A 57671-nucleotide genomic window follows, 5' to 3' on the forward strand; every position below is an offset into this window, starting at 1 on the left:
ATCAAACCAGATGTTGCTGAACTTAAAGAGTCCGTTGCAGAGTTGCAAGATAACTTAGAAAAAATGCAAAATATCAACAAGTAAAATATGAATTTTTTGTGCTTTTTTTCTTAATAATCAATCAATCACACCAGTTTTATGGTATTCTCTTCAATTGTAGACATATTTTAAATAAGGATGTGTAAAGATGAACAAACGATTTACTAAATGGATCCTAGCTATTGCTGGTCTATTACTAGTTACTGTTGTTGCTGGTTGTTCAGGTAACAAAACAGTTGCAACAATGAAGGGTGGACGTATTACCCAAAACGATTACTACAAAGAAATGAAGGAATCGTCAACAGGTAAACAACAACTTCAAACAATGATTATCACAAAGGCTCTTGAGAACCAATATGGTAAAGATGTTTCAGATAAGAAAGTTACTAAAGAATACAACAAATACAAGAATCAATATGGTTCTTCATTTAGCTCAGTTCTTCAACAAAATGGTATGACAACAGCTCAATTCAAGAAGAATATTCGTACTAACCTACTTACTAAAGTAGCTCTTGAAAAGAACAAGACAGTTACAAACAAAGACTTGAAGAAACAATGGAAATCATATTCACCTAAGATTACAGTTTCACAAATTTTAGTTGCAAAGAAATCTACAGCACAAACAGTTATTGATAAACTTAACAGTGGCTCAAGCTTCTCAAGTTTAGCAAAACAATATTCAACAGATTCAGCTACTAAGAACAAAGGTGGTAAGATGGCCGCTTTTGATAACGATAGTACAAGTGTTGACACTGACTTAAAGACAGCCGCATTCAAGCTTGATAAAGTCGGAGATGTTTCATCAGAGCCTGTTAAGACTCAATATGGTTACAGTGTTCTTAAACTAGATAACAAACCTTCTAAGGGTAAGATGAGCGACCATAAAGCAGAACTTAAGACAAAGATTTACGCCGGTTGGATGCAAGATTCATCAGTAATGCAATCAGTTATCTCTAAAGTCTTGAAACGTGCTGATGTTTCAATCAAGGATAATGATTTGAAAGACGTTCTAGCTGGTTATGTTACAAAATCAGGTAACGCTGCTAATTCACAATCATCATCAACTCAATCAACACCAAGTAAATAATTAAATCAACAGCCTGATAAGGGCTGTTTTTTTTGTACTCAAAAAGGCGGGCATCTTAACTGATGCTCGCCTTTTGTTTTATTAACTGTGCTTATAAAATGATCTGTTATCCATTCCAAATATTCTTTCGGAGAATTCCCCTGGATCTGTTTTATCCAAGGCTTTCGATATCATATTGATCGATGCATCAAGCATATCAATGTCATGTAGTATCTCTGCTTCCAATAACTTAGGACGTTCAGGAGAACCATATTCAAGTAAACCATGATGTGCAAGTACCATATGTCTCAAGAGAATCATGTCTTCTGATTCTAAGCTAATATCAAGCTCTTTGGCAGCAAGTACAATTTCCTCGTCAACTATCGTAATGTGCCCTATCATATTACCTTCAAAAGTATATTCAATTCCAAGTGAACCACTCAATTCGATGACCTTACCTAGATCATGTAAACAAGTACCAGCAAGTAATAAAGGCTTGTTAATATTGGAATATTGAGCTGAGATACTTTCTGCCAACCTTACCATGCTCAAAGTGTGATAAGCTAATCCACCCTGAAAATCATGGTGATTAGACTTAGCTGCTGGACTTGTAAAGAACTGGTCGCGATATTTTTTGAACAAATATCTAACGATTCTATTCCATGCACCATTCGTTATCTGCAAAAATACGTCCTCAAATTCATTTTCCATATCTGAGCGTTTCTCTGGAGCAGTTTGAATAAATTTTGACATATCTACCGTTTTTGGATCCAGGACACCTAATCTAGTGATGTTTACTTGCGGTTTACCTTGATACAAATCACGTTTTCCTTCAAGTTGAACAACCGCACCGACTTTAAATTCCTTGGCATTCTCAGGACTTGCATCCCAATACTTTCCAGGAATTTGACCTGATTTATCTTCAAAAACTAGTGATAGGAAGTTCTTACCATTCTTTGCCAAACGATAATTTGACATCTTGATAATTGCCTCAAGATTCATCGCTTCCCCATTCTTATAATCAGTGATCCTCTTTGTCATAAATCCATCCTCCTATATACGTAAAACGTGATCTTCAGGCAACTCTTCAGTTAGATTGGCAGTAACAAATATTACTTGATTGTCACTTGAAATTTCTTTGATCAACTTAAAAACATTTTGTGATCGACTTGAGTCAAAGTCCACGAACGCATCGTCGATCAAAATAGGTAAATCAACAATATCTGAAATTTCAGTTACGAAGGCTAATCTTAATGATACATAAAGTTGAACTGTAGTCCCTTTTGATAATTCATGAACGTCAAAAATGGTTTTATCTTTTCTAGTTAGAGACAAATGATTTTGTTTGTTCATATTAATATCAACATAATTTCCATTTGTAAGAATAGAAAAATAGCTCTTAGCTTTTTCAATCATTCGCGGATATCTATTTTCACTAGCCAAATTTAACATTTCATGTATCCATTTGCTTGCTAGATTTCCAGATAACCATTCATCGTATTCATCAATCATTTCTGATTCACATTGGGTGATATCCTCTACTAACTTTGTATAAGCAGAATCATCAAATACTTGTTTTAATTGGTTCTCTAATGAACCTTGTTCATTAAGTTTAACATTTCTTTCACTTTGAATAGTATTGACCTGGTTATTTATACTTTGAAGATCTAATTCAATACTGTCCAAATTTGTAATCTTTTCAAAATTTGAAATATCATTTCCTAAATATTCTACATCATTGTTTAATTTATTAATATTATCTGCTTGTTGCTTTTGATGCTCATGCAAATCAACAAACTCATTCTCATTTTCCACTGAGTATTTACTAAATAGATTTGCTAAGTTCTGATTTATTTTACTTATACTAGATGTATGATTCTTCAAAAATTCAGAAGTCTCTATCTTACTTCTTTCCATCAAATCAATTTTTTCTTTCAGTCTAGTCAACTTATTAAAATACGACTCGACTTCGGGAATAACATCTTCGACATTTTCCACTGAATCAACGATATGAACTTTTACCATCAAATTTTTCCACTTATCCAGTTCCCCGGTACTCTGATTAACTTTTGAATCCAATTCTGCTTGTTCAAGCTTTAGCGATTTAATTTGAGATATCACTGGTTGAATCGATTTGGCTTGTTCAACCGTCAATTTGTCTAAGTTTTTATTTGATAAGATTTTATGTTTGGATTCATCTAATTCGGCCAAGCTATCATTTACGATTTTCTTTTGGTAGAACGACCAAATCAATGTAACCACAAAAACAATCCCAGTAACAATTCGAATAGGATTAGGTACGAAAAATGTTATTACTAACACAATTATGCTGACAAGAATTCCTAAATTAAAATTGCTTTTAGGAGTGGTAACGTTCAGCTGCTGTATGTCATCCCTAGTTAAGAGTTCCATTCTGTCATCATATAAAGGATTCTCTGCACGAACTTGATCAGACTTAAAGTCTGACTTCCTTAGTGAATCAGTAAATTGGCGTGTATCAAAAATTTTCTCTTGAATCTTATTTTTGTTATTGGCTATCAAATCTATATCGGCCTGATTTGAACGATAGTTTTCAAGCATTGCTTCTTCTTGATCAGTTAATGTTGCATCAGCTTGCCGTCTCTTGGATGTATTCAAGGCATTGAGCTGACCCTTATTCTCTAAATAATCATCCCAATCGCTCTGAGATATTAACGAAGCAGTATCTAATGATATCTGCTTCAGCGCCAAATATTCACGATACCGAGGCAACTTTTCATGTAAATTATTTAATGCCTTCTGATTTTCTAATAAATTGTTATACTTCGTTTCTGAAGTAGCAAGCTCTTTTTTCAACTCCATCAATTTATTATTGATCTTTGAATATTGGACTTGTTGATCATCAAATTGGGCTTTTTCGCGTTGTAGTTCTTGATATCGCTTAATGGAGGTAGTCAATGGCTGCTTCGTCCCACGTGGCTTATAAATTTCTGCACTATCCGATTCCAAATCATCTGCAGTCTGTAACCATTCCTTACTGCCAGCAGCACCTAAAGCCAGAATCTCAGTCTCTAATTTTTGTTCATCTAAATCATAAATTGAGCGAATGCTTTCATCGTTCATTACGTGAGTAGCTTCAAAATCTGCCTTACTAAATCCACTGGTTATCTTGGTTAAAAGACTGTTTGGTACTTTCTGATCTTCTCTGAATAAAGATAGATCACCATCGCCCTTACCTTCCACACGTTTAACTGTCCAACTATTATTATCAGAATCTTGAAAAATCAGTTCACCACCATAACTACCACCATTACGAGGCTTATACTGTTCAAACTTATTAGTCCCTCTACCGGAAGCGAAACCAAATAATATACTCTTAATAAAATTTAAAAATGTCGTCTTGCCTGCTTCGTTATTGCCAAATATTATTTGATAATCTGATTTAATATCAAAGTCCTGATTGACCCATTTACCAAAGCCATAGATTTTAACTTTAATTAATTTCACTTTTCTTCTCCGATAAATTTCTTATTGATAGTACTCTTGGTTAATTCCTGAATATTTTTCAAAAAGTCAGGACTATCCATATGCTCGCGTAGCACGTCAATGTTATAAAGTTTTTTATCTAAATCTTTGATACTGTTCAAGTCGAAAACCTTTTCGACACTATCATCCCAGAATCTCTGATCTATCTGCTTTAGCTGCTGAGAATTGCCAAATTTTAGATATACACGATAAAGAATCGTATTTGAGATATTATCTTCAAAATGATGCAACAGATCACCACGCTCAATCGATTTGACGAGATCTTCGTTTAAAAGTTGGGCATTATTTATGTCTAATGTAAGCAAGCCAAAATCATCGGTATCTAATTTAGAGTCAATTTTTTTGATCATTTCCGATAAATTATCCGATGCTTCAGCAGCAATTGCATCTTTTTTCCACACATAAGATGAACTGGGAACAAAATCAATATTTGTTATTTTACTCAAAACAGTGACCAGGTAAAATCCTTTAGTACCTGTCTCATTCTGATTTCGTCCCTGAGTATCACCAGGATAGACCACAAACGGATTTTCATGGAGAACCTCACGTTTATGAATATGTCCCAATGCCCAATAATCATAACCTTTCGTTAATAGTTCGTTAACTGTAAATGGAGAATAATTATTGTCACCAACGCCAGCGTGAAGAATACCGATTTGATAATCATATTTTCCACGTGAAGGATATTCGGTAACCATATCTTGGTTAACATGTTGTTGATAATAACTGAACCCTGTTATTCCAACCTTTAAACCATCATGACTTTCGACTTCCAAAGTACTTACTTGATTGGTAAATATATGTACATTTTCTGGAAATTTAATGGATGCAAAATCATTTCGATAATAATCATGATTACCATAGACCAGATAAACTTCGATGTTATTTTCTTTTAATCGTGTAAATTGATTGTTGAGAAATTGTTGAGCAGTCAACGAATGCTCAGTATTGTCATACGTATCTCCAGCTAAAATCACAAAATCAACATGTTCTCTTATTGCAGTGTCGAAAACTTTCGTTGCAGCGGTGTAAGTAGAATTTCTTAGATTATTTTGTAACTGTTTTGAAAAGTTCTTAATATTAGCAAATGGAGTGTCTAAATGTATATCGGCAGCGTGAATAAATTTCATGGAAGTTCCTCCTTTAAAAAAAGGGACTTGAGCAATTTCTTGCCCAGTCCCTACTTGGAAAATAAATTAGCCTTGATAAATCTCTGCGATAGGCTTTGAAATAATTTTGTTTAATTCTTGCATCATTGAATCAACTTTCTTTTCTTTTTCCATCAAGTTAGTAATTTCAGTGAAGTTTTGAAGTTGATCTGATAATTTATGCATTTCTTCAACATCATCGTCTGTAATTTCTTGACCTTGCATTTGTTTTTGTTGAAGTTCGAATTGTTTGTTTTGAACCTTGTCAAACAACTTATATGCTAAGTCGTTAGCTTTAACGGCTTCAAAAGCTAGTTTCAAGTCGGCTACTTCCGGTGTCTCTCTTAGATCTTGTTCCAATTTGTTGGCACTGTCATAAATATTCATATAGTCCTCCTATTGACCAAAAAAGTTCTTGATATCATTATACCATTCACTTGCCTTATCTTTAACGCCGTTCACTCCATCTTCGAAGGATTTTGCAAATCCTTCAGATCCACTACTATTGTTGTCCGAATTCTCATTAGCAATTTGAGCAGCATCTTTAGTGTTAAAGTCGGTACCGGCCGTTGAAGGCAAGATTCCTGACATTTCATTTTTAAACAATGGTGCAACTCCAGTTTCACTAACACCTGGCAAGTAATGTGTCGTATTAGTCTCATCGAAACCAATCCAACTGGCAACAACGATATCCGGCGTGTAACCGATCATCCATTGATCTTTCGTACCGTAGCCATAACTTCTAGGAACTTCGGTACTACCAGTTTTACCAGCAATATCGTAGCCTGAAGGTTTGGCGGTTCTACCCGTACCTTCGTTGTATACGCCAAGCATCATACTTGTCATCTCTTTGGCTGTATCCTTACTGATTATCTGTTTAGTCGTATTATCGGTGTTATCAACAACCACCGTTCCCGTTGCATCAACAATTTTGGTGATGAAATGCGTACTTGATAGTTTACCTTCATTAGCAAAAGCTGTATAAGCACGAGCCATTTGAATTGGTGACACTCCAGTTGATAATCCACCCAAGGCCAGTGCCAAGTTTTGATCATCTTTGTTTACTTTGATTCCAAAGTTTTCAACTGAAGAAACACCTTTTTTAACGCCAATTTTATCTAGCAAAGCAACAGCGGGAACATTCTCACTTTGTGCCAAAGCCTTATACATTGGAATTTTATCCTGATAAAGTCCATCAGCATTTGCCGGTGTATATTTATTCTTACCAAAACTAGTAACTTCGTCTTTCAGCTCAGAATCATAACTATATCCACTTTGAATGGCTGGAGTATAAACAGCAAGCGGCTTAATTGTTGATCCCGGTTGACGCTTCATCTGAGTTGCCCTATTTAGGCCTCTAAACGTATGCTCACCACGTCCACCGACGACGGCAAGAACTCCACCTGTTTGTGGGTCAACTGCTATAGAAGCTCCCTGAGCTTCTTTACCATCTGCAGCGTTTGCCGGGAACAATCCACTGTTATCAAATGAATCTTCCATTGATGACTGCATATTTTGATTTAAAGTCGTGTAGATCTTATAACCTTTATTCAAAATATCGTCTTCTTTGAGGCCGTATTTGTTGACCGCTTCATCAATAACCGCATCAAAGAAATAAGGATACTTGTATGAACTAGATACCTGATATCCATCATTCAAATCGATAGGTGTTCCTTTATAGTATGATGCCTGTTGTGAAGTTAGTTTTTGATTGTCTGCCATTAAATCTAAAACCAAATTCCGTCTAGCTTTAGAGTTTGCCATACTATCAATTGGATTATAGTCATTTGGAGCTTTCAAAATCCCTGCTAAAACTGCACCTTCAGCTGGGTTCAAATCACTAGCATTTTTGTCAAAGTATTTCTTGGAAGCATCTTGCACTCCCCATACTCCGTTACCAAAATATGCATTGTTCAAGTACATTGCCAAGATTGATTTCTTTGAATATACTTTATTTATTTCAATTGAAAGGAAGAGTTCCTCTCCCTTTCTAGAGAAAGTCTGTCTTTGTGTAAGTAAAGCATTCTTCGCTAACTGTTGGGTCAAAGTACTACCACCACCAGTAACTCCGTGATGGATGATCAAACCAACTGCAGCTCTTGCATAACCTTTAATACTAAAACCAGGATTGGTCCAAAATGTTCTATCCTCGGTTGAAATCACTGCATTTTGGATATTTGGAGAAATTCTATCCAATCCAACGTATGTTCCTTTTCGGGAGTATAAAGCTCCTGCATTGGCACCATCTTTATCATAAACGGTTGTTTTAGTTTGTAATGAAGCCTTTAGATCTTCAATATTTGAGGTTTTTGCTTTGTAAGTCCAAAATGTACTCAATACTAAAATTAAAGTTAAAACAATTAAAATCAACCAGCGTGTAATTTGGAATCTTTTCCAATATCGTTTAAAGAATGACCAAGCAACTTTAAGCTTTGGCTTTACCCAATCCCAAAATCCTCGATTATTATTCATGTATGTCTACCTCTGTAAAAATAAATTCTACCATATAATCGAGTTAAATCACTAAATGATAGAAATCTTTAAGGAGTATGTAATGTCTAACTACCAGCGAACAATAACGTATGAACCGGATTCAAATGAGAAGTTGACCTTGCGTGAACTCCTAAAAAAATGGTTGATACCAAAAAAATGGCAACATTTCTTACGAGTTGAAAAACAAGTTACGATCAATGGTCAATATCATCCATTCAACACGGTTGTTAATGCCAAAGATGTTATCCACTTAAATTTCGACTTTCCACCAAGAAATGACAATCAAACTTATCTTCCTGGTAAAAATGAACTAAACATTGCCTACGAGGACAATGATGTTTTGATCGTCAACAAGCCGGCAAACATTAAATCACATCCCAATTTACCAACAGAATCAGACTCCTTGATGAACGATGCAGAATCCTATTTAGCCCCAGCCGGGCATCCCTACATGGTCCATCGGATCGACATGTTGACCTCAGGCCTAGTTTTGATTTCTAAAACTCCATATCTAGTACCCATATTCAATCGGCAATTGACTACCAAAACTTTGAAACGAGAGTATCTCGCAGTAGTTAAACTCTTGAAACCAATCAATCAATCCGGATCAATAAATCTACCGATCGGCGACGACCCCAGTGACGTCCGCAAACAACGGATCAGCTCAGATGGGCTCGCTGCTTTGACTGACTATAAGATATTACGCAAGAATAATGATTTTGCACTAATAAAATTAAATCTGCATACTGGCCGAACACATCAAATTCGCGTCCATCTTGCCAGCCAAGGTTGGCCAATAGTTAATGACGTTTTATATAATCGTGAGAAACCAAACGGAAATATGATGTTATGTGCCTACAAATTGACTTATCAAATACCATTTTCCAACAAATTCAGGACCACAGAAATCGAACCACCTACATTTATGACTGATTTCATACAAAAAAAGGATTAGCTCCGTAATCATACGGAAGCTGATCCTTATTTAATTAGTATAATAATTTCATCGATAATGGCTCCTACTGCCATCAATCCAATGTAAGAAATCGTCAATCTTAAAGTAGCTTTTAATACATTTGGAAAATTCTTAGGTTCACTTGTCGACAAGAATGGACGATAAATATCCCAGATTCCGGGATAAAAAATAATCATAATCAATGATACATAAGGTATCACCTTCATTAATGCCAAAATTGGAATCAATGCATAAGTCAAAGCCCAACTGGCCTTGAACAGATTCATCGAATTATGCTTACCAATTCTGTCAACTAGAGTATGACGATCGTTTTTCAAATCATCCTCAAGGTCCATAACATTATTGGCGATAATCGTCCCAAAAATAGCAAATGTAATTGGCAAGCAAATAACTATCGTATCAATAATGGTACTTGAGTCAATCTTACCTGCAGTCGCTAACCCAAGATACACGAATGCAACTGGAATGACGACGGAAATTGCTATCGCAATAACTGCCTCACCCATTATTGTGGAATTCAAAGGACGAGGACCCGAAGTATACAAGAATCCTAGAATCAATCCAATGATTGCGACTAATAAGATAAACCAACCCGTGCGATAAGTTAAATATGCTGTGATAAGAATTGGGATAATTCCAATCGCATAAACTAATCTTCTGACCTTTGCCAATGACTCACGGTTAATGTTCATTTTATTGATCTTGTCATGATATGATCCGGTACGATAAGTTTTGAATTCATTGTAATTATTATGGAAATTAATAATTAAATGAAAGAATACAATCGCAACTAAACCTAATAATCCGCTGATAATATCAAATGTTTGATATTTTCCGAATGCGTAACTAATAGCTAAAACTAACCAACATAAATCAAGGATAGTTGCTTTAGCATCTGATAACTCTCTGAAAAGTTTCCAATTCACATTCCTATACCTGCTACATTTCCTCTGGTGCGTTAACACCTAATAGATTCAATGACATTTGAAGAACGATAGAAACAGATTTAACCAATGCCAAACGAGCATTTAATCCATCATCTTCTGTCAAAATCTTACTATGAGCATAGTATTGGTTGAAACTCTTGGCAAGCTTTAATGAGTATTTTGCAATAACAGATGGTTCATATTTCTCACCAGCACGGCTAACAATTTCAGGGAATTCTTGAATCAATTTGATAGTATCCCAAGCTTCTGGATCTGAAAGTGACATTGAATCTGCACTTGCATAATCCACATCACCAACTTTACGTAAAATACTTAATGCACGTGCATTTGTGTATTGAACATAAGGTCCAGTTTCACCTTCAAAACGAACAACTTCTTCCAAATTAAAGTCGAAATTATCACGTCTTTCATTCTTCAAATCGTGGAAAATAACAGCGCCGACACCAACATCTTCAGCAACTTGATCTTTATTTTCTAGTCCAGGATTCTTTTCTTCAATTTGTTTCTTAGCAAGATCAACAGCATCGTTCAAAACATTTTCAAGTAAAATAACACGACCCTTACGTGTTGAAAGCTTTTTACCATTTGTTGTGATCAATCCGAATTCAATATGATGAATATCATCTGACCAATCGTATCCCATCATCTTAAGAACAGCCTTAAGTTTCTTGAAATGTTCACTCTGTTCACTACCAACGACATAAAGTGATTTAACAAAGTTGTAAGTGTTCTTACGATAAATAGCAGCAGCAAGATCACGAGTGATATACAAAGTTGCACCATCAGTTTTTCTGATCAGAGCTGGTGAAAGATCTTGAGCAGAAAGGTCAACGATTTCGGCACCGCGACTTTCTTCTAACAAACCTTTTTCTTGGATAGTTTTAATAACATCATCCATTTTGTCATTGTAGAAAGCTTCACCATTATATGAGTCAAACTCAACTCCAAGACGGTCATAAACCTTTTGGAATTCACTCAATGAAAGTTTTCTGAACCATGTCCAAAGAGCTAGTGCGTCTTTGTCTCCATCTTCCATCTTTTTGAACCAGGCACGTGCTTCATCGTCCAATTCAGGCTTCTCTTCGGCTTCCTTATGGAATCGTACATAATATTTCAACAAGTTGTTAATAGGGTCTTCTTCAACTTCTGCTTCAGAACCCCACTTCTTATAACCGACGATCAACTTACCAAATTGTGTTCCCCAATCACCCAAGTGATTGATTTTGATTGGTGAGTAACCCAATTTAGAAATAATCTTAGCGATTGAATTACCAATCACAGTTGAACGTAAATGACCCATTGACATAGGTTTAGCAATATTAGGAGATGACATATCGATTGGAACGTTGCCACCCTTACCTTGGTTTTGATCACCATAATCTGCTTGTTCTTTTAAAACTGTATGCAAAATATCATTTGAAAATTCACCCTTATCAAGGAAGAAATTAACATAGGCACCAGTGTTGACGATTTTTTCAAAACCATCTTGATTTATTTCAGCAACTAAATCTTTAGCAATCATATTAGGTGCTTTATGTAATGATTTAGCCAAAATAAAAGTTGGAAATGCGTAATCACCTAAATCTGAAGACTTAGGTTTTTCAATTAATTTTTCAATTTGTTCTTTGGCAATGTCATCAGGTACAACATTGCTTAATGTGTTAACAATAAGTTCTTTTGAGTTCATATTTTCCTCCTAAAATAAAAAAGTCCCTTTCAATACATTTATATATTGAAAGAGACGAGAATTTCCCGCGGTACCACTCTAATTGATTAATATCCACTCATTAATTAAATATTTAGTTTTAAGTAAGGGTGCGACTTAATCTTAAAATTGATCAGCTTTCACCAAAACCTGATCTCGCTTAAAATTTACAGACTAATTAATCCTTCTTTTGCACTAAAAATATTAGCACATAAAGCCTGATATCACAACTCTTTTAGAATTAAGCCTTAGGAATAAATAAATTACCCAATGTTGCTGCCATAATTGCTTTGATGGAATGTTGTCTATTTTCAGCTTCTTCGAACTGACGTGCATATTTACTTCTGAAGACTTCGTCAGTAACTTCCATCTCGGTCAAGCCATATTTTGCTTTGATGTCTTCCGCATATTCAGTAGAAACATCATGGAATGCTGGCAAACAATGCATAAAGATAAGCTGATCATCTGGCATTTTTGCTTTTTTCATCAAATCCATATTTACTTGGTATGGTTTCAAAAGCTTGATACGTTCCGCCCATTGATCTTCTTCACCCATTGAGACCCAAACATCAGTATAAATAACATTTGTACCCCTAACACCTTTGTCTAGATCATCAGTTATAACGATTTTGCTGCCTGACTTGTCAGCATATCCTTGAGCCAATTTAACAACATCATCAGCTGGGAAAAGTTCTTTAGGGGCAACGATGTGAATATTCACACCCAACATTGAACCAGCAACTAAGAAACTATTTGCCATGTTATTTCGACCATCACCGACGAAAGATAAAGTAATACCTTTTAATTTTCCAAAAGTTTCTTTGACTGTCATAAAGTCAGCAATCATTTGTGTTGGATGCCATTCATCAGTTAAACCATTCCAAACAGGAACTCCTGAATATTTAGCCAAGTCTTCAACAGTTTGTTGTTTGAAACCTCTAAATTCAATTCCGTCAAACATACTTCCAAGGACCTTGGCAGTATCTTCAACACTCTCTTTTTTATTAAGTTGTATATCATTTGAACCTAAGAACTCTGGATGTGCACCCAAATCAACAGCAGATGTTGTGAATGCAGAACGTGTACGTGTTGAAGTTTTTTCAAACAACAATGCAATATTTTTTCCTTCAAGATAATGATGTGGAATACCTTGCTTCTTCAAGGCCTTAAGGTGAAGACCAAAATCAACCAAATATTCAAATTCTGAAGGTGTATAGTCTATTTCCTTTAGAAAACTACGTCCTTGAAAAACCGATGTTTCTTTCCCTTGATAAGCCAAATTAAATTCCTCCCATTTTCTTAAAAAATTATTCATAATTCCATTATAAGTTATTTTCACTTAATATACATATCTAATTTTTATTCAAAACGAATTTACAAAAAAAGCCTAGGATATAAATCCTAAGCGAATTGATGTCTTATTATTTCTTAGCAGTCATTCTATCGTAGAGAATAAATGCGCCACCTAGCACATCTCCACCTAATGAACCGATCAAAGAACCTAATTTTGTTTGTAGTTTGAACATGTATGTCTCACTCCTTCAACCTAATATTTCTAACAAATATATTGTAAACATTTTTGTTAATGAAAGCAATTACATTGTGTTCATATCAATGATAAATCTAATTATGATTCAGGAAATACAAAAGATTTTACATTTTTATGAAAACTATATTTAATTTTCAACAATACCCTGGCTGACTGATTGAATCGCACGCTTGAATTCATTGTTGAACTCATCCTCTTCAACTGCTGCACTCGAATAATTATATTTCCCGACCAAGTCAGTATCTATCTTGATGACAGAATTACCAATATTTTTCTTGCCAGTAACAACGTGTGAAGATTGCAATTCTTTATCTGATGTAATAGTCGATATTGATGCATTTTCAACATCTGAAACAAAACTGATCTGTTCGATTTCACCAGTATTTTGATCATATCGATGCTCAATTTCATTATTTATCTTAATCTTGGATTCATCATTTTGTTTCGAAATCGAGTTTATATGTGATTCAGCATTTTTTCCAGCCAGCATTGATCCAGTGTCGACATAATTATCGCCGCCATTGTCTGATATATTGTTCCAATCTACTTTTGCATCCCTTGATATATGCGCATGTTGCTTCATATATAGAGTCGTATTTTGAGAAAAATGATTAGTCGATGTAAAACTTGATTTACTGTTAGCCTTTGCAATTATTTCCACCATACAACTGGCAATATTGCTCATTTTTCCAATAGTTTCGGCATTCAAAATAACTTGAGCCTGACTACCCTCTTCAGCGACAATAAATACATTATGCACCAAAGGTTGATCATGAATGCTGTCCTGAAACACGTTTAACTGTATTGGTTTGGTAAGTTGACAATCCTTAGGAATATATAGGAAAATACCGTTATTAAAAAAAGCAGTATGCAAACTAGTCAGTTGATCAGTATCTTCTGGAATAACTTTACTCATAAAATTATTTTGAATCAGACGCGGATGTTGGCGAAAAGCTGTAAACACATCCGTCAATAATAACCCCTCATCATCAAGTTCATCCGGAATAGATGTATCAAAGTTTGATTGGCCAAATTGCGTGATACCAAGCTCATAATCCTGATATTCGATTTGATCGACAATTTCATGGGTAAGTTTAGGCTTAGCAGGTGCCTTCATAGGAAAATATTCCCACTGGTCCACATTAAAATTATTAAAATCTTTGGCTGCTGCAAGTGCGGCTAATCGACGTTTAACTAACCAATGAGGTTCACCGTGTTCATTTGCAAAATCTTCGAGTTCCTCGTTCAAATCTACTGTCATAATTGAAGTACTCCCTTAATACTAATTCGTTAAAAATTATTAGCTGTATTATAATGATATATATTAATCGAAAAGGTGGCAATTTTATGGATAACCTAACACACTTTAATGAACAAAATCGTTCAAAGATGGTCGATGTAACTAATAAAGAAATCACATCTCGATCAGCAACAGCAACTGGTCAAATTACGATGAAACCAGAAACATTGCAAAGGATCCATGAAGGAAAAATCAAAAAAGGTGACGTACTAGCTGTCGCCCAAGTAGCCGGTATCATGGCTGCAAAACAAACCAGTTCACTAATTCCAATGTGCCACTTGATCAACTTGACCGGAGTCGACATTCATTTCGAGGATGACGACTCATCAACAGTTACTGCTAACGCCACAGTAAAAACTAAAAGCGTAACAGGTGTTGAAATAGAAGCACTTCTTGCCGTACAAACTGCCCTGTTGACTATCTACGATATGTGTAAAGCAATCGATCGTGGAATGGTCATCAGCGACGTCCATGTTGTCGAAAAGATGGGCGGTAAAAGCGGCCATTTTGTTTTCAACGACCAAGAAAATTAACCATGGATACCTAAACTCATTCTGGCAAATTTTGTCATCATCGAGACGTTCCAAACAGGACTCCATACTAAATTAATGTTGCATAGATCGATTCCTTCAACTGAAGTGGCGGCTTGAGTAATTTGTTCTTCTAAATAATTACCCAGCGGACATCCCATAGTTGTTAAAGTCATCGTGATTATGCAACTATTTTTTTTGACCACAACATAATATATCAGACCTAAATTGACCAAATCAATATTCAGTTCTGGGTCAATAACATCTTGCAATGCCATCATCACATCGTTTTCTAAAGGTGAAAATTCTGCTCCTTGTCCTAATGCATCCAAAATTTATCCCCCAATCTGACTCATATGTCTCCACGTTGGAGCTTTATCGATAATACGATCAGTTTCAGACATTGCCATTTCGTGATTCAAAGGTTTGTTGTCCAAAGCTTTTTGAATCTTGCGACGGAATTCAACTTTGTCAGGAATTGCGGATCTAATATCAATTTCTTCATTCCAATAAAGACAAGCTTTGATGTATCCATCAGCAGTGATTCTAAGACGATTACAATTTTCACAGAACTTTGCGCTGATTGGATGAATTAGTCCAAAACTTCCGACATGCCCTTTGATTTGATAATTATCTGAGGGACCATTTCCACGCAGTTCGATTGGCTCATATTCAAGATTATTCTGTTCACAGATATCGAAAACGGATTTCAATCCAACATATTCTTTTTGCCAAGTTTTCAAAGAATTACCGATAGGCATAAATTCAATAAATCTGACATTAACGTTATTTTCTTTGGTATAGTTCAAGAAATCTAAAATTTCATCGTCGTTTTGACCTTTGATCAGAACAATATTTAATTTAATTTTTTTGAAATTCAATTTGCTGGCAACACTGATTCCTTCAAGTACTTGGTCAATGTTTCCACCTCGAGTGATTTCTTTATAACGATCAGCTTTAAAGGTATCCAAACTGATGTTGAGGCGGTCTAACCCCGCTTCCTTAAGTGCGGCTGCTTTTTTAGCAAGATACAAGCCATTCGTAGTGATCGACACATCCTCAATACCATCGACAGCTTTGATTCGACGAACAATTTCAACAACATCTGTTCGCAACAAAGGCTCTCCTCCAGTAATACGGACCTTACTAATACCCATTTCTGCAAAGTTTTCGATCAGTTGAACGATTTCATCTTGTGATAGTACTTCATCAGTTGGAAAGAATGGCAAACCTTCCTTTGGCATGCAGTATACACAACGCAAATTACAACGATCCGTGATAGATAAACGAACATAATCATGTAAACGGTCATATTGATCATACAATTTATCCATAATGTGCCTCCTCTGTTTGACGTTATAATAATTATGACAAAGAAAGCGTTTAATTATAATTCGGAAAAGCCCTAATAAAACATAATTTTAGATAGATATTAAAATAGTTGCATTTGAGAATATATAAATGCATAATTTGTTATCGAATTTGATATAATTCAAGCGAAAGGGTGATGCATAATGGGTTTTAAGAAGAACAACACCAAATTAGAAAGCAAGCTTTCGATCATCTGTAATAATGCTGCGAAATTATCCGATAAGACAGCGATATCTTTTGAAGATTTATTTCCAGAAACATTTATGAAAATTCACACAAATTGTGACAGCATTGAAGATTTTCTAGCACCAATGAATATTAAGAGTGATGAAGATTTTGAAGCAGTTCCAGACGATGTCCTGGAAAAGAATGTGCGCGAGAATACAAACTTTTCAAACTGGAAAGATATGCAACATAGTGCTTGGTCAGATTTTTTGAGTGAACAACTCGGATATTAGACAAAAATAAAGCAGTCATGAAATTAATTCATGGCTGCTTTTTTAGAACACAACTTTAAAACGTTTTTTCTCAGGAAGGTTTAAGTACTTATCCGTATCTATATCAATCAATGTAATAATATCCGATTGATAAGTTGTCGGAATAATCGGATTAGATTTGGGGATAACCTTACCTTCCCTATTTAACTTCATAATTCTTTTGCAGATATTCTGCCTAGCGGTCTCCATAGCATCGACAATATTCTCAGCATGAAATGAAAAGTCGAAATCTGGAATATTAATATAATATGGAGAATATTCTCGGTCACACTTGATCATGGTTACTGGATATACAGCTTTCATAACCCTTCGCCTCCAATTTCTCTATACCATAAATATATACTGATTTTATATGTGAAAAGTTTATCTTTTATAATTAATTCTTTGGAAAAATGAATAATAAGAGTAATGATGAAGTTTCATCTGTATAAATATATTTTTATGTTGCTATACGTATTACTTATTGTGAGAATGGAATAAGCATATATATATGTTTAGGGGGAAGTTTATATGGAAAATCGAAGTTCTAGAAACAATCGAAGTGACAAGGGAAGTAAGAAGAAATTTTATAAAGATGTTTGGTTTTGGTTATTTATTGCAAGTACTGTTTTGTTAATAATCACATTAAGTACACCAGTATATGAGTACAGTGAAGAGCCTAAGACAGAAAAAAAGACAAATAGAAATCATTCAGATAAAAATAATTACTCATATTCTGATGACACCTCTTCATCAAATACAGATAATGAAAATGACACTGATTCAAAGGAAACAAAATTTGGAGAATCAGTTGAATTCAAATCGGGAGAGAAGATTACAGTAGAGTCTGCTCAAGATGATAATTCAATTGAGTTACAAAGTGCAGAAAATGGTGAACATCCTGTCACTGTAAAAGTAACCGTACAAAACACTAAGTCCTCACCTTTAGATTTTAACTCACAAGATTTCGATTTATATGATAGCAATAACGAGGTCGCAACTTTTGATGCTTCAACTTATTTGGCAGATATCCCTAATTCTATTGCGGCTGGAAAACAAGCAAGCATGACATTGAATTTTGGTTCAAAGGGAGCCGGTCCATATAATGTTACGTTTGGCAATTCTATTTGGAAGTAAATTTATAAAAAAAATATGTGATTTCAACACATTTTTTGAGGAGAAAATAATTATGGGAACATTTGATTTATCAGAACAAAACATTGAAGATATTTACAACAATAAAATAAGATCTCTATTGATAAGAGACGATAGTGATCATGTGGTAATGATTAATAGTTTTAGTCAATTTCCAAATGAGACATTTGGACCTGATCAAACATATACACAACAAATTGATGGAATAATTTCATATATGTATCAAGACTTGATTACTGTTAAAGATATCAAATTCGAATCATTACAAGGAAAAGAAGCTGAAAATTTAGAAAGATTTCATACTTTGATAACATATAACTGGCCTGCAGAAAATCCACTTATGAAAGAATCATATGATGCGAAAACTCATGAATCTAAATTAGAAAATACCTTTATGGATAAAATGATTTCAGAGATCCACGGCCACTCTGAATCGTGATATGTCTATATTTTAAAAATATTCTTTGGAAACAAGTAATAATTTGTATATGGATTAATATTTCAATCTGATATACTTAATCGTACAAAAAAAGCCGAGGAGAAATTCATGATAACCATACTATCTTTAATATTTTTAATCAGTGGATTCCTAATCTGGTTTTACATAAAAAAACAACCAAATAAAAATCGTAGAAATATTTCGATAGTGATCGTCATCTTTACTGGAATTCTTATTGGAATTCTGAGTCCAAACGAACAAACGTCAACTAATGAAGCGAATATTACATCGTCGAAAAACATTTCTAGTGAGAATAACAAAAAACAACCTACTAAAGATGATAGGAAACAAAAATCAAAAAAATCTTCCAAAAAAATAAAATCTAAGCAGTCAGAAGCAAAAGAACCTCGAAAAAAAGATAAATCAAGCAATAATGTAGAAATGCTTAAGGGATATGCCCAATCGTTTGGATTAAAAGATAGCGAAACTATCCAAAGACTAGTTGGTTCTGCGTATTCATCCACAGTAATTGACAATAATATGGCTTTTGGTTGGTGGACACCATATGGATCATTGATAAGGATTGACGATAGCCAGAGTCAAATTACATATGTTTATAAATCTGATAAACAATCATCAACAGGACTTGGAGAATTATTGTATCAAGGTCATACAATAATTCAAAAGGCTCCAAGTAAATATAGATCTTATGGACCAACTGGTTAGTTTTAATTTTTACATTTTTTGTGTGGCTTTTGTGTGGCGGAACCACACAAGTGCAGTTTTATATAGAATTACAAAAAATAAAAACCGCTATATACCAATGTATACAGCGGTTTTCAATTTACATAACAACTCTAAAATGTACTAAAAAAGCGAACTAGCCTATTAAATATAAGAAAGATTTGAGGAATCTTATGATGAATGATCAACTAACATTAAAGGGAACGAATGGTCAATTAATTGCAGATGACGATAAAATAACTATTCAAAGGAAAGGATTATTTGGTGTTATGTCACAAGGTATAAAGGGCGGACGTACTATTTTCTACTCCGACATCAAATCAATTGAATTCAGAAAACCTTCATTCTTTTCAAACGGTTATATTCAACTACTAACCAATTTAGAATTATCAAACAAAGAAAATACTACATTTGCGGGAACTACCACTAATGATGCAATTAAGGATCCAAATACAGTCATTTTGAGAGCGTTCAAAAAAGGAAAAAAAGATGAATCAGAGAATTTTTATAATTTTGTATCTAGCAAATGGAATGCAGCTAAAAGTGGAAAGAATGTTGCTACAAGTCCAGTATCTATTGCTGATGAAATTGAAAAATTCAAAAAACTATTGGATGAGAATATTATTACCCCAGAAGAGTTTGATAAAAAAAAACAAGAATTACTTAGTAACTAATTAATTGTCCGGACAACGATGACAATCAAAAAAATAAGTCTAATGTAGGCTTATTTATTTTTACCCAAATTACATTTTGGAGGTGTAATTATGCAAGTATATAAGCGGGGTAAAACATGGACATACCGAGTTTGGATAACTAATAAATATGGAAAGAGAGTCTCTTCTTCCCAAGGCGGGTTCAAAACTAAGCAGGAAGCAACAACCACTGGGTTAGAGATTGCATTAAAAGCAAAACAATCTGGAATATCCAAACGTGAAAATACTACCTTTCACGATTATTATGTATACTGGATTAACACTTACAAAATCGGTCGACTAGATATTACCAGCGAAAGAAAATATAAGCTGATTGATAAATTAATTGAAAAGCAATTCGGTAATACCCTACTCAAAGATATAAGTCGTACTGAGTATCAGAAAATGATTGATACATATGCCGAAAATCATGCAAGAAAAACCGTGAATGAAGTCAATGGCAGGATTCGAAAAGTCGTACAAGGTGCCATTGATGAAAGAATCATATACAGTGACTTCACACGAAACATTTTTATTTCCGGGCTTGCAAGTAAATCTTCTAATCTAAAATACATTGAAGAAAACCAAGCGCAGAAATTAAAAGAAATGTGTTTAGACAGTGCTAGTATGATCGCCATTACAAATTATGAGATTGTATTTGGATTGTTAACTGGTTGCCGCATTGGTGAAGTTATGGGTTTAACCTGGGATTGTGTTGACTTCAAGAATAAAAATGTGAACATTAACAAATCTTATGATTATGTTAATTACACTGGATTCAAACCAACAAAAACAGTATCGTCAATCCGAGTTATATCAATACCTAATGATTTAGTTGCAATGTTAAAAAAGCTCAAAGCAGAACAATCTGAGTTGTTTATAAAACAAGGTGACCGTGACCCGGAAAATCTTGTGTTTAGAAATGCTGATCATAAAATATCCTCCGACAATGGTGTTAATCATAACTTGAAAAACAAACTGAAAAAAATTAAAGGTGCCACTCCAATTACATTTCATGGACTACGGCATACCCATGACTCAATATTAATTTCAAACGGAGTAGACATCAGCTATATATCCGAACGGCTTGGACATAAAGACATAACAATTACCCTTCGTGTTTACTCACACTTACTAAAAAAAGCAAAGATTGAACAAAACAATAAAGCAATGAAAGTACTGTCATCTCAACTGTAATTTGTGTGATTTTTGTGTGATTCAATCACACAAATGCAGTTTTGCATAGAATTGCAAAAAACAAGAACCGCTATATACCAGTGTATACAGCGGTTTTAAGTTTACATAACAACTCTAAAATGTGCTAAAAAAGCGAACTACGAGAATCGAACTCGCGACACTAGCTTGGGAAGCTGGTATTTTACCATTAAACTAAGTTCGCATATATAAATCATACAACACAAATATTATACCCTATCTTGTAATAAATTGATAAAATTTTATTTCCAACTCTAGAATTACAATTTGATAAAATTTATTTTAAATTATCGAATCAATTCGCGATATAAATTGATTTATCAGCATTGGTATCCTAAAATCGAAGATAACGATAGATTTCTATCAATATCGTCACGAGGAGAAGAAAGAAATGAAAAAAACTATAGTTACGTTGATGGCTGCTATCACTTTGATGGGAACTGCAACATTTGCTACTGCTTGTTCAACTAACGGTGCAAAGACAGAACAAGCAGAAACACATTCTGCTAAGAAAATTACCAAAGATGAAATCAAAGGTCAAAAATATGTCGGTGTAAGTAAAGACAACAAAGACCAATACTTAACATTCTTTAGCGGCAAGGATAACAAGACTACTGCTCATTACCAAGTTGACAAGAAGGGTAACAAGAAGTCAATTTCATACTTTGCAACTAAGCCTCAACCAAAACTAGTTATCAACAAAAAGAACCCTAAACAATTCAAGCTTACTGGTGGAATGAACGTTATGTCAGCTCCAGAATTCCACTATGATCAATATTCTAAAAAAGTTGGTAAAACAACAATTCAAACTCCAGATGGCAAAAAGTGGAAATTAAACACTCAAAAGCAATCTAAGATGATTGATGCACTTCAAAAAGAAGCTAAATAATTTCAAAAAGACCCCAAATCATATGATTTGGAGTTTTTTTTATAACGTATCGGCCATTGTCCAAGTTACCTTGGCCTTATATTTCCCTTTTGCCATTGGGACTTCGTTGGCACACATCTTTAGACCACGGTCTTTCTCCCAAAAAACGCCGTCACAATCTGTGGTTGTATCTTTCTTAATGTCGTTTTGCGGAACTACGACACTCTCCCTACTTAAATCTGAATAATTACCTTCAGCATTGTAATATCTTAAACTGACTGGTAATACTTCTTTTGAACTCTCATCTTGAAATGGAGTTTCTTGCGTTACATAGAGCGTGTAATGGGATTTCTCCCGGCGTTGATCATCGACTGACATTACAGAATCTCGAATGTCATTAAAATTTTCCCTATTATAGACTTTATCTTTTTGAAACAAGTGATGGCGTCCAAACATGATATTGTTGGCGGATAGCTTAATGGAATTTGTCCTGAAATGTATGATTACATTATTTCCAACTTTCATATATCCGTCTTCTTCACTTTGACTACCACCATTTGGATTTCCTGATTGCCCAGTTACAAATGGAGTTGTTATAAAATTGCCCTTTTCATTAGTTCCAGTCACTACTAATTTTACTGAAACAACATGCTTAGCTTGCGATTCTGTGAATTCGAATCCACCCACTTCTAACTGGTAATCGGAATTAATTTTGAAATCCTTGTTGTCTAAAACTTTTCCATCCAGCTTAACTTCTTTGATATCACTTAATTTTGTACTTGAATGTAATGGCAATTTATATTTACCAAATTTTAGTTCCCGCTTCGGATCGTCATTTGTTAGTTCACTCTCAAATAACAATTCGTCTCCTTTAATTACTTCGTGAACTGCCTTGTCGTAATTATTTTTATCTTGATAAGTTAAATCTTGTATAGAAGTTTTAACTTCAATTTTTGGAGTTCCTCCCATGTTTACGTAAAGCCGTGCTTTGTTAGTCTTGAAATGAAAATTAGTTACCATATTACCAGTCGTAAATTCACAATAATACTGATAATTATTCCATTCTTTTTTCACGTGCTTCAATGTTAATGATAAATCCCTTTCACCTTTGTCAGAAATTTTTTCTGATCTACCTTTTGTATCGACTTGAAACCATTTAGTCGTGTAATCTTTCGGCAAAGTTTTTGGATCCATTCCTTTAACTTCAAAGTATGCAGTTTTACCTTGATCGACCGTTACATCATTTAAACCACCCCCTACAGTGACTTTTGTTTTATCTTTCATAATGGTTCCTTCGGCTCCGGTAAATGTACCTGTGATGTTTACAACACCTTCTGCACCGATTTCGTTACCCTGAATCTCCCCAGTATCACGATTAACTTTAGCAACTGACTCATTATCACCCTCCCAAGTGATATTCCCAGTCGCATTTCCTGGAACAGTGGTTCCATGAGCATAAGTTACATTATCAGTATTTTTTGAATTGAAAATATAATCATGCTCGACTCTAGCTGAAAAACCTTTTGCCTTGATGGGTTTATCAACAACTTCGACTTCGGCAATTTTTGAATCATAATGAGTGTTACCTATGATGCCTAATAGACCTGCAGAATATGCTCTGACAAAGTAATAGTACTTACCTTCTTTTGTTGAGCTAAAAGTATAATCATGATGCTTATGAGATGGTTCTCCCGAACTAACTCGTTTCCAAGATTTCTTATCTTTAGGTTTGGTACTTGTGTACCAACGATAATTTGGAACAACATCTTTTAAAATCAAGACACCTTTTAATCTCCCCCAAACTGATTCAATGAAACGAGATCTAATAGAAATTTCTTCGCCTTTTCCCACTGAATACAGTGGTTTTGGTTGAACAAGAAATCCACTATCATAAACTATTCCCATTCCCATTCCAATCGGGCTTGCTTCATGGTAATCTGACCAATTTCTTGTATCTATATAATCATCATGCGTGCCTTCCTCTGAAGATGAATTGTCCGAATTGGTTTGGGTTTCAACTTCTGGTGAATCCTGATTTTTATCATCTGCAACTTCTTCAGTATTATTTGGATCTATCTCACTTGTATCGATTTGATTTGTATCGATTGATCCAGTAGAAGAATTCGAATTTTGATTTTCATTCACATTTGAAATTGTTGTTTCTGGATCTTCCACAGCTTGAGCAACTGCCAAATAGCAACCTGCCACATGCAGAAGAACTAATATACTTCCCACTAATAGAATAATTGTTCTATATATTTTTTTGTTCATCTTCTTTCCCCAACCTTCTATAGCTTGCTCAATAAAATCTAACCGTTTGTATTAGCTATCCGATTTCACATCAAACAATAAAGGATTATGACAGCGATTTCAAATTTAAGTTTTTATTTTTTGAACCCCGCAAATACGTATATGTTAACGTTTTCACTTTAATATAAATTGATATTATAAAATTTTACCGAAAGAACAACTTCAAATTAAAAATAAATAATAAGTAATTTAGTGATTATATTAATTAGTTTCACAAACTATGATTTGACAAAAATTTAACATAACAAAAAAAGCTCCCCAGAATATTGTTCTGGAGAGCTTTTGTGAAATTTGAAGATTTATTAAAATTAGTATAGTGGCATATAAGTGTCACGTTCCCATTGAGAAACTGTTTGACAATACTTATCCCACTCTGCATTCTTAGCAGCAAATAAACTATTTGTGAGGCCTTTACCTAATGATGATTGTACGAACTCATCTTTTCTCAAAGCCTTCAATGAATTATGTAATGTTGATGGTAATTCATGAATTCCAAGTTCCTCACGGCGTTCATCTGTCATAGCATAAATGTTTTCTTTTACTTCTGGCATCAAATCATAGTTACTTTGGAGACCATCAAGACCGGCGTCCAAAATACATGCGATTGCCAAATATGGATTTGTTGTTGGATCAACACTTCTCATTTCAATACGTTTTGACTTACCTTTAGCAGCAGGTACACGTACTAATGGTGATCTATTTTTACTTGACCAGGCGATGTATGTTGGTGCTTCATATCCTGGTACTAAACGTTTGTAAGAATTAATAGTTGGATTATTAACGGCAGTTAGTGCACGAGCATGAGTTAAGATACCACTCAAGAATTGTTTAGCTAAGTCAGACAGCATATCATTTTCGTCATCAAAGATATTATCGTCACCTTTGAACAATGACATATTGATATGCATACCTGATCCGTTTATACCTTGTAATGGTTTTGGCATGAATGTTGCATATAGACCATGTCTTCTAGCAACTGTCTTTACAACTAACTTAAATGTTTGAATACTGTCAGCTGCAGAAATTGCATCTTCATACTTGAAATCAATTTCTTGTTGACCTGGTGCTACTTCGTGGTGACTTGCTTCAACTTCAAAGCCCATCTTTTCAAGAATCAAGACAATGTCACGACGACAATTTTCACCTAAATCAACTGGTGAAAAGTCAAAGTAGCTACCATCATCATTAAGCTTCAATGTTGGTTGGCCATTTTCATCTGTGTTAAATAGGAAGAATTCAGGCTCTGGTCCAATATTGAAATCTGTATAGCCCATCGATCTCATTTTTTCAATAATACGAGCTAGGTTTGTACGAGGATCTCCAGCAAATGGCTTACCATCTGTTGTGTAAATATCACAAATCAAACGTGCAACTTTACCATGTTCTGATCCCCATGGGAATACTAACCATGTTCTTAGATCTGGGTGAAGTAGCATATCGCTTTCTTCTATTCTAGTGAAACCATCGATTGAAGATCCATCGAATGTAATCTTGTTTGCAAGCACCTTATCTATCTGTGAAACAGGCACCTCAACGTTCTTAATCATACCGTTGATGTCTGTAAACATTAAACAGATAAATTCAACATTTTCTTCACTTGCCATTTCTTTAATGTCTTCAGCAGAATACTTATGCAATTTGATCGCTCCTTTTCTTGTATATACCAATTTTGTTCTGTCACTAAAAATCGTTAATCCAATAACAAATTTTAACAATAAAACGATAATACCAATTTCAATTAATACTGTCAAATTATTCTTTGTAATATATTTAACAATTAATAACATACCATGAAAATTACTTTAAAATAGCATGATTTTAGAAAAAATTATTTAACTTTTTCGATTGACTTCTATATCGTTAACAGTTAAATTATATATGCGAACAAAATACGGAATTTATTTGAATATAGTTCGCATTTTGGAGAGTATAAAATAATGGAAGTTTTTGATTACGAAGATATTCAGTTAGTTCCGAATAAATGTATAGTAAATAGCCGTTCAGAATGTGATACTAGCATTCAATTTGGACCTAAAAAGTTCAAAATTCCCGTGGTTCCTGCAAATATGCAAACTGTTGTTGATGAAAATCTCGCAGAATATTTAGCAAAAAACGGATATTTCTATATTATGCATCGTTTTGAACCAAATAAGAGAATTGACTTCATCAAAAATATGAATGAAAAAGGACTTTATAGTTCAATTAGTTTAGGAATCAAGGATGAAGAATTTGCGTTTATCAATGAAATTGATAAACAAAATTTGAAACCTGACTACATTACTATTGATGTCGCTCATGGTCACAGTGACCGAGTTATCGAAATGATCAAATATGTTAAGAATTATCTACCAGATACTTTTCTAATAGCTGGTAACGTTGGTACACCTGAAGGCGTCCGTGAATTGGAAAATGCAGGAGCAGATGCCACAAAAGTTGGTATCGGACCTGGTCGTGCCTGCATCACAAAAATCAAAACGGGCTTCGGTACAGGTGGATGGCAATTAGCTGCTATCAGATTATGCGCTAAAGCCACAAACAAACCTATTATTGCTGATGGTGGAATTAGAAATGATGGAGATATTGCAAAATCCATCCGATTTGGAGCTAGCATGGTCATGATTGGATCACTTCTCGCCGGACATGAAGAATCTCCTGGTGAAACCGTTATGAAGGACGGGGTGAAGTATAAAGAATATTTTGGATCTGCTTCTCAATACCAAAAAGGTGTTTACAAAAATGTCGAGGGTAAAAAGATGTTGATCAAGTGTCGTGGAAATATCAAAGATACCCTTCGTGAAATGCAAGAAGATCTTCAATCTGCCATCTCATATGCGGGTGGAAACGACTTAATGTCCTTACGTCGAGTTGATTATGTGATCGTTAAAAACTCGATCTACAACGGTGATATTTAAAAAAATAGACAAACAAAAAGCTGACGACTGGGTAATCGTCAGCTTTTTTAATGAATGGGATAGTTCATTGTTCAATTTGATAAATAAGTATTTTGTTTTCTAACCGTAGCTTAGCGAACAGGATACCTCTCCTATCAAATTTAACATTACCATAACATAAGAACACAAATTTAAATAGTATATTTGCTCAAAATCTTAAATTTCTCATTCAATATTATTTGTTATTCGGTCATATCCTACCACAACCAAATCTAAATGTAGACAACAAATCTTTGATTCGGAAGAATCAAATTTCACCTCCTTAAGTGTATTTTCTTTTCTATTATATGAACTCTTGCTTGTTTATTTCGCTTAGAAACGTTCCTGTCATTCGGTAAAAATAAAATGCCAATTAAGATAAAGAAACTTAAAAGTACTAATATGGGACTCAATTATTAATTTGAAACCTGTTGTCTTGTATCAAGATGATGAATCGTTTTTGCTCTCTGGTCGAATCCAACCGTTTCACTGACCACAAATCGTGGACGATCATTAACTTGATCCAAAACCCTTCCTAGATAACTTCCAAAGATTCCCATTGACAGGAATACAAGTCCAACACTAAATAGCATTAACGTGATTCCAACAGTCGTGGCCGTAAAACCACCTGTAGCAATCAGATAGATCAGGTAGACCAATCCGCCGACTAATGGCAAAGCTGAAAAGATATTAGCCAATTGTAATGGTTTCATTGAAAAAGATGTGATTCCATCCAATGCAAGTTTGATCATTTTTGATAAGGGATATTTAGTCTCACCCGCAATACGTTCATGGCGGTGATACTCTACACTAGTTTGCTTGAATCCTATCCAAGTAACTTGACCACGAACAAAGGGATCCTGTTCATGAAGTCTTTGCATTTGTTGAACAGCCTTACGGTTCATAAGTCTAAAATCACCAGTATCAAGTGGCATATCGATAGTTGCTAGTTTTTTGAAAGTCCGATAAAACATTGCGGAAGTGAATTTTTTGAAGAATGTCTCTCCATCCCTCTGTTTTCTCTTTCCATAAACGATGTCATAGCCTTCATGCCATTTTTCGATCATTCTAGGTATAACTTCAGGTGGATCCTGCAAGTCAGCGTCCATGACCACAACAGCGTCTCCCTTGGTATATTGAAGACCTGCTGTGATTGCGAGTTGATGTCCAAAATTTCTTGAAAACTCAACTAATTTAATATTGTCATTTTTTTCGATTTCAAACTTGATGATTTTTGCTGATTCATCTTTTGAACCATCATCAACGAAAACCAATTCATAATTTTCATCTTGTTTTGAGACGTATCTTTCTAGGGTTTCGATTGTCGTTTTGATACCAGCTTCTTCATTGAAAACTGGTAAAACAATTGAGATTGTATCTGCCATAATTAGACTTCCTTTCTATAGTTATCATCTTAATTGGTAAACCTTTAACTAAACATAAAATTAATCATAGATCGATGAAAGATCGTAAAGTGTTCCAGAATTATTTCCTCCTGGTCCACCCATGCCACCTGCTCCAGGTTGTCCACCTTTTGAATTAGATGGTTTGGTTGAACTTGGTGCTTTTGTGCCTGAAGGTTTCCCAGTTGGCTTCGTACCATTTGGAGGTGTACCACCTTGTCCTGGTCTGCCTTGACCACCTGGTTGACCACCAGTCGGCATCCCATTCTCATTAGAACCAGTTTTTCCAGCTAAAGATGTGGTTGAAAGACCTTTAATTGATACCTTCTTGGCATTTTTCTTGATCCAGTTCACGATCTTATTGTTAGCACTTCCGGTTTTTCCGCCTGAGTAATAGTACTTGACCTCACCAGACTTAACCATTTTCTTGAATTGAGCCAAGGTAATTGCCTGATCAGTACCATTGAATCCACCCATAGCCATAACTGCCTTACCTGTTTTAATAATGTATGGCGCAGCAGTACTTGAATCATCTGTGGCAAATAGGTATTTAGAACTTCCTTGATGTTTCTCAAGATAACTTAATAGTTTACTATTTACAGATCCCGAACCAATACCTCCACCTGAGGATCCAGGGTTAGATAATAGATCTGGTCCTGCTGTTGGCATACCTGAGCTTTCACCAGAAATAGTTGGTGTTAGTGACCACCAAGCAGGTGCAAGCATAATTAAAATTGAACCGGCAATTGGTAAGGTCAACTTGTTCTCTAATTTCTTACCGACCCAAGGTAATGCATATAGGAGTATCGAAATCAATGAACCTACTCCCACGAGAATCCAAGATAAGACTGGATAATATTGATACATATACCAAGCTTGCAATAAACTTGTGGAAAGTATGGTGGTTGGTAACATTAATGACCAACCCGACTTAGCACGCCATTGTTTGAACATTGTGTATAGACCGACACCACCCAATGTAGCAATTGCTGGTGCCAACATGATCGTGTAGTAAGGATGGAAGAATCCAGCTACTGAGAAGAAACCGAAAACTGGTACCATCCAACCTGCCCACAACCATAATTCTTTTCGTTGTGGATTTAATCCATACCAACGTTTCATTTTGGATCCTCTATAATAGAAGAAACTAGAGAAGAATCCTAAAATTGCCACGATCAATAACCAACTTATTTGTGGACCTAATGCTTGTCCAAACAGACGGAATGGACCTTTATTACCAGTGTTGAATCCACCGCCGGCCATTCCTCCTCCACCATTTTTCTTACTGCTTCCTCCTGGACCACCAGGTGCTCCACCTTCAGATCCATTTGGCATAGCTGGTGGAGTATTTCCAGTTGAACTGCTCTTCTTAGAAGATGAAGAACCACTTGGTTGTGTCATCCCTTTAGAAGAAGAACTCTTCTTACTACTATTTCCCATTCCTGGGAAAGCACCACCTGTACCAGTGGTTTGTCCCAGTAGTCTTTGAGTACCGTTATATCCAAAAGCTAATTCCAAAGCTGAATTATGTTCGGAACCACCTTCATATGGACGATTGCTTGGATTAGTTAAGTCTACTGATAGTGGCCAAATTAACGTGAAGACTAGTAAGAATACTGAAGCAATTCCTAAATGTGCAATTTTTTTCTTCCAACTGATTTTAGTTGCGATCCAGTAATAGAAATATAATGCAGGTAAAATCATAAATGCCTGTAACATTTTGACATTAAAGGCAATTCCCATTAATGAAAAGCCAATCCAAAGATATCTTTGTTGACCTTTAAACACGGCCTTTTGAACAAACCATACTGAAAGTAACAAGAAGAAGATCAATGTTGCATCCATATTATTTGTTCTTGAGTCAGCGACCGCAATAGGCGTAATTGTCATGATCAATGCGGCAATTCTTGCTGGAACTCTACCGAATCTGTTTTTGATCAATGCATAAATCAGATAGACGGATCCTATTGCAAAAAGTATTGATGGAAGTACAACACTCCATCCGTGAACTCCAAAAATTTTGGCACTGATTGCCATAAACCATAAGGCAACTGGCGGCTTATCAACTGTTATATATCCTGCAGGATCAAAACTTGCATACCAGAAATTTTTAAAGTTTTCGGTCATACTGACGATTGCTGCAGTGTAAAAGTTATTGGCTTCTGTCGATTCCCAAATATTCCAAGCATATAGGAATGTGGCTAAAACTAAAATTGCAATTAACCAATAATCCCATTTAACACTTTTTAATTTGGCAAAGAATCCTGTCTGCCGTTGTGTGTTGCGAGGTTCCTTAGATTCCATTATTTATTATTCTCCAATCTTTAAAGGGCAATATTTATTAAGAAACAAATGGCGGTATAAATAATTACCGAGAAAAAAATTGGTATCGTATTTCGAATTTTCTTTTTCATTTGTCTCAACTCCCTTGCTTGACGATGAATACAGAATAATTGAGTCAACTTAAATTAAGCTTAAATCAGAATTATTGTTGAAAATATCTATAAAACCATGAAAAAAATAAAAAAGGTTTACTTTTGGGATTAATATAAATACAATCTATTCAGCTAACTTTGGAGGAAATTATAACTATATGGATAATAATATTAAGATTTTGATAGTCGAGGATGATGAAAATTTAGCCAATAATATTGAATCATTTTTGAACGATTTTGCTTCTGTCGACATAGAAAATGACGGCTTATCAGGTAAATTCGCCGCCATTGAAGATGTCTATGATTTGATCATTCTTGACTTAATGCTTCCAGGAATGAGTGGTTATGATATTTTAAAAAATATTCGACAAGATAAAGTTACGACCCCAGTTTTGATATTGACCGCTAAATCTGAAATTGACGATAAAATTCACGGTTTTGATCTGGGTGCGGATGATTATTTGACTAAACCTTTCCATCGTGAAGAACTTCAGGCACGTGTCAAAGCACTCTTAAAACGAAGCGGCGCTTTGGCTGATGATTCAATTTTGAAAATCAATGACATTGAAATCAACTTAAATAATCACGAAGTATTAATTGAAAATAATCCAATCGAATTAAATGGAAAAGAATATGATCTACTGGTCTATTTAATGCAGAATAAAAATACAATTTTAACCAAAGATCAGATTTTTGAACGTATTTGGGGATTCGATTCAGATACGTCCATCACTGTTGTCGAAGTATACATGAGTAATTTACGAAAGAAATTAAGACCTTCAGAAAACGATTATTTGATCAAAACAATCAGAAATGTTGGGTATATTTTCCAAAATGAAAAGAAAAACTAGATTAAACAAAATCACTCGTCGACAGTCAGCCAGACAATTCATTCTGGTAATGATGACCTTTGCCATTTTATTCATATCATTAGGCATGATTGTCTACAATTCATTCAGTACATCTACTTATTCCAGTATTGATCGTGACATCAAAGCACAAGTAAATATGATTCGTCATTCTCCAAACATGCATCCTGATAATGAACCGCACGGCCCCGAGCAAGCCAAAAGAAACCACCCTATTCCTCAACCGAATGCACCTTTTCAGACCTCAATCTTGATTTATAACAATTCGGGCAAGTTATTAAATAAAGCCAGTTTAGGTAATAGATATACTGTTCTAAAAAACCTTCCTTTACGTAAAAATGATCTTAATGTTAAGAAAAATATTGTTATCAGTAATATGAATTTCCGGATTAAATTAATTCATGCTTCTAAGAATAATAAGAACCCAGTATATGCTGGAAACTATATTATGGTTGTCCAAAATATCGATAATCAAATGCAAGCTTTGGAAAATTTTGAGCGTATTCTAATAATCTCATTTGCACTATTTTGGTTAATTTCATTGATTCTGTCATATCTTTTAACAAGATTTACAATGAGACCAATTATAAAATCTTGGAAACAACAGAGTGAATTTGTTAATGATGCAGCACACGAATTAAGAACTCCCCTGGCAATCATTCAAGGAAAACTTGAATATATGCTAACAAAACCAAATGATACGATTATTGATGAGGCTGAACAAATTTCTGTTTCATTGGACGAAGTTAATAGATTGAATTCGTTAACCAACAGCCTGTTGGACTTAGCTCGGGCTGACCAATCTTCAACTAAATTGGATTTTAAAGAAACCAACCCAGAGTTCTTTTTAACCGATCCAATCAAACCATTCACGGACATAATCAATTCACAGGAAAAAGTTTTCCAAATTGATATTAAACAGAATGTAGTTTTAAATGTTGATCGAGATAAAATCAAACAACTACTTATAATACTTTTAGATAACGCAACTAAGTACACACCAAAACACGGTACGATTGGTGTTTCTGATAATATCGAAGGAAATAAGTATCAAATTATGGTTTCTGACACTGGTGTTGGAATTAGCGATGACGATAAAAAGAAGATATTCGGTAGATTCTATCGAGTCGACAAATCAAGAAACAAAAATAGTGGCGGACATGGTCTCGGACTATCAATTGCTGAGCAAATCGTCCATGCACATCACGGTAAGATATTTGTACGTGATAATGTACCAGTTGGAACTATCTTTATCGTTGAATTACCTATTAAACATAAAAAATAAAAAGTCGCCGACGGCGACTTTTTTCTTGCTCAAAAATTTGAATAATCCAAAATGATTTATACAAAAACAACTTTTCCTGAACCGCCTTTTTAAAATTGTTACAGCATTAACAAAAAATTTCAATTGTGAATACAATCTTTCAAAAATATGCTGATACAACAGATAATATTGTGAAAATACCGAAATAAAGGCATTTTGATAGTAAAAATATACCTTTTAAGACAAATTTCGATAAAATATTCTCTATTTTCCGGTTCATTCTACATAATAATTTCTTATGCTTTTTAAAATTTAACTCTTATACCAAGATGATAAGATTTTTGTTTGTGAAAGAGAACGTAATTTTGGGAGTAAATTATGAAATTTAAAAATGTGGCAGTAATAAGTTTGGCTATAATGCTATTCGGAATTTTTGGGATAACTTTTGGATCGACAGTACATGCATCTCATGATGCCGAAGAAAAATCAGATTTGCGAATCTCGGACTCAGCAAAATTATCACTGGTCGATCAAGATGAGAAGTTTTTCAAAATTAAAATCAACTATCAATTAAATAAGAAAAGCCCCGTCATGATTATCAAGACACCAAATATTGAGAACATCGATTTCGAAGATTTAAATACAAAATTTGGTGGAAATAATGTTAAATTAAATAAAGATAAAGGTATGATCACACTTAATTTAAAATATTTCACTGACGTTGATGGTACTGGTGAACTCAATCTTAGAACTTTGAATTTTAATGATACAACTATTATGGTGATGAACGCCTCACAAGTTACTTTGGCTCAGGAAACTTTCCACAAAGAGGTGGAACCTGGCGAAAATATAGATACCGATGACGAAGACGAATCAGAAAATGCAACCGAGTATGATCCTGATGACGAACGAAACCCAGATTCTGGATGGAAAAATGACTCAAAGAATGAACTTATGGTAACAGCTGGAAAACAATCCGTTGATAATAATGGAAACAAAATAACACCTGTTATTTATTTTGGTGATTTTAAATATGCAAAAAAAGGAATTTCTATTCATGAATCCGTTGGTTCGTTTCTAATAGAAGGACGAAAAAATAATATAACCGCTGCCAATTATGCAGTAATTAAGTCTCCACGAGGAACCGATTGGTGGAAATCAAGTCACAATACTATTTGGACAACATCTTATGGTGATGGAGACACATCAAGTGCACTAAACCCTGAGAGAGGTTCGCAAAGAACCTTCGTAACTACTGACCTTTATAACGAAATGTCTCCTTCTGATGATCCACTTAGGCCTAAGTTAGTTGGTCCAGATTATGAAAAAAATCACGACTTCCCTAATCTTGGAATGAATGAAAAAACAGCTCGAATCTATACGAGGGATAATCCTAAAACCGGTTTAAAGGACCAACGCATAGCTTTTCAACAGGAATTTGGACAATATAAAATTCGTATTTCCATAACACAATCTTTTGATGAAAATAATATGGTCATCACGAAAATTAAATATCGAAATGTTGGTAAGCTTGACGTATCAAGATTTACTGGATTCTCATTCAAATCTTTACACTTAATGAGAAACTTTCAAATGGTTGATAAGGGAGATGTATTTAAACTACGTTCTTTAGGAAATAATCAGGGAGCATACGCTACCAGCGAAGATTTTGAAGGAAGATATGAGATGTATCTAAATAAGGGCAAAGATGCTCCTTTTGCATGGGGTGGCGGCTCACAAAGAATGGCTGTATCTTCTACAGATTCAGAGAAAGAGTTTCCATGGGCTCGACCTTCACAAGCAGTAGCTGAAGATAATTCTAGAAAGTACGAGGTTTTTCCTCTACTCCATAATTATAATGTCTTCAAAGATTTGAATGATCTCGGATACAAAACAAGGAATCCAAATGCCGGAGTCGAATTTACTAAAGAAGAAATGAAACATCATGGTGTTGCCATGCATACTAAGAATAGATTATTAAAAGTTGGCCAGTCTGTGAATATGAGTTATACAACCAACTTCTTCTTAGCAGATAAAGAGGATCCAACAGTTCATCTATACGAAAGAGGTACACAAACCAATCCGCAGGTCGTTCAAACAAATGCAAATACATACAAATTGACAGGAAAATGGTATGACTACAATGATCGAATTATAAAACTTTATTATTCGATAGATTCAGAAGATAAGAAAAATCCAAAATTCATTCAAGAATATCAGCAAACCAATGACGAAATGAAACGTGGTACATCACATAGATGGGGACATCAAGTTCCGGTAAAATCACTAAGTCCCGGTCAGCACGTTATCAGAGTTTGGGGAATTAACCGAAATGATCGTGTATCAGAAGTCGAATCAACTGTAATTCAAATTTCTGAAAAATCTACTTCTAAACCTCAAATTACACTTACCTCCCCAAATTCAAATACTTCAGAAGATAAACCAATGAATCCTATCGTCGGTGCATTTGACTTCAAAGATACCTGGTCTGATGCTGATAGTAAGTCAGTCGGTATCAAATATAAGATTGATGACGAAGAAACAAAAGTACTATTCTCAAAACTTAAGAATGATCCAGAAACCGATAAAGTTCATCAATGGGAAATGGATGATTTCGATTTAAGAAAATTCAATGATACAAATCCACATAAAATCAGCTTCATCATTACTGATGATACTGATCAATCTTCAGAAACTACCTTTTATTTCAAACGCGAAAAAGGAGCATTTCAACTTATTCATCCTGAAAAAATTGATTTCGGGTTAAATAAACTTTCACCTCATAAGGACAAGACTACACAACCTTCCTTAAGAGGTGATCTCAAGATTCACGATTATCGCGGAGAATCAAAAATTCCGTTAAAGATAGTTGTAACGGTTAATGATTTTATTAAATCTGGAAAAAATCAGTCTCCAACGAAACTAAAGGCTTGTTACTACTGGGACAACACATTGATGACCAGTGGAAAGAGTTTCCAAATTGGTGATGGAATTCATGGAGATTCCGATGTCTGGTTAAAAACTACCGATCTTTCGGAAGAATTCGAAAAGAAATTTGCTATGAAAGTGCACCACAAAGATAATTCCGACGGTAAATATAAGAGTTTGTGGACTTGGTCTGCAACCGATTCAATATAAAAATTAAGGGGACTCATCAAATGATGATGCCCCCTTTTTAATACATGTATATTAAATACTGCATAAAATTTATAAAATCATAAGTAAGAAACCGTTCAAATATGACCAGATTTTGGACAAGCAAATGAATGGCGTCGTCTTCTTAATCATGATATGATTTTGCGATGTCATTTAGTGAATAAAAATACAAAGGAGTGTTTAAGTGAAGTTAAATAATATTTTTGTCGGGTTCCTATCCTTCTTAATAATTGGGACACTAGGAGTGTGCATAGCACATGCTATCAGTTCATCAAGAATTGTATCGATTGCAGACGACACCCCTGCTTACGAAAAAGCTGATTTTAGTGAAATTAGTAATGATGAGAATATTTTAAAAATCAAGGTTAAATATCTAGTTTCAACTGATAAACCTACTTTGATCATCAGTTCACCGCAAATCCAAAATATTGATCTTGCAAAATTAGAAACTGAAATTGGAAAAGATAAAGTAGACTTTGATGATAAAAATAAAAAGATAAAATTGAGTTTAGAGGACCACATGGAAACTACTGGTGAAGGTAGTTTTACCATTCAAACAAAAAATCAGAATGAGCTGGATCTTTCTATAGAAAATATTAACAACGATATTTTAACAACTCAAAAATTCAATAAAATTGAAGAACCAAATCCGGATAATAGTAATGAAGATATCCAAAATGAAATTACCGAAGAAAAACCTACAGATGTCGAAAGTAATAATGAAACCAGAATTTCTGACGAGGAAAATGATCCCAATTCCGGTTGGAATCGTAGTAATAACATGATGTTGAGCCCCGGAAAAACAGTAACTTTAGACGATGGGTCTAAAGCGACTCCATTTTTATATTTTGGAGATTTCCATTATGCCTACAAGCATAGAAAGGTTAGGGATTCGGTCGGTGGACGACCTTGGTTCCCAGGTCTCCTTGGTATAGGAGCATATCCAATTGGTCAGGGTCATAAGAATAACGTTACTGCACCAAACAGTGCCCTTAGCGTTGTACCCTCGAAAGGATCAAACACTAGCGATTTGGAAAGTTCTAAAAATCAGTTATACACCACCTCACATGGGGATGGCCAAACAAAAGGTAAAGCTAGAGGATCTCAAGGTACCTTTGTTACAACGGACTTGCTTAACCAAAAGCTACCATCCGCAGATCCATTAAAGCCTCATATAGCTGGCCCTGATGTAGACTCAATTTCCAACCAAGGTGGACTTCAGAATATTGGGATGGATAAAAGTAGTGTAAAACTGTATTTTCGTATCGACCCAAGAACTAACTTACAAGAGCAACGATTGGTTTTCGACCAAGCTTATGATGACAAACGTGTAAGAATAAGAATCACTCAATCGTTCCAATCTGATAACACCGTTAATACAAATATCGAATACAAAAACGTTGGAAATGATGAATTAGATTCATTTACTGGCTTTGCATTCAAGGACATTCAATTGTATAAAAATATGAAAGTAACCAGTGCTAAGGGTAATGCAAAAATTCGTTCATTAGGAAATAAAGAAGGAATTTACCTAGCAAATAAATCGTTCAGTGCAAGGTTTGAAATGTTTTTAAACGAGGGTGAAAACGAGCCCTACGCTTGGGCTGGAAGAACCACTTGGAAAACATATAAAAATAACTTCATCAATTTAAATACCCCGCCTACTGGATTTCCCTGGTCAAAAGGTACTGATGCACTTAAAGGTTATTATCAAAGTTTTAGTGATCTGGAAGATACCGGGGATAAAGGCATCGAACCTGGAGCCGGAAAACAATGGGTCAATGGTAGATGGGACGCTGGACTTGCAATGCATACCAAGAATCAAAAACTCAAGAGAAACCAAAGTGTCTACATGAATTACCGTACACTATTGGAAATGCCCCCACATGTAATTCCTGGGATAGAACTCCATCAAGTAGGCTCAGAAGAGAATCCAGATGTTATCCAACCAGATGACAAATCTTACATGTTAAGTGGCTCCTGGTACGATTATACGAAAACCAAGGTGGAAATCTTGGGTACATTAGATGATGCAAATACAAAAGAAGCTACCAGACTTCTTTCTGGCACACAAACAGAAGAAGAAAAAACAGATGGAGTTTCTCACGGATGGGAATACGATATGCCACTCGATGGGGTTTCTCCAGGTAAACATACAATCAGAGTGTGGGCACGAAATGTTGATGGAAAAATTTCTGAAGTGAAAAAAGTAGTTATTTTAGTTCCAAAAAGTGCTTCAGATATTCCACAGATTCAAATAGCATCCCCTGCCGCAAACACAAGCGAGGATGACCCCTATAATCCTATCCATCAAGAATTTGATTTAAAAGGTGGATGGTCGGACAGTCATTGTGATTTTGTAAATATAACTTACAGAATTGGTGATGGTGAAGAAAAAGTACTATATGAGAAATATAAGAATCCTACACCAGGTCGAATCATGCCTTGGTACTTGAAAAACTTCCAGATCGATGAATTTAACGATCTTGATATGCACGAATTAACGTTCACAATTACCTGTGAAAGTGGAAAATCAAACAGTGACACACTGTATTTCCAACATCAAGAAGGATCATATCAATTTATAACTCCAAACACGATTGACTTTGGGCTTCACAACTTAGCACCAACAAAATCGATTCGTTCTCAACCACAGTTGGCTGGAAAATTAAAAGTTCTTGATTACCGTTCTCAAGAATCTTCCCCATTGAAAGTATTCTTGAACGTTAACAAGTTCTTAAAAGAAGAACCGGATACTGACGATGATGAAAAAGCTGTTACCCAACCTGAAAGTTTAGAAAGTTCATTTTATTGGCACGATACCTATCTCCAAATTAATAAAGAAACTCAAATCAGTGGAGAAATTCTTCCTGATGAAAGTGTCTGGTTAAAAACCACCGATTTAACTCGTGAGTTTGAAAAAAGTTTTGCGTTATTTCTTAAAGCAAATAAAAATCAAGGAAATGGTAATTACGTCAGCACGTGGACTTGGACTGCTACCGATTCACTTTAAATTAAATAAAGGATTGCATGCCCACAATGCAATCCTTTTTATATTGACCAACTAAATTTAGGTAAAAACGTTTTCTGTTATGATTATGATTACCAATACCTTATGATTACTATATTAACTTTCTTTCCTTGGGGGATATTGATGAGACTTGAAGGTTCACTTTTTAAGCTGGTAGTGACATTCTTACTTAGTTTGTTTACGTTACTTTGTTTTAACACCGAAACCGTACTCGCTGATGACAACAATGACTGGATAGAAACCAAAAATATGATAGTCAGTGAAGGTCGAAAGATTGAAGTTAGTAATGGAGAATCATATGTTCCATTGATGTATTTTGGTGATTTAAAATATGCATCAACCGTTACTCCAACATCAATTGAGTCATACTTAAAAAATGGATTTAATATTTTTACACCTAACTCCGCACTTTTATCTATTGGAGTTGGAAATAAAATTACTGATGGCTATTTTGCTACTGGTAATCATGTATACACATATGCAAACGGTGATTACCAATGTAAAACCAATCAAAATCAGGGTTCACATAGATCATTTGTTACATCAAACATGCGTGATTTTGATATGCGATATAGAAATAAAGACCGCCCTGCAATTTCCGGACCACTAAGTCAAGAAGAGTCCGGATATAAACTCAAAAGCATTAAATTAGAATATCGTAGAAATTCTGATACTGGCTTGCAAGATCAAAAATTAACCTTCAGACAAAAAACAAAAACAAATGACGAAATTGAGATTTCAATTTTACTACAGTTCAATAATTCAAATAATGTGGTAACAACTATAAGTTTTAAAAATGTTGGTAATAAAACGTTAGAAAATTTTGATGGATTATTTTTCAAAAGTATAAAATTAAACAAAGATAACGAAATTCTTACATCAAATCACTCAAACAGTGCACCAGTAATAACAGGTAATTACCTTCGTCCTAGATTCGAAGGAAAACGTATATATTTTAAAGACAGATATACTTCAAATCAAAAATTAGTTCATCGTGGCGGTTATATTACTGATCCAAATAATACTCAACGCCTCTCCTACTTCTTCAACAAATACATTGACTCACCAAAGAGATAGTCATTCCACTCAACTATCAGTGATTCTTTAACATATAGAGGTGGGCAAGATTATCCTTGGTTACCTCCAACTGAAATGGGTTATCCAGTTGAATTTTACAATATGTTTAAAAATTCAAGTGAATATGGCGATGCCAAAAACCTTGGGGGAGACGTTCCAAAAGAAGGTATGTTAATTGTGGGTAGTTCCTATACTCCAACCTTTGATAACGGAATGTCGATACAGACAGGACTGGTAAATTTGGAAAAGGGACAGAATACTAGTTTTTCATTTTTAACTTACATGGAAAATCCAACATCATCACATTCGCCATTTTTGTATCTTGATCAACATGGAACAAAGGGTAGACCTACGGAAATTGGAAAAAATGACGAATATTATCAAACATCTGGTAATTGGCATTATAAACATGGCAACAATATACTCATTTATTACTCTCTCGATAATGAAAACTTCGACGAAGCAATTCCATTCAGAACTAATTCATCTCAAGACAAAAATGATATGAAATCCTCGAAACCACATCCATGGGAAAAAATTATTAACCTTCAACGACTCTCTCCTGGACTGCATACAATCAGATTTTGGGCCAAGGATACCCAAGATAGAACTGGAAAGGCAGTGTCACAACCAGTAGAGGATATTGTTGACGTTAAGGAACGCTTTGATGGTCCTCCATTAATTTTTATAACGTCTCCACTTTTTGATAGTGACCTCTATAACCCTTTTGAATCAAAAAAATCTTTCATAAATCTAAAAGGCACATGGTTTGCGGATCCAGATGCGAAAGTAAAAATTTCCTACTCATTTAAAGGTGATAAAAAAAACCAGTTATATTATTTAGATGATAGTCTGATCAATAAAAACACTTGGCATATTGATAATCTAAATATTTTTAAATTCAGTGATGGCCTACCTCATGAAATTGATTTCGAGATACATGATAATAAAAATCATTTACCGGGTAAAACCTCATTTACGTTTATTTTTTCTGGAACCAATTTAAGCTTAGAAATTCCAGAAAAATTTAATTTTGGAAAAATAAATGTAATGCCTCACATTAACTTGAATATCAAACCAGACATTATTGGAAACCTTATAATCAACGATCGGCGATTACCAAATTCAAAACATGTATATCTCAAATTGGATCGAGAAGATTTTATTGCCGGTGATAAAAAACTCAACAGTAAATTAGTATGGAAAGATAAAATTATTCCAACTAGTTCTCAATTTGTATTAGACACCTTTTCACCGCCAACAAATGTTGAACATTTTAAGGAAACGGATTACACCGAAGAACTCAAAAAATATTTGTCGTTGCAAATAGATAATTTTAATCCATCAGAATCTGGACACTATACAAGTAAGTTTTCGTGGTCATTAGAAGACACAATATAAAAAAACGGTATTTCTCAAATCGAGAAGTACCGTTTTCTTTATTCTGTAACTACTTTTTCTTTACGTTCAGCACGTGTCCATGTTACCCAACCTACTAAATCATTCAACATGTAGATTACATACATGAATCCTAGTGGGCTCAACAAACCGTTTCCGGCAATCATTGATGCACGGATCCAAAGAACCATTGATACGATTCCTTGAACAAACCAGAAAATAAATTGTGTTTTGATTCTTCTAACACAAAGAATTGAAGCTATCATTCCGATTGAAAATCCTAATGCATCAACAACTGGTTGTGTATCTCCAAATTGCTTTAAAATTAAGTATGATACTGCCCAAATTACTAACATTCCGATAATTGCATATGCCCATTGCTTGAAACCTTCCAATGGTTTGGATACTTCAGCACTACCTGTGTCATCTTCATGTTTTGTCCATGCTACTAAAACAGGAATATCCAATACAAAAATATAAGCAAATTGTAATAATGCATCTGCGTAAACTTTGTTAACAAACGCATTATAAATAATAATTACTGCTGAAATAATTCCAAAAATTCCGTTACTTGCCTTACGATTACTGATCATCAAGACACATGTAACTCCTAAAACTGCTCCAAGAGTTGTCAATAACGTCATTGGAGAATAATCACCTGCACTAAACAAAATGATTGCTTGCATCAAAATTCCGATTGCAAGTAGCCAATAACTGGATTTACTCCAACCCTTAAAGTCGTTGATTACCATCATAAAAAATACACCCTCTAAACATTTTTTTGAATCAATGTTTAAAAGTATATCACTACATAAATATCTATTCCATTATTTTTACGTATATATAGTGATAAATAATTTCAAAAACACAAGATATAGTGGTTAACTGTCTAGACCTTTTTTCCACTCAACCAGGTGCATATTAGTAATACTCAATACGATAAAGAATGTTAACCAAACGATCCAAAGTCCAGATGTAGCGTCAGTCATGAAATGTGCGCCAACTCTGATTCTTGAAGCCCACATCAAAATACAATATGCCAAACTGACCCAGAATACGATTCTTTGTAATTTAAAGTTCGAACGATCAACGAACATTGGTAACAACATCAATCCTGCTGCCGCTGTTGTATGACCTGATGGGAAACTCATATGTCCATTGGCACCATTTGGTTGGAACCAATTTGTAAAGTTGGCATGATTTCCAGCTAATTCGTAAGGTCTCCATCTTCCCCAATAATTCTTCATTGCGCTAACTGCATCATTAGCTACGATTGCTGCTAATGTTGCCACAATAGCGACTTTAACTAAGTACTTCAATTGATCATCATTTTTATGTGACAACCAAATTTGTGTAATAACAATAAATAATGCATATACAATTATCCAAGTCATAAAGTTTCCGAACCAAGAAAGATGAAGATTTCCACCGTCACTATTTGCCTGACCAACTGGCAAATTTTTCTTGATATTATCTTGCAAGGTCAATGTGTAGTAAACAGTAGTTTTCAAATAATTGAACCACAATTGCCATCCTGCAAGTAGCAAGCCACCAAGCATCATACTGCATCTAACGAACCATGGCTTGTCTGTAGCCCGATACGCGTAATTGATGATGACCATACAACTCAGCATTATGATAAATGGTATTGGCCATAATCCATAATCTTGAAAGACTGTTCCGAACCAAGAACTCTGATTCATGACAGATTGCGAGATCTGCCAATCGAATCCACTACCGATCAACATGATGACGATAATTATGGCAGCTGCCGAATAAAATACTTTACTTGGCGATGCCATAAATTTGTTAATCTTAGCACCCATAAATATCACCCCTATAATATTTTTAATACGCTTACATAATATATCTATGTCGCCGGTCATTTATGAAATGATAGTGATTTTAAAAAAGCCTTAAAAAACAAAAAACATTCGAGCCTTTCGACCCGAATGTAGTTAATCCATATTCAATTGTGCTTTTGCAGCTTTAATTTGATTTCTTACAGAAGTAAAGCCAGTACCGCCTAATGAGTTTCTTCGTTCAACTGCAACTTCTGGTTTAAGAACTTCATAAACATCCTCTTCAATTTTTGGAGAAATCTCTTTAAATTCATCCATTGAAATATCCTGTAGGTTTTTATGGGTTTGCAAACCTTGAAGTACCAATTGTCCTACGATACCGTGAGCTTCTCTGAATGGAATGCCTTTAGTTGCCAAGTAATCGGCTAATTCAGTAGCATTAGAAAAATCATTTTCAGTTGCATGACGCATATTATCTTTTTTGACCTTCAATGTGGAAACCATGCCATTGAATACTTTAAGTGCAGGTAACAAAGTTTTTACAGTATCAAAAGTGCCTTCTTTATCTTCCTGTAAATCCTTATTATATGCTAATGGCAATGATTTCATTGTCGAAAGTAACCCTAATAAATGACCATACACACGTCCACTTTTACCACGAACAAGCTCAGCCATATCGGGATTTTTCTTTTGAGGCATGATCGAACTACCAGTTGTATATTTATCACTAAGTTCCAAATAATTAAACTCGTAGCTGACCCACATACTGATTTCTTCACAGAAACGTGACAAATGCATCATCAAAATTGAGGCATTACTCAAAAATTCCAAGGCAAAATCACGATCTGATACAGCATCCAAAGAATTTGAATACACTTCACTAAAATCTAATTCCTTTGCCGTAAATTCACGGTCGATAGGAAAAGTAGTTCCAGCTAATGCTGCTGCACCTAATGGAGAAATATCTGTATGCTTCATATTAAACTTGAAACGTTCAACATCACGTTTAAACATTGAATAATATGCCATCAAATAGTGTCCATAAGAAATTGGTTGTGCATGTTGTAGATGAGTATATCCAGGCATAATAGTCTCAACATTCTCATCTGCAAGTTTAACCAAAGTTTTTTGGATAGTTTCAATTTCATTAATGATTTGTGGCAATCGATTCTTCACGTATAAGTGAAAGTCCGTTGCAACTTGATCATTTCTTGAACGACCTGTATGCAATTTACCAGCAACTGGTCCAATCTTATCAGTTAAAATGCTTTCAATATTCATATGAATATCTTCATTTTCAACTGTAAAATGCAATTTACCTTCATGAAGTTCTTGTTGAAGTTCTTCAAGTCCAGCAGCAATCTTGTCACAATCTTCAGCAGGAAGAATCTTAGTTTTCTTGAGCATTTTTACATGTGCAAGTGAACCTTCAATATCCTCGTCTACCATCAATTGATCAAAACTTATTGAAGCTCCAAATTCATCCACCCAAGTTTCAGCTTGAGCTTGGAATCTTCCACCCCATAATTTTTTGGTACTCATTATTTGCCCTCGTTAACTGGTTTCTTTGAGTTCTTTTGATCGACTTGAGCCTTAACTTGAGTTGGAAGTCCCCAAAGTTTGATAAATCCTTTAGCAGCTTCTTGATCAAATGAATCAGCTGATGTATATGTAGCAAGATCCAAATCATACAATGATTTTTCAGCTTTACGTCCAAGGATCCAAATATTACCTTTGAATAGGTTCAATCTGATAACACCAGTAACATCTTTTTGACTTTCCTTCAAGAATGCTAATAGTGATTCCATCAATGGTGAGAACCAAAGACCGTTGTAAATAATTTCTGTTAATTCTTTTTCAATAACTGGTTTGAAATGTCCTAGATCACGTTCTGTTGTCAAATCTTCGAGTTCCTTGTGAGCTTTGATCAATACCATAGCTGCTGGGCATTCGTAAATTTCACGTGACTTGATACCAACTAGTCTGTTTTCGATATGGTCGATTCTACCAACACCGTTTTCACCGGCAATTTTGTTCAATTTTTCAATGATTTCTGAGAATTTCATTTCTTCATCATTAATTGATACAGGAACTCCTTTATCAAATTTAATTGTCAAAGTTGTTGGTTGGTCTGGAGTCTTTTCGATTGGGTTTGTAAGTCCGAAGGCATCTTCTGGTGCTTCGACCCAAGGGTCTTCTAGAACACCACATTCGTTAGCACGTCCCCAAATATTTGCATCGATTGAGTATGGTGAGTCCAAATCGATAGGAACTGGAATGTCATGCTTCTTAGCATAGTCAATTTCTTCTTCACGTGACCAATGCCAATCTCTTACTGGGCTTAGTACTTCCAAGTCAGGTGCTAAAGCATGGATACCAACTTCGAAACGAACCTGATCGTTTCCTTTACCAGTACATCCATGAGCAATGGCTTGTGCGCCCTTTTGTTGTGCTACTTCTACTAATTTTTTAACTATCAGTGGTCGAGATAGAGCGGAGAGTAAAGGATAGCTACCCTCGTAAAGAGTGTTACCTTGCAATGAAACTAATGCATAATTGTCAGCATATTCGTCTTTTGCATCGATTGTAACAGCATCGATTGCACCAACTTTTAATGCTTTCTTTTCAATAAAATCGTGATCTTTTCCTTCGCCGACGTCAATACAACATGCAATAACATCGTATCCTTTATTTTTAAGCCACGGAATAGCTACAGAAGTATCCAAACCTCCTGAATAAGCTAGTACTACTTTTTTTGTATCTGTCATAAATATTCCCTCCACTGATTAGAAAAAAATTAATTTTGTGTAAAAATAGTAACATTTAATTTCATAATTTTCAATGTGATTAGCCAAAAATATTGATTTATCTAGAATAAATCAATATTTATTTAAATTTGAAACTTTCTAATTTAAATGTTGCTTTCTGAAAAATCACTTATCTTTTTCAACTGATTCCGAAATTTTTTTCAAATACTTGATCATTTCATCATCCTTATTTACTTCTTCTTCAGTCTCTTTTTCAGTTTGCTTCTGCTTAATAATTTTATTCATTACTTTCACTAACAAGAAGACAACAAACGCAATAATCAAGAAGTTAATTATTGATTCTATAAAGTTTCCATATTTGAAAGTTGCATCCCCGACTGAAAAAGCTAATGAAGACAAGTCTATCTTTCCAAGAACTAGTCCAATCAGTGGATTGATCAAATTTTTAACCAAGGAAGTAACAATAGCAGTAAAAGCAGCACCCATAATTACACCAACGGCCAGATCCATTACACTCCCACGACTGATAAAATCCTTAAATTCTTTTAACATATCAATGCCCCATTCATATTTTTGTTTAAATAAGCTTATACAGACCAAATTGAATCTGCATTACGCTTACATTATAATTATGCTATTTTATTTGTTAAATTTGCAACCAAATAAGCCTAATTTATAACCTATAAAATGATAAAATAATGATTTGTAAATAATTGATAAGGTAGTGAAATCATGAGAAAAGTTATATTTTTTGGAGCAATCAGTATGGATGGATTTCTAGCTGATAAAGATTACTCACTAGATTGGTTATTCAAATATGATAGTAAACTGGTAACCGAGAAATGCTACGACCCGTTCATAAAAAATGTTGGAACAACGATTATGGGTAGACAAACTTATAATGACTTGATCAAAGAAGTTGGCAAAGTTCCTTATGACGACATGGATAACTACATCCTTTCTCATCACGCACTACCAGTTGAATATCAACAAAATAACGTTATCCAAACCAGTGGACCAGTTACCGATCTTGTCAGAAAACTAAAAGTATCAGAAGGCAAAGATATTTGGATCGTCGGTGGTGGAAAATTGGTTACCGAACTTATCTCCACAAAGTTGATAGATACTTTAGAGATTCAAATCGCCCCAGTAATTCTTGGTGATGGCCAACGATTATTTGAATCAGTAGACGCTCCTTCCCAATTCAAACTGCAAAGTGCCGAACAATATGGACAATTTACCGATCTTGTTTTTCAACTATAGATAAAATTGTATATGGTACAATTTATTAATCATATCTTGGGGAGGATAAAATATGTCAAAAAGTACTAACGCTCAAAAATCTGGATGGATCGTTTGGTGGATCAATAATGTAATCCTAGTTTTCGGAGGATTATTCATCGTATTGTTCTTAAGTAACAATGGTAAGCCAACACCAATTCACCCAACAAATGCAATGTTATTCATCTTTTTCTTGTTTGCACTTGTTCTAGCAATTGCCCTTCAAGTAGCAGCTTACTTCATGATCAAATTCTTACACAGAGATCTTTCTTATATTTACCCTGCTGTACTTGTTGCTTTTGGATTTTTCTGCGGTGCATATCTATACTTTATTCCTGGACTTTGGGGAATCATGTACAACAACCATGCAAAACTAAATAAGTAAACATTAAGGCAATTGGAAATTACTCCAATTGTCTTTTTTTATAGCGTTTTGTGATTTTTTTATCAAAGTCTATTGATTTCACATAGACAACCCTCTATATTTAAATTAGATGATATAGAGAAAGGAGGCATTCAATGGACTATACAAACTTAAGCAAGCAACTCAAAGCTATTTCTGACCCAAATCGATTAAAAATCATTGATTTGCTCTCATGTGGAACTATGTGTGCCTGTGATATACTTGAACACTTTGAATTCACGCAACCTACACTTTCTCACCACATGAGAATACTTCAGGATGCAAAAGTCGTTGATGCCGAAAAAGTTGGCAAGTGGCAACATTACACTTTAAGCCAATCTTTTGAAGAAAGCTTTCCGTTAAATATAGCTAACCTATTGGCTAACGATGAAAATTGCATTTGCCATTGTAAGAACGCAAATAAAAAGGAGGATTTGATTTATGAAAAAAGTTGAAGTCTTTGAACATGCATTATGCTGTTCAACTGGTGTGTGTGGACCATCAGTTAAACCAGAATTGATCACTATTACATTGGTATCTAACAAATTAAAGGATAATCCTGACATTGAATTTAATAGATACAACCTAAATACCGATACAGAAGAATTCGTTAAGAATCCTAAGGTTATTGAAGCAATGCACAAAAAGGACAAATCAGATAAATTGCCAATTACTCTTGTTGACGACGAGATCGTAAAAACTGGTTCATATCCAACTGTTAAAGAATATGAAGAATACACAGGAGTTTCATTAACAAACATCAAGCAAGAAGTTAAATAACAGCGTTACTTCCTGGGAGGTTTTTATATGAAAAAATTTGATCCTTTAAATGGCAATTTGACTCATTATTTATTCTTCACCGGTAAAGGTGGAGTTGGTAAGACATCGATTGCCAGTGCTACCGCCTTACAACTTGTAGACAACGGATATAAGGTTGCCATGGTTTCGACTGACCCTGCCAGTAATCTACAAGATGTATTCGAAATGAAATTACCTAATAAACTTACTGCCGTGGAAAAAGCTCCAGGGTTATTTCTAGCAAACTTTGACCCTGTCACCGCAGCCAACGAATATAAGGAAAGTGTTCTCAGACCATATAAGAACGTGTTACCAGAATCTGCATTGAAAAATATGGAAGAACAATTATCCGGTTCGTGTACAGTTGAAGTTGCAGCTTTTAACGAGTTCGCTCATTTCTTGACCGATGAAAAAGTTGATAATGAATTTGATTATATTATTTTTGATACCCCGCCAACCGGACATACAATTAGAATGTTGCAATTGCCTTCAGCTTGGAATAATTATCTAGATGAAAATGACCGTGGTGTTTCTTGTTTAGGACAACTATCTGGATTAAGTGATAAGAAAGAAATGTATGAAAAAGCCGTCCAAACTTTGACCGATGACTCTTTGACGACCTTGCTTCTTGTCACACGTCCTCAAAGAACATCCCTAAAAGAAACCATCAGATCATCCGGTGAATTATCAGATATTGGAATGAAAAATCAAAAAATAATTGTCAATGGAACCATCCTAGACTTCGATGATGAAGCTTCAAAAAGTATTTATGAGCATCAACAAGCCGACTTATCAGAGTTTAGCGATTTCTTAAATAGTTCACCTTGCTTCGAAGTGCCATTACGTTCTTATAATATATCCAGCCTTGAGAACATCAGATTGGTTTTGAATGACGTCCAACCGGAAAATAAGGATGTCGATTTACCTGATGATGACTTTCCTAGTATTAACACAATCGTTGACAATTTGATCGATACTAAAAAGAAACTAGTATTTACAATGGGAAAAGGTGGCGTTGGAAAGACTACAGTGGCCGTTCAAATCGCCAATCAAATGGCTGAACGTGGTAAAACGGTTCGCCTCATAACGACCGACCCTGCCGATCACTTATCTTATTTCAATATTGATGATAAAAATATCAATGTAAACCACATCAATGAGAAAACGGCTTTACTAGACTATCAAACTGAAGTTTTAGATGATGCGAAGAAAGCAATGGATACAGATGATGTTGATTATATTGCTGAAGATTTAAGATCACCTTGTACTCAAGAAATCGCAGTTTTCAGAGAATTTGCTAATTTAATAGCTGACAACGAAGATGACGTTGTCGTTGTTGATACAGCACCTACTGGACATACCTTACTTCTTCTAGATTCCACTCAAAGATATGCCGCCGAAATCAAACGTACTTCTGGTGAAATACCTCAATCAATGATTGAACTGTTGCCAAAATTACAGGATCCAGAACAAACTGAAATAGTCATGGTTACATTGCCTGAGCCAACTCCAGTTTACGAATCAATGCGCTTGAATGATGATTTGAATCGGGCCAAAATTGCACATACTTGGTGGATCGTAAATCAAAGTTTCTTTGCAACTAAAACAAGCAATAAATTCTTGAAGGTTCGTGCAAAAGATGAAATAGAATGGATCGAAAAGGTAAAATCTATTTCTAATGGACACTTTGCCGTTGAGAAATGGAATCCTAACTTTGAAAAAGATTTTCTAAAAATCTAAATTTATTATGAGGCCCCTAAAGTGAAAAAAATATATTTTTTATGTACTGGTAATTCTTGCCGAAGCCAAATGGCAGAAGGACTCGCCAAGAAAATTTTACCGAAGGATTGGGAAATACGTAGTGCTGGGGTCGAAGTCCATGGACTAAATCCCAGAGCCGTCAAATCTATGGCTGAAATTGGTATCGATATTTCGGAAAATCAATCCAAAATTATTGATGATAACTATCTTCAACAATGTGACCTTGTTGTAACTTTATGTGGAGATGCTCGAGACCGTTGCCCGATTACACCGTCATCTGTTAAGAAATTACATTGGCCACTACCTGATCCAGCACAAGCTACCGGGACCGAATCGGAAATCATGGAACAATTCCGTTCCGTTCGAAATCAAATTGAATCAAAAATAACTGAATTAAAGAACTTTGAATAAAAATAAGTCATGGATTTCTTACAGGAAATCCATGACTTATTTATTTTAAGCTACTACTGCTTTTAGATTACTTATAGCTTCTTCAATTGTTGTACCGTTAGCAGAAATTTTTTCATTGTTCTTATCTACGACAGTAAACAATTGCGAATCTGTGTCTAAATATACGCGATATTTCATAGATTGTTTACCTCCATTATTTTAGTTGTGGTAGCGAATACATTTCATTCTATTGATTTGTGATATTTTTGTCAAATATAATTTACAACTTTTTTCCAAAACCTTGTCTATCCCTATACTCATGTGATTGATTGCGGTTGCACAAAAGCTTATTTTGTCAGGATATTTAGTGAATTTCAGCTTTTTTTCAAAAATATTAACTTTTTTGTAAGCATTTTCTTTTTAAGCTAAAATAATGAGATAAATCAAGAAAATCATCTCTGATTTCCATTAGAATTTGCATGGTACTTTGTCGATCCATAATGACCATGGGACAGATCATGAACTATATCTGATCCAGGATGAACTAAATGGTCCGTATCACGATATTCGATCCACAATTGCGTATGATTTTTTAAATCTGTTAGTACTTGTTTATATAGTCCCTCTTTATGTGGGATTTCTAATAAATCGTAACTGTGCAACAATTTCTCTTTCTCGCGATAAGCTTGTAAAAAAAAGCTATAACAATGAAAATAATGATTATTAACAATCATCAAATGATACCGCCATTTATACTTTCGTAAAAAAAATTTATCAAAGTTCTCAATTAATACCTTTGATTCTTTTAGCAAAGAAATCACCACCTATGCTTGATGGCCACCAACCAATTTAGATCTATCGATTGCCGTACCAGAAGACAACTTACTGCAGCCACGGACCAGTGACTTATATCCATATTTGTCTCTAATTTGATCAATCGTATGTTCCAATCGAATATTAGCGTCGTGTTGATCGTTACTCTCGAACAATGACAATTGAAGTGTGCTGGGTCGACTTACTCGATTGACACGAACGCCTAAACTTCGTAACGACTCACCTTGCCATTTTTTCTCAAGTAAATATTTAACAGCTCTAATCAGATCTTCAGTCCGATTTGTTGGGTCAACTTTCGTTTGTGCTCCCCAACCTCGTTGGTTTTTATCATTAGGCTCTGCAAATCCAACTGATATGCCAATAACTTCTCCTAAAACATTATGTTTTCTCAATCGTGTCGCAACTTGATCAGCTATTTCAAATAGCACAGTTTCAATATCTTCTTTAGTTGTATAATCACGCATCAATACCTGACTATTTCCATACCCTTTATTGTCTGCTCGAGGTACGTACCTTTTGGCTAGGTCTGAATAATCAATACCCCAACTATGAAAATACAAAGCATCACCAAGTATTCCAAATTTTTTATTTAATTTTTTCCTGTCCGTATGTGCCAGTTCATAAATGGAATTTATTCCCATTCTTTCCAACTTGTTAGCTGTCCTAGCTCCTATCGACCAGAAATCTGTTAACGAAGGTATCTTCCATATTGTGTCTTCAATTTCGTCATAATGCCATTCAGCTCGCCATGGATCCTCCTCCTTAGCAGCATTATCCAATGCTAACTTTGCCATCAATGGATTAGGACCAATTCCTACAGTCGTGACAATTCCAGTTTCCTTAAAAACTTTATCCTGAATTCTTGCAGCAATCTCGTCATTACTACCAAACAGTTTATGACTATGTGTTACGTCAATAAAAGACTCATCAACACTATATACATACCAATGCTGATCATCGGTAAACTGTCGAAAAATTTGATTTACGCGATAATTTAATTTTATATAATCCTTCATATGAGGAGCAACCAACTGAATATCCATATCTGGTCTAATTTCAAATTTACGTGTTCCTAATTTCACTCCATAGTTCTTTTTAGTATCTGGGGACGCTGCCAAAATAAGTCCACCATTAGATTCTGCACGCGACAATACAGCAATTTTGGCTGCCAGTGGATATTCAGCACGACGGATTGCTTCAGTACTAGCATAAAATGATTTACAGTCGATACACATAATATCCCGATACGGTAAACGACTGGGATCATCAAATGGTGTAACCATCCGTCCACCACTTGCCATTCTTTTGTATTTCCGCATAACGAATTTCTTCAAGATGAAGCAGTCTCGTTTCACCGCTATCTAACTGCAAATAAATTTGTCCACTATTAAATCCAACAACTACTCCCTCAATTTCAGGAACATATTCGTCATTTTCCATAACATTAATTTGAACAGTTACTGGCTTAGAGTTCTCCCAAGCATCTTTTAATTTCTCACTAATGATGCCAACTTCCATCTCAGGTTTTACGGGTGTAAGTTTTTCCTTTACCTTTTCACCCTCCATGAATGCACTATGATCAGATAGTAACCAGCCCATCCACTTCATCATGCCGCGATCGTTATATAACCATTTTTCGCGTGGTACTATTTGTTCCATCTGGATCACCAACCTTTAATGAACATTATACGAACACTTGTTCGTATTTTCAATAATGAGTTTTTATTTCAGATACAAAAAAAGGCCCAAACACTTAAATAACAGTGTTTAGACCGAGAATATTTTTTAATTTATAAAATGAGCAATCGTTCCATTCTCAAACAGAATGTATATACCTAATATTATATATATTGCTGAAGTTAAATACTTACCAGATCTTTCTATCAGATTCTGAATGTACTTATTTTTGCTGATCAAAAGTCCTATTACAAAAAATGCTAGACACATAATGATCATTGTTATATATACAATTACGAGTTGCTGATTACTTACATCTATAAGAATTGGAACGTAGATTGCAATATTATCTGCACCACAGGTAGTAACCGTAATTATGGCTGTCATCAAAATAATGCCGCGATTCCCATTCTGAATCTTATTCACGACCTTATCATCATCGTCATCGTCCACAAATAGCTGTCTAACACCAATATATATCGGTATCAAACCAAGTAGACCTAATATCCATTCCTGGGGTACAAAGCCCAAAATTCTAGCAATCAGCATGGATGATAAAATCAAAACTGTAGTACCTGCTAGATCACCAATAAGAACTTTTTTGTAGTTTTTGTAAGTCGCCAGTAATATAACTAATATCAACAAGTAATCGATGCTGGTAGATATATAAGATACAACTGACTTAACTATTACTTCTGTCATTTGATCACCCTTTTTATTCCGGTACGGTTCTTTCAATAAACGTAAGCTAACTATTTTTAGATAAAAAAAGAAGTCACATAAATGTGACTTCTAAAAAACTAATAATTAGTCTTTGTTAACGTTTGTAGCTTGTGGTCCACGGTCGCCGTCTTCAACGTCGAATGATACGTGTTGGCCTTCGTCCAAAGTCTTGAATCCGTCTCCTTGGATAGCTGAGAAGTGAACAAATACGTCACTACCATCTTCGCGAGTAATAAAACCAAATCCTTTATCAGGGTTAAACCATTTAACTGTTCCTTGTTCCATATGAATGAACCTCCAGCGCTGTGCGCATATTTTTTTGCATTTTTAAGCCAAGTCAGAAAGTAACCATTCATAAAGAAAAATTAAACTTATAACCAACTCTTAATACAATACAGTAAGTATACCCCATTTTTTGAATAATAACAGCAAATTTCGCATATTTAACCATATTTAATTTTTTATATATTTATAATTAAATTATCGTAATTCATCTTTTTCAATAATACCAATGCCTAAAAAGAAATAATCACGTTTCTGACAATTTTTAAAGTAACTTTTGAATGCACCATCTATGATAACATTAACTTAGTATTATAAGTAACTAATAAAGGATAAATTATGAGTAGAGAAAAATTTATTAAATTAGCAAGTACCCTATACGCAATCATACTAGTTGATCCAGAAACTGGCGTTGAATATGTGGCCAGTCCAGGTGGTGGTGCAATTTTGCCATTGTACAATGCTGATGGAAGTTTGAAGATCAATGAAGAATATCGTCCTAAATAATTTTGGGGAGGCAAAGACTTATGATGGTAAATTTAACTAACAGTAATACCAAAGATGTTAAACAAGTAAAAGTCGGCTTTTCGTGGACAACATTTTTCTTTGGTTTCATACCAGCAATATTCAGATGGGATCTAAAATGGTTTTTAATTATCCTAATCATTGAGATAATTGCCAGCATCCCTACACTTGGCTTTGGATTTTCTGTGGTAGGAATTATTTTTTCATTTTTCTACAATAGATTATATATTAATGATCTTATCAAAAAAGGATACCGCCCTTCAGATGAAGAATCTAAGAAAATTCTATCTGAACGTCGTTTTGAATTTTAACAGCATACTAAAAAGTGAGACTAAACGTCTCACTTTTTATTTGGATCCATTAAATTAAAGCGATTTACTAAGTAAATTATGATAAATCCGAATGCTATTCCTGAAAATATCCCACTCATCAATGAATTAATAAAATAAAAAAAGATACCAAGAATAACTGCAATCACACTGATTGGCCCAGTAATTTTTGGTGAAATAAAATTGGAACGTTCGAACTTTACCTGACTATAAAAAATGATCATAAATATTAATAGCATTGAAATAAATATGCTGAAGAGACTTATCACCAAAAGACTATCGACTTTAATTACATTTAATCGTCCCAGAATTACATATCCAAGAAATAATATATTTGCACAGAATAGCAATATTATTAATTTAGACATTTTTTTTGAAACGTTATCACGACTTAAATATTTAGAAACATCAGGATCATCCTTGATCAAGATATCTAAAGACACATCGAAATAATCGCTAATACTGATTAAACTATCAATATCTGGAAAACTATTCCCCGTTTCCCAACTTGAGATAGTTTGACGACTGACTTTCATGTCTTGCGATAATTCTAACTGAGTTATCTTTTTTGCATGCCTGAGCTGTTGTAATCTATTCCCAAATTTCATGTATCTTCCCTCCTCTACCTGATAATCAAAGTATATTTTAATTAGATATAATTACCTAGCAAAGTTTCTAAGCATCCATATTTTATGCATAACGGCGTAACAAGCGGTAATGATTATTTCAATAATTTTAGTGCCACATTAAGATACCATTACGTCAGCATCTAATACATATATATTTGTTACAATGAATTTGATTTAGGCTTATTAAGTTTAGATATATATTGTTGTGTCCAAATACTGACGACTAGAAAAGCTGAAGTATCCTGGGGAGGATTACTATGAGAAAAGATAAAGTAAAGAAACCGTTTTACAAAAAATGGTGGTTTTGGATAATCATCGTCATAGTACTAATTTTTGTTATCGGTGGTATGAATGGATCGAAAGGAGATTCTAATTCTTCAAAATCTTCTGATTCAAGCAACTCTACATCAAAGAAATCTTCAAATAATAAAATAACAAAGTCTCAATATGATGCAATCACATTGGGAGAAACTGATGGTGCAACATCTGAGTCAATCAAGAAAGAATTCGGTAAAGCCACTTCAACATCAACAACTACCATTGAGGGTGTTCAAGCTGACCAGATGACTTGGAACAAATTATCAAATGCTGACTTTACTGGAACAGTGTTAGTTGGCTTCTCTAATGGCCATGCAATAAGTAAATCAATCACAGGACTAAAAATTGATAGAAAATCTAAATTAACTTTAGATGATTTCAATAAAATTCAAAATGGACAAAGTGAATCTGACGTAACAAAAGAACTAGGGAAACCAAATGGCTATACTGAAACTTCTGTTGCAGGTTCTACTACAAAAATGCTCGAATATACTTCAGGAATCAAAGGAAGTTTAGGAGCAAACTTTAATATCACAATTACTGACGGTGCCGTAAGCGGTAAGTCACAAACTAGCTTAGAATAAAATAAAAGTCATCTCAATCAGAGATGGCTTTTTTGGACAAAAAAATTCCTCTAAATTCAAAATGATTTAGAGGAAATTTTTTTATTTTTTGAGGTTCTTTTCACAGTATGCTCTGACATTGTCATCTGTGTCACTTAGAAATGGCATCATGGCTTTTTCAGTTTCGTCAGTGTTGTGTTCGTTGCTTTCCATAATGTGATTCCAGATAGCGTCACGAACGATTGTCTTGTCATCGCTCCAGTCAAAAGCCTCACTCATTTTAATGTTTAAAACTTCAGGTTCTGTTGCAATATCTGATTCTGCCATATTATATAGCCTCCTTAGTTACAACTTCATTGTAGTTCTCTTTTCAGAAAGTGGCGTAAATAACCCTCCATTTTTTCAATAAAATAAATTAAGTTATATTATCTGCTAAATTAGTCTAAAACTAATATCCTGATAAAAAATACTTAACGG

The 57671-nt window shown here is 34.6% G+C and carries 56 protein-coding genes and 1 tRNA gene (1 of these 57 running past the window's edge); 27 read left to right on the forward strand and 30 right to left on the reverse strand.

All coding sequences use genetic code 11. From position 1 onward, the window contains the following. Together EKM63_RS02275 and EKM63_RS02280 are read left to right on the forward strand one after the other, a co-directional pair. A protein-coding gene (locus EKM63_RS02275; protein WP_125703302.1) for a hypothetical protein crosses the window boundary here: on the forward strand, positions 1 to 84 show its 3' portion. It extends 216 nt beyond the left edge of the window; 84 of the gene's 300 nt are visible here — the last part of the coding sequence; the start codon falls outside the window, past its left edge; it ends in the stop codon at positions 82 to 84. A 103-nt stretch (positions 85 to 187) separates the two neighbouring features. Next, positions 188 to 1126, forward strand: a complete 939-nt coding sequence (locus tag EKM63_RS02280; RefSeq protein WP_125703304.1) for a peptidylprolyl isomerase PrsA — start codon at positions 188 to 190, stop codon at positions 1124 to 1126. A gap of 81 nt (positions 1127 to 1207) precedes the next feature. Here EKM63_RS02280 and EKM63_RS02285 read toward each other — a convergent pair whose 3' ends face one another. The 5 genes from EKM63_RS02285 to EKM63_RS02305 form a co-directional block, all read right to left on the reverse strand. After that, a complete protein-coding gene (locus EKM63_RS02285; protein WP_125703306.1) occupies positions 1208 to 2146 on the reverse strand; it encodes a 3'-5' exoribonuclease YhaM family protein in 939 nt (312 codons plus the stop codon). A 12-nt stretch (positions 2147 to 2158) separates the two neighbouring features. Beyond that, positions 2159 to 4591, reverse strand: a complete 2433-nt coding sequence (locus tag EKM63_RS02290) for an ATP-binding protein (protein ID WP_153494167.1) — start codon at positions 4589 to 4591, stop codon at positions 2159 to 2161. Further along, positions 4588 to 5760 (reverse strand): metallophosphoesterase family protein, encoded by a 1173-nt coding sequence (locus EKM63_RS02295; RefSeq protein ID WP_125703310.1) that lies wholly within the window; start codon positions 5758 to 5760, stop codon positions 4588 to 4590. The genes EKM63_RS02290 and EKM63_RS02295 overlap by 4 nt, the downstream gene beginning before the upstream one ends. Positions 5761 to 5826: 66 nt before the next feature. Beyond that, the gene (locus EKM63_RS02300) at positions 5827 to 6165 is read right to left on the reverse strand and encodes a YlbF family regulator (protein WP_125703312.1); all 339 of its coding nucleotides are present in this window, start codon (positions 6163 to 6165) and stop codon (positions 5827 to 5829) included. 9 nt (positions 6166 to 6174) lie between these two features. Next, positions 6175 to 8250 carry a PBP1A family penicillin-binding protein gene (locus EKM63_RS02305; protein WP_125703314.1) on the reverse strand — a complete coding sequence of 692 codons (2076 nt, stop codon included), beginning with the start codon at positions 8248 to 8250 and terminating at the stop codon, positions 6175 to 6177. Positions 8251 to 8332: 82 nt separating this feature from the next. Between EKM63_RS02305 and EKM63_RS02310 the strand changes: the two genes are divergently transcribed. Continuing rightward, positions 8333 to 9226: an RluA family pseudouridine synthase gene (locus tag EKM63_RS02310; RefSeq protein ID WP_125703316.1), complete on the forward strand. Its 894-nt coding sequence runs from the start codon at positions 8333 to 8335 to the stop codon at positions 9224 to 9226. A gap of 26 nt (positions 9227 to 9252) precedes the next feature. Here the strand turns inward: EKM63_RS02310 and EKM63_RS02315 are convergent, their stop codons facing one another. The 4 genes from EKM63_RS02315 to EKM63_RS02330 all read right to left on the reverse strand — a co-directional run bounded on the left by EKM63_RS02315 (position 9253) and on the right by EKM63_RS02330 (position 14709). Further along, positions 9253 to 10173: a prenyltransferase gene (locus EKM63_RS02315; RefSeq protein WP_153383791.1), complete on the reverse strand. Its 921-nt coding sequence runs from the start codon at positions 10171 to 10173 to the stop codon at positions 9253 to 9255. A 13-nt stretch (positions 10174 to 10186) separates the two neighbouring features. After that, the gene (gene argS / locus EKM63_RS02320) at positions 10187 to 11881 is read right to left on the reverse strand and encodes an arginine--tRNA ligase (protein WP_125703320.1); all 1695 of its coding nucleotides are present in this window, start codon (positions 11879 to 11881) and stop codon (positions 10187 to 10189) included. A gap of 259 nt (positions 11882 to 12140) precedes the next feature. After that, positions 12141 to 13178 (reverse strand): ornithine carbamoyltransferase, encoded by a 1038-nt coding sequence (gene argF / locus EKM63_RS02325; RefSeq protein WP_225418242.1) that lies wholly within the window; start codon positions 13176 to 13178, stop codon positions 12141 to 12143. Between the two features lie 397 nt (positions 13179 to 13575). Beyond that, on the reverse strand, positions 13576 to 14709 hold the full coding sequence (locus tag EKM63_RS02330) for a SufD family Fe-S cluster assembly protein (protein WP_125703324.1): 1134 nt from the start codon (positions 14707 to 14709) through the stop codon (positions 13576 to 13578). Between the two features lie 86 nt (positions 14710 to 14795). Here EKM63_RS02330 and moaC point away from each other — a divergent pair, with 86 nt between their 5' ends. After that, a complete protein-coding gene (gene moaC / locus EKM63_RS02335; RefSeq protein WP_125703326.1) occupies positions 14796 to 15281 on the forward strand; it encodes a cyclic pyranopterin monophosphate synthase MoaC in 486 nt (161 codons plus the stop codon). On the opposite strand, the gene EKM63_RS02340 is transcribed toward moaC, so the two are convergent. Both EKM63_RS02340 and moaA read right to left on the reverse strand, forming a co-directional pair. Further along, positions 15278 to 15559: a metal-sulfur cluster assembly factor gene (locus EKM63_RS02340; RefSeq protein ID WP_125703452.1), complete on the reverse strand. Its 282-nt coding sequence runs from the start codon at positions 15557 to 15559 to the stop codon at positions 15278 to 15280. The two genes, moaC and EKM63_RS02340, sit on opposite strands and share 4 nt — an antisense overlap. A gap of 54 nt (positions 15560 to 15613) precedes the next feature. Next, positions 15614 to 16612 (reverse strand): GTP 3',8-cyclase MoaA, encoded by a 999-nt coding sequence (gene moaA / locus EKM63_RS02345; RefSeq protein ID WP_125703328.1) that lies wholly within the window; start codon positions 16610 to 16612, stop codon positions 15614 to 15616. Between the two features lie 180 nt (positions 16613 to 16792). On the opposite strand from moaA, the gene EKM63_RS02350 reads away from it, so the two are divergent. Beyond that, complete coding sequence (locus tag EKM63_RS02350) at positions 16793 to 17107, forward strand: hypothetical protein (RefSeq protein ID WP_125703330.1); 315 nt, start codon at positions 16793 to 16795, stop codon at positions 17105 to 17107. Between the two features lie 42 nt (positions 17108 to 17149). Here the strand turns inward: EKM63_RS02350 and EKM63_RS02355 are convergent, their stop codons facing one another. Then, positions 17150 to 17449 carry a type II toxin-antitoxin system HicB family antitoxin gene (locus EKM63_RS02355; RefSeq protein WP_125703332.1) on the reverse strand — a complete coding sequence of 100 codons (300 nt, stop codon included), beginning with the start codon at positions 17447 to 17449 and terminating at the stop codon, positions 17150 to 17152. A gap of 207 nt (positions 17450 to 17656) precedes the next feature. On the opposite strand from EKM63_RS02355, the gene EKM63_RS02360 reads away from it, so the two are divergent. The 5 genes from EKM63_RS02360 (at position 17657) to EKM63_RS02380 (ending at position 21352) form a co-directional block, all read left to right on the forward strand. Further along, positions 17657 to 18262 carry a DUF4352 domain-containing protein gene (locus EKM63_RS02360; protein WP_125703334.1) on the forward strand — a complete coding sequence of 202 codons (606 nt, stop codon included), beginning with the start codon at positions 17657 to 17659 and terminating at the stop codon, positions 18260 to 18262. A gap of 52 nt (positions 18263 to 18314) precedes the next feature. Beyond that, complete coding sequence (locus EKM63_RS02365) at positions 18315 to 18719, forward strand: hypothetical protein (protein ID WP_125703336.1); 405 nt, start codon at positions 18315 to 18317, stop codon at positions 18717 to 18719. 108 nt (positions 18720 to 18827) lie between these two features. After that, positions 18828 to 19445: a hypothetical protein gene (locus EKM63_RS02370; RefSeq protein ID WP_125703338.1), complete on the forward strand. Its 618-nt coding sequence runs from the start codon at positions 18828 to 18830 to the stop codon at positions 19443 to 19445. A 191-nt stretch (positions 19446 to 19636) separates the two neighbouring features. Next, positions 19637 to 20137, forward strand: a complete 501-nt coding sequence (locus EKM63_RS02375) for a DUF4429 domain-containing protein (protein ID WP_125703340.1) — start codon at positions 19637 to 19639, stop codon at positions 20135 to 20137. A gap of 90 nt (positions 20138 to 20227) precedes the next feature. After that, a complete protein-coding gene (locus EKM63_RS02380) occupies positions 20228 to 21352 on the forward strand; it encodes a site-specific integrase (protein WP_125703342.1) in 1125 nt (374 codons plus the stop codon). A 131-nt stretch (positions 21353 to 21483) separates the two neighbouring features. Here the strand turns inward: EKM63_RS02380 and EKM63_RS02385 are convergent. Then, positions 21484 to 21554: transfer RNA gene (locus EKM63_RS02385), tRNA-Gly, on the reverse strand. A gap of 207 nt (positions 21555 to 21761) precedes the next feature. Here EKM63_RS02385 and EKM63_RS02390 point away from each other — a divergent pair. After that, positions 21762 to 22259, forward strand: coding sequence for a hypothetical protein (locus EKM63_RS02390; RefSeq protein ID WP_125703344.1), 498 nt, complete (start codon positions 21762 to 21764; stop codon positions 22257 to 22259). A 39-nt stretch (positions 22260 to 22298) separates the two neighbouring features. Here EKM63_RS02390 and EKM63_RS02395 read toward each other — a convergent pair whose 3' ends face one another. Both EKM63_RS02395 and glnA read right to left on the reverse strand, forming a co-directional pair. Beyond that, entirely contained in the window at positions 22299 to 24509 is a 2211-nt protein-coding gene (locus EKM63_RS02395) for a hypothetical protein (protein ID WP_125703345.1), read from the reverse strand. 347 nt (positions 24510 to 24856) lie between these two features. Further along, positions 24857 to 26185 (reverse strand): type I glutamate--ammonia ligase, encoded by a 1329-nt coding sequence (gene glnA, locus EKM63_RS02400; RefSeq protein ID WP_125703347.1) that lies wholly within the window; start codon positions 26183 to 26185, stop codon positions 24857 to 24859. Positions 26186 to 26485: 300 nt separating this feature from the next. Between glnA and EKM63_RS02405 the strand changes: the two genes are divergently transcribed. Beyond that, on the forward strand, positions 26486 to 27460 hold the full coding sequence (locus EKM63_RS02405) for a GMP reductase (protein WP_125703349.1): 975 nt from the start codon (positions 26486 to 26488) through the stop codon (positions 27458 to 27460). Positions 27461 to 27894: 434 nt separating this feature from the next. Here the strand turns inward: EKM63_RS02405 and EKM63_RS02410 are convergent, their stop codons facing one another. Beyond that, positions 27895 to 28863 (reverse strand): glycosyltransferase family 2 protein, encoded by a 969-nt coding sequence (locus EKM63_RS02410; protein ID WP_125703351.1) that lies wholly within the window; start codon positions 28861 to 28863, stop codon positions 27895 to 27897. 60 nt (positions 28864 to 28923) lie between these two features. Beyond that, positions 28924 to 31185, reverse strand: a complete 2262-nt coding sequence (locus tag EKM63_RS02415; RefSeq protein WP_125703353.1) for a glycosyltransferase family 39 protein — start codon at positions 31183 to 31185, stop codon at positions 28924 to 28926. Positions 31186 to 31474: 289 nt separating this feature from the next. On the opposite strand from EKM63_RS02415, the gene EKM63_RS02420 reads away from it, so the two are divergent. From EKM63_RS02420 to EKM63_RS02445, 6 genes are all read left to right on the forward strand, one after another. Further along, positions 31475 to 32167, forward strand: a complete 693-nt coding sequence (locus EKM63_RS02420) for a response regulator transcription factor (protein ID WP_125703355.1) — start codon at positions 31475 to 31477, stop codon at positions 32165 to 32167. Then, positions 32151 to 33470 carry a sensor histidine kinase gene (locus EKM63_RS02425; protein WP_164504883.1) on the forward strand — a complete coding sequence of 440 codons (1320 nt, stop codon included), beginning with the start codon at positions 32151 to 32153 and terminating at the stop codon, positions 33468 to 33470. The genes EKM63_RS02420 and EKM63_RS02425 overlap by 17 nt, the downstream gene beginning before the upstream one ends. 357 nt (positions 33471 to 33827) lie before the next feature. After that, the gene (locus tag EKM63_RS02430) at positions 33828 to 36587 is read left to right on the forward strand and encodes a hypothetical protein (RefSeq protein WP_125703359.1); all 2760 of its coding nucleotides are present in this window, start codon (positions 33828 to 33830) and stop codon (positions 36585 to 36587) included. A 202-nt stretch (positions 36588 to 36789) separates the two neighbouring features. After that, the gene (locus EKM63_RS02435; RefSeq protein WP_125703361.1) at positions 36790 to 39618 is read left to right on the forward strand and encodes a hypothetical protein; all 2829 of its coding nucleotides are present in this window, start codon (positions 36790 to 36792) and stop codon (positions 39616 to 39618) included. 141 nt (positions 39619 to 39759) lie between these two features. Continuing rightward, positions 39760 to 40713 carry a hypothetical protein gene (locus tag EKM63_RS02440; RefSeq protein WP_125703362.1) on the forward strand — a complete coding sequence of 318 codons (954 nt, stop codon included), beginning with the start codon at positions 39760 to 39762 and terminating at the stop codon, positions 40711 to 40713. A 102-nt stretch (positions 40714 to 40815) separates the two neighbouring features. Further along, on the forward strand, positions 40816 to 42114 hold the full coding sequence (locus EKM63_RS02445) for a hypothetical protein (RefSeq protein ID WP_164504884.1): 1299 nt from the start codon (positions 40816 to 40818) through the stop codon (positions 42112 to 42114). Between the two features lie 38 nt (positions 42115 to 42152). On the opposite strand, the gene pnuC is transcribed toward EKM63_RS02445, so the two are convergent. From pnuC to mscL, 5 genes are all read right to left on the reverse strand, one after another. Further along, positions 42153 to 42866 (reverse strand): nicotinamide riboside transporter PnuC, encoded by a 714-nt coding sequence (gene pnuC / locus EKM63_RS02450; RefSeq protein ID WP_125703366.1) that lies wholly within the window; start codon positions 42864 to 42866, stop codon positions 42153 to 42155. Between the two features lie 126 nt (positions 42867 to 42992). Next, complete coding sequence (locus tag EKM63_RS02455; RefSeq protein WP_125703368.1) at positions 42993 to 43937, reverse strand: phosphatase PAP2 family protein; 945 nt, start codon at positions 43935 to 43937, stop codon at positions 42993 to 42995. Positions 43938 to 44069: 132 nt separating this feature from the next. Further along, positions 44070 to 45455 (reverse strand): argininosuccinate lyase, encoded by a 1386-nt coding sequence (gene argH, locus EKM63_RS02460; protein ID WP_125703370.1) that lies wholly within the window; start codon positions 45453 to 45455, stop codon positions 44070 to 44072. After that, positions 45455 to 46681, reverse strand: coding sequence for an argininosuccinate synthase (locus EKM63_RS02465; RefSeq protein ID WP_125703372.1), 1227 nt, complete (start codon positions 46679 to 46681; stop codon positions 45455 to 45457). The genes argH and EKM63_RS02465 overlap by 1 nt, the downstream gene beginning before the upstream one ends. A 165-nt stretch (positions 46682 to 46846) precedes the next feature. Continuing rightward, a complete protein-coding gene (gene mscL, locus EKM63_RS02470) occupies positions 46847 to 47233 on the reverse strand; it encodes a large-conductance mechanosensitive channel protein MscL (RefSeq protein ID WP_125703374.1) in 387 nt (128 codons plus the stop codon). A 180-nt stretch (positions 47234 to 47413) separates the two neighbouring features. On the opposite strand from mscL, the gene EKM63_RS02475 reads away from it, so the two are divergent. The 6 genes from EKM63_RS02475 (at position 47414) to arsC (ending at position 51335) form a co-directional block, all read left to right on the forward strand. After that, a complete protein-coding gene (locus EKM63_RS02475; protein ID WP_125703376.1) occupies positions 47414 to 47944 on the forward strand; it encodes a dihydrofolate reductase family protein in 531 nt (176 codons plus the stop codon). 52 nt (positions 47945 to 47996) lie between these two features. Then, the gene (locus tag EKM63_RS02480; RefSeq protein WP_125703378.1) at positions 47997 to 48347 is read left to right on the forward strand and encodes a hypothetical protein; all 351 of its coding nucleotides are present in this window, start codon (positions 47997 to 47999) and stop codon (positions 48345 to 48347) included. A gap of 134 nt (positions 48348 to 48481) precedes the next feature. Then, on the forward strand, positions 48482 to 48820 hold the full coding sequence (locus EKM63_RS02485; RefSeq protein ID WP_125703380.1) for an ArsR/SmtB family transcription factor: 339 nt from the start codon (positions 48482 to 48484) through the stop codon (positions 48818 to 48820). Further along, on the forward strand, positions 48807 to 49145 hold the full coding sequence (arsD, locus tag EKM63_RS02490; protein ID WP_125703382.1) for an arsenite efflux transporter metallochaperone ArsD: 339 nt from the start codon (positions 48807 to 48809) through the stop codon (positions 49143 to 49145). Before EKM63_RS02485 ends, arsD begins: the two co-directional genes overlap by 14 nt. A gap of 27 nt (positions 49146 to 49172) precedes the next feature. Further along, entirely contained in the window at positions 49173 to 50903 is a 1731-nt protein-coding gene (gene arsA / locus EKM63_RS02495; RefSeq protein ID WP_125703384.1) for an arsenical pump-driving ATPase, read from the forward strand. A 21-nt stretch (positions 50904 to 50924) separates the two neighbouring features. Beyond that, positions 50925 to 51335, forward strand: coding sequence for an arsenate reductase (thioredoxin) (gene arsC / locus EKM63_RS02500; RefSeq protein WP_125703386.1), 411 nt, complete (start codon positions 50925 to 50927; stop codon positions 51333 to 51335). Positions 51336 to 51380: 45 nt separating this feature from the next. On the opposite strand, the gene EKM63_RS11525 is transcribed toward arsC, so the two are convergent. The 6 genes from EKM63_RS11525 to EKM63_RS02525 form a co-directional block, all read right to left on the reverse strand. Further along, positions 51381 to 51512, reverse strand: coding sequence for a hypothetical protein (locus EKM63_RS11525; protein ID WP_263852849.1), 132 nt, complete (start codon positions 51510 to 51512; stop codon positions 51381 to 51383). Positions 51513 to 51766: 254 nt separating this feature from the next. Beyond that, entirely contained in the window at positions 51767 to 51976 is a 210-nt protein-coding gene (locus EKM63_RS11405) for a hypothetical protein (protein WP_225418243.1), read from the reverse strand. Positions 51977 to 52138: 162 nt separating this feature from the next. Then, entirely contained in the window at positions 52139 to 53431 is a 1293-nt protein-coding gene (locus EKM63_RS02510) for a Y-family DNA polymerase (protein ID WP_125703454.1), read from the reverse strand. Beyond that, positions 53415 to 53807 carry a DNA-directed RNA polymerase subunit beta gene (locus EKM63_RS02515; protein ID WP_125703391.1) on the reverse strand — a complete coding sequence of 131 codons (393 nt, stop codon included), beginning with the start codon at positions 53805 to 53807 and terminating at the stop codon, positions 53415 to 53417. Before EKM63_RS02515 ends, EKM63_RS02510 begins: the two co-directional genes overlap by 17 nt. Positions 53808 to 53933: 126 nt before the next feature. Continuing rightward, positions 53934 to 54527 (reverse strand): cadmium resistance transporter, encoded by a 594-nt coding sequence (locus tag EKM63_RS02520; protein ID WP_125703393.1) that lies wholly within the window; start codon positions 54525 to 54527, stop codon positions 53934 to 53936. A gap of 105 nt (positions 54528 to 54632) precedes the next feature. Next, the gene (locus tag EKM63_RS02525) at positions 54633 to 54833 is read right to left on the reverse strand and encodes a cold-shock protein (protein ID WP_125703395.1); all 201 of its coding nucleotides are present in this window, start codon (positions 54831 to 54833) and stop codon (positions 54633 to 54635) included. A gap of 336 nt (positions 54834 to 55169) precedes the next feature. Between EKM63_RS02525 and EKM63_RS11265 the strand changes: the two genes are divergently transcribed. Together EKM63_RS11265 and EKM63_RS02530 are read left to right on the forward strand one after the other, a co-directional pair. After that, entirely contained in the window at positions 55170 to 55337 is a 168-nt protein-coding gene (locus tag EKM63_RS11265; protein WP_153453446.1) for a DUF6440 family protein, read from the forward strand. Between the two features lie 20 nt (positions 55338 to 55357). After that, positions 55358 to 55666, forward strand: a complete 309-nt coding sequence (locus EKM63_RS02530) for a DUF2628 domain-containing protein (protein ID WP_125703397.1) — start codon at positions 55358 to 55360, stop codon at positions 55664 to 55666. A gap of 29 nt (positions 55667 to 55695) precedes the next feature. Here EKM63_RS02530 and EKM63_RS02535 read toward each other — a convergent pair whose 3' ends face one another. Then, a complete protein-coding gene (locus EKM63_RS02535) occupies positions 55696 to 56292 on the reverse strand; it encodes a helix-turn-helix domain-containing protein (protein WP_125703398.1) in 597 nt (198 codons plus the stop codon). Between the two features lie 278 nt (positions 56293 to 56570). Here EKM63_RS02535 and EKM63_RS02540 point away from each other — a divergent pair, with 278 nt between their 5' ends. Further along, the gene (locus tag EKM63_RS02540; RefSeq protein ID WP_125703400.1) at positions 56571 to 57215 is read left to right on the forward strand and encodes a DUF3862 domain-containing protein; all 645 of its coding nucleotides are present in this window, start codon (positions 56571 to 56573) and stop codon (positions 57213 to 57215) included. An 81-nt stretch (positions 57216 to 57296) separates the two neighbouring features. Here the strand turns inward: EKM63_RS02540 and EKM63_RS02545 are convergent, their stop codons facing one another. Next, positions 57297 to 57521 (reverse strand): P8 family protein, encoded by a 225-nt coding sequence (locus EKM63_RS02545; RefSeq protein WP_125703402.1) that lies wholly within the window; start codon positions 57519 to 57521, stop codon positions 57297 to 57299. Positions 57522 to 57671 lie beyond the last annotated feature (150 nt).

It is taken from the genome of Companilactobacillus mishanensis (assembly GCF_003946505.1).
Lineage (GTDB): Bacteria > Bacillota > Bacilli > Lactobacillales > Lactobacillaceae > Companilactobacillus > Companilactobacillus mishanensis.

Bases quoted from the DNA above. Each gene is read 5' to 3' on its own strand.
- EKM63_RS02350 (WP_125703330.1), top strand. From the start codon at position 16,793: ATGGGTTTTAAGAAGAACAACACCAAATTAGAAAGCAAGCTTTCGATC.
- EKM63_RS11525 (WP_263852849.1), bottom strand. From the start codon at position 51,512: ATGAAATATCGCGTATATTTAGACACAGATTCGCAATTGTTTACTGTC.
- pnuC (WP_125703366.1), bottom strand. From the start codon at position 42,866: ATGATGGTAATCAACGACTTTAAGGGTTGGAGTAAATCCAGTTATTGG.
- EKM63_RS02310 (WP_125703316.1), top strand. From the start codon at position 8,333: ATGTCTAACTACCAGCGAACAATAACGTATGAACCGGATTCAAATGAG.
- EKM63_RS02545 (WP_125703402.1), bottom strand. From the start codon at position 57,521: ATGGCAGAATCAGATATTGCAACAGAACCTGAAGTTTTAAACATTAAA.
- arsD (WP_125703382.1), top strand. From the start codon at position 48,807: ATGAAAAAAGTTGAAGTCTTTGAACATGCATTATGCTGTTCAACTGGT.
- EKM63_RS02355 (WP_125703332.1), bottom strand. From the start codon at position 17,449: ATGAAAGCTGTATATCCAGTAACCATGATCAAGTGTGACCGAGAATAT.
- EKM63_RS02305 (WP_125703314.1), bottom strand. From the start codon at position 8,250: ATGAATAATAATCGAGGATTTTGGGATTGGGTAAAGCCAAAGCTTAAA.
- moaC (WP_125703326.1), top strand. From the start codon at position 14,796: ATGGATAACCTAACACACTTTAATGAACAAAATCGTTCAAAGATGGTC.
- EKM63_RS02300 (WP_125703312.1), bottom strand. From the start codon at position 6,165: ATGAATATTTATGACAGTGCCAACAAATTGGAACAAGATCTAAGAGAG.
- EKM63_RS02445 (WP_164504884.1), top strand. From the start codon at position 40,816: ATGTTTAAAAATTCAAGTGAATATGGCGATGCCAAAAACCTTGGGGGA.
- EKM63_RS02360 (WP_125703334.1), top strand. From the start codon at position 17,657: ATGGAAAATCGAAGTTCTAGAAACAATCGAAGTGACAAGGGAAGTAAG.
- EKM63_RS02530 (WP_125703397.1), top strand. From the start codon at position 55,358: ATGATGGTAAATTTAACTAACAGTAATACCAAAGATGTTAAACAAGTA.
- EKM63_RS02280 (WP_125703304.1), top strand. From the start codon at position 188: ATGAACAAACGATTTACTAAATGGATCCTAGCTATTGCTGGTCTATTA.
- EKM63_RS02390 (WP_125703344.1), top strand. From the start codon at position 21,762: ATGAAAAAAACTATAGTTACGTTGATGGCTGCTATCACTTTGATGGGA.
- EKM63_RS02425 (WP_164504883.1), top strand. From the start codon at position 32,151: ATGAAAAGAAAAACTAGATTAAACAAAATCACTCGTCGACAGTCAGCC.
- EKM63_RS02340 (WP_125703452.1), bottom strand. From the start codon at position 15,559: ATGATGGCATTGCAAGATGTTATTGACCCAGAACTGAATATTGATTTG.
- EKM63_RS02410 (WP_125703351.1), bottom strand. From the start codon at position 28,863: ATGGCAGATACAATCTCAATTGTTTTACCAGTTTTCAATGAAGAAGCT.
- EKM63_RS02380 (WP_125703342.1), top strand. From the start codon at position 20,228: ATGCAAGTATATAAGCGGGGTAAAACATGGACATACCGAGTTTGGATA.
- EKM63_RS02520 (WP_125703393.1), bottom strand. From the start codon at position 54,527: ATGACAGAAGTAATAGTTAAGTCAGTTGTATCTTATATATCTACCAGC.
- EKM63_RS02365 (WP_125703336.1), top strand. From the start codon at position 18,315: ATGGGAACATTTGATTTATCAGAACAAAACATTGAAGATATTTACAAC.
- EKM63_RS02485 (WP_125703380.1), top strand. From the start codon at position 48,482: ATGGACTATACAAACTTAAGCAAGCAACTCAAAGCTATTTCTGACCCA.
- EKM63_RS02295 (WP_125703310.1), bottom strand. From the start codon at position 5,760: ATGAAATTTATTCACGCTGCCGATATACATTTAGACACTCCATTTGCT.
- EKM63_RS02415 (WP_125703353.1), bottom strand. From the start codon at position 31,185: ATGGAATCTAAGGAACCTCGCAACACACAACGGCAGACAGGATTCTTT.
- argH (WP_125703370.1), bottom strand. From the start codon at position 45,455: ATGAGTACCAAAAAATTATGGGGTGGAAGATTCCAAGCTCAAGCTGAA.
- EKM63_RS02440 (WP_125703362.1), top strand. From the start codon at position 39,760: ATGAGACTTGAAGGTTCACTTTTTAAGCTGGTAGTGACATTCTTACTT.
- mscL (WP_125703374.1), bottom strand. From the start codon at position 47,233: ATGTTAAAAGAATTTAAGGATTTTATCAGTCGTGGGAGTGTAATGGAT.
- EKM63_RS02285 (WP_125703306.1), bottom strand. From the start codon at position 2,146: ATGACAAAGAGGATCACTGATTATAAGAATGGGGAAGCGATGAATCTT.
- EKM63_RS02420 (WP_125703355.1), top strand. From the start codon at position 31,475: ATGGATAATAATATTAAGATTTTGATAGTCGAGGATGATGAAAATTTA.
- argS (WP_125703320.1), bottom strand. From the start codon at position 11,881: ATGAACTCAAAAGAACTTATTGTTAACACATTAAGCAATGTTGTACCT.
- arsA (WP_125703384.1), top strand. From the start codon at position 49,173: ATGAAAAAATTTGATCCTTTAAATGGCAATTTGACTCATTATTTATTC.
- EKM63_RS02475 (WP_125703376.1), top strand. From the start codon at position 47,414: ATGAGAAAAGTTATATTTTTTGGAGCAATCAGTATGGATGGATTTCTA.
- EKM63_RS02525 (WP_125703395.1), bottom strand. From the start codon at position 54,833: ATGGAACAAGGAACAGTTAAATGGTTTAACCCTGATAAAGGATTTGGT.
- EKM63_RS02455 (WP_125703368.1), bottom strand. From the start codon at position 43,937: ATGGGTGCTAAGATTAACAAATTTATGGCATCGCCAAGTAAAGTATTT.
- EKM63_RS02330 (WP_125703324.1), bottom strand. From the start codon at position 14,709: ATGACAGTAGATTTGAACGAGGAACTCGAAGATTTTGCAAATGAACAC.
- EKM63_RS02480 (WP_125703378.1), top strand. From the start codon at position 47,997: ATGTCAAAAAGTACTAACGCTCAAAAATCTGGATGGATCGTTTGGTGG.
- EKM63_RS02405 (WP_125703349.1), top strand. From the start codon at position 26,486: ATGGAAGTTTTTGATTACGAAGATATTCAGTTAGTTCCGAATAAATGT.
- EKM63_RS11265 (WP_153453446.1), top strand. From the start codon at position 55,170: ATGAGTAGAGAAAAATTTATTAAATTAGCAAGTACCCTATACGCAATC.
- EKM63_RS02510 (WP_125703454.1), bottom strand. From the start codon at position 53,431: ATGGTTACACCATTTGATGATCCCAGTCGTTTACCGTATCGGGATATT.
- EKM63_RS02540 (WP_125703400.1), top strand. From the start codon at position 56,571: ATGAGAAAAGATAAAGTAAAGAAACCGTTTTACAAAAAATGGTGGTTT.
- EKM63_RS02395 (WP_125703345.1), bottom strand. From the start codon at position 24,509: ATGAACAAAAAAATATATAGAACAATTATTCTATTAGTGGGAAGTATA.
- moaA (WP_125703328.1), bottom strand. From the start codon at position 16,612: ATGGATAAATTGTATGATCAATATGACCGTTTACATGATTATGTTCGT.
- EKM63_RS02430 (WP_125703359.1), top strand. From the start codon at position 33,828: ATGAAATTTAAAAATGTGGCAGTAATAAGTTTGGCTATAATGCTATTC.
- EKM63_RS02515 (WP_125703391.1), bottom strand. From the start codon at position 53,807: ATGGAACAAATAGTACCACGCGAAAAATGGTTATATAACGATCGCGGC.
- EKM63_RS02465 (WP_125703372.1), bottom strand. From the start codon at position 46,681: ATGACAGATACAAAAAAAGTAGTACTAGCTTATTCAGGAGGTTTGGAT.
- EKM63_RS02375 (WP_125703340.1), top strand. From the start codon at position 19,637: ATGATGAATGATCAACTAACATTAAAGGGAACGAATGGTCAATTAATT.
- EKM63_RS02370 (WP_125703338.1), top strand. From the start codon at position 18,828: ATGATAACCATACTATCTTTAATATTTTTAATCAGTGGATTCCTAATC.
- EKM63_RS02535 (WP_125703398.1), bottom strand. From the start codon at position 56,292: ATGAAATTTGGGAATAGATTACAACAGCTCAGGCATGCAAAAAAGATA.